Genomic DNA, 54818 nt, shown 5'->3' with positions numbered 1-54818 from the left:
TCGTGGGCCAGGAAGAGCCAGCTGCGGGCGAAGACGCGGCGCATTTCCTGGCCGTAGATGCCCTGGTCCGTGTAGATCGAGCGGTCGATCATGCCGCCGTCGGCGTCGACGAGCGTGGAGACGTCCACGTTGGCGGTCATGGCCGCGGGGCGCGGCATGCGCCCAATGGCCGGGTTGGCCTTCGACGGGCAGGAATCCGTGGTGCTCATCTGGAACATTCCTTCTGACGGGGACGATTGGCCGCGCCGCGTGGCGCCGTTTTTCGGGTGCTGTGGATCAATCACACACCCGCCGCGACCCGAAGGCCAACAAGCGTTCCGAACACTAGGACGGGGCCGTTTGTCAAGGCCCGTGCGGCCGTCGCCGTCGGCCGGTTCCGGCGCCGCCGGCGCCGGTCCGGGAGGCCGCCGCAGGCTCACCCGCAGGGGGTGATTCCCCCGGCGGCCGGCGGGCCGATGCCGGCGCGCACACCGTTCTCGCCGCACCGTGGAAGGCAACGGGGGTGTGGCCGGGGCCCCGCCAAGGGCCGCCCGCGGCGGCCGCCCACGGGACGCCCGCGTTGGCATCGCCCCTATCGGGTGATTCCACGACCGGCGGTCTTACACTGGGCGCGTGGACTACCTGGGCCCCAGCCGCTCCGACCCGCAGCAGCCGCTCCAGCCACCGGCGGTTTCCCCCAGGCCGTTGGACCCGTTGCCGCGACCGCTGCTGCTGTCCCGGCTGGAGCGCGCGCCCGGTCCGGTTCTTGTCGCCGCCCCGGCCGGCTTCGGAAAAACGACCCTTCTGCGGCAGTTCTCCGGCGGGAGCCCCGACGGATTCGTGTGGGTCCGCAAGGATCCGCAGACCCAACAAACGCTGGCGCAGGCCCTCGTCGAGGGCCTGCGCCGCTGTCCGACCATTCCCGGCGGCACGGTGGCGCGGATGTCCGCGCACCGGGACGACCCCCCGGAAGCCCTGCGGATCCTGGCCGATCGTCTGGGCGGCGCCAACGTCGGCATTCGCCTCGTTGTTGACGGCGTCGACGACTTCGCGGACGCCGAACGCGACCGGTGGCTTGCGGCGCTCATCGGCCAGGACGGGGCGCTTATCCAATTGCTCATGGCCACGCGGGACAGCTCGATCGTCGATGCCGGCCCCGCCCGGCTCGAGGGCCGCATCCTGGAGTTGCTGGCGGACGACCTCGCCTTCACCTATGACGAAACCGCGGCCCTGGCCTCCCGCGCCTCCCCGAACGTAGTCCCCCGCCATCTGCACGAGGTGCAGCGGCAGACGGGCGGCTGGCCGGCGTGCGTCGCCCTGACACTGCGTTCGCTGGACGAGTCCGGGGATGCGGATGCGGCCGCGGGAGATCCGGCCGCCAACGTCAGGGAACTTTCCGACTATCTGGTCCGGGCGGTGCTGCCCTCCCTTTCGGCGGAGGAGGCCCACGTGCTCGCCAGCACCAGCGTCTGCCGGACGGTCGTGGCGGCCCAGGCCAACGCCCTTTCCGGGCGGATGGATGCCGGTGGCATCCTGTCCGGGCTTGCCGGGGACCGCGGGCTCGTGGAGTTCGCGGGCCGGGGGCGGACCGCCTTCCGCGTCCGTCCCGTCCTTCGCGGGTATTTCCGGGCCGAGCTGGAGCGCAAGGAACCCGACGAGCTGCGCCGCCTGCACGCAGCCGCGGCCGACTGGCACGAAGCCGCCGGCCAGCCCATGCCCACGCTCCGGCACGCGATGAAAGCGGATGCGGGCCGGCGCGTGGCTTCCCTGCTGCAGCGTGACGGCGCGACCCTTCTCAGCTTGGGCGGCATCGGCGTGGTCCGCCGGGCACTCGCGGACCTGACCGACACCGCCGTGGTGTTGAACCCGAAATTGAGCTTGGTCGCCGCGCTGGCGAACGTGGAGAAACGGCAGCCGGTCACGGCGGCCCGCTATCTGGCCGCGGCCGAACGGAGCTGGCCCGTCCGCCCGGGGCGCGACCTGATGGAGCTTCGGGCGCTGGCGAGGGCCCGGCTCCTGTGGTTCACCGATGGATGGGAGGACCCGCTCCCGCTGCGGGAAATCGAGGACGCCGCCCTTCCCGCGTCGGCGCACCCGGGCGTTCGCATCGAGGCAATGATGGTCGGCGTCACGGCCGCCCTCGCCCACGGGGAATACCCGGCCGCCGAACACGAGGCCAGGACGGCGCTGGCCGAGGCGAACGAGTCCGGCAACGCGTACCTCGCGGGCAAGATCCTGCTGAAGATGGCGGGTGCTTCCTCGATGCAGGGCCGCATGCGCCGGTCCCTCCGCCTGCTCGAGCAGGCGGAGCAGCGGCTGCCCAGCCAAGCTTGGGCAACAGGGCCGGGCCGGTCGGCCGGTTCCCTGATGCGCGCCGCGGCGGCGATGCTGCGCTCCGAGCCCGCGACGGCCTTGGCCTTGGCCCGGGACGGGACGGCCGACCTCGGGCAGCTCGGATCCGCCTCCGAGGGATTGGGCGCGGCCATGCGGTCCACCGTGGAGATCGTCGAAGCGTGCGCCCGGTTTGATCTGGGCGGCGGGCAGGGCGCCCTCGACGCCATGCGGCGCGCCAGGACCCGCATGGGCGGGGACCACATGTTCGCCCTGTCGCTCTCCGCCTGGATGGCCGTCTCCGAATACACGGCCGCACTCGCCCACGGACGCACCGAACGGGCGCGCGAGGTCCTGGACTGGGCGGAGGAACGCCTTCCGGGAACGGGTGAGCTCTGCGTGCTCCGGGCCCTGGGGCCCGGCGCCGCCGGGCGCTTGGACACTGCCGCGGAGCGGCTTCGCCCGGTACACGACGGGACGGCGGTGCCCCTGCTGGCCTGGACCTGGCTGCACGTGGCCATCATCGAATGTTCCCTGGCCCTCGGCGCCGGGCGACGCTCGCTGGCGTTCCAGCGCCTGGAGTGGGCGCTCCGTCTGGCGGACCGGCTGGACGTGCTGAGGCCGCTGGCCAACGCGCCGCAGGAGGTCATCGACCTCCTGGCGCAGCGCGCGTGCGCCCACGGGCCGCGCGAGGCCCTGGCGATGCTCGTGCTGGCCCGCCATCCGGGCGCGGCGCCCGCAGAGAAGTTGACGCCCCGCCAACACGAGGTCCTGACCCTGCTTCCCTCCCACCTGTCCCTGGAGCAGATTTCCCACGAGCTGCAACTGTCGGTGAACACGGTGAAGACGCACGTCCGCATCCTCTACTCCAAGCTGGGGGCGACCTCGAGGCACGACGCCGTCGCCGCGGCCTACAAGTTCGGACACCTGCCGTAGGCGGGGCCGGGACGATCCACCGCCATTCACCCCATTGGGATGATCCGCCCGTGCGCCCGCGGTCCTAACCTGAGCAGATGAGACGACTTGCGCTTCCGGCGGTCGCATCGAGCGCCGTCATCCTGTTCGCCTTGGCGGGCTGCGCGGGCTCCCCGCCCGATTCCGGCGCCACGGCGACTGTCACCGCGACGGTTACCGCCACGCCCTCCGCCGGCGCGGACGTCCTCAGCGGTTTCCTGTGCGCGGCGGACGACGGCGGCGTGTGGCGGGGCAAGGCGCTCCTGACCAACGTCGGCGCCGCCACCAACACGTACACCGTCCGCTTCTCGGTGGTGGGCGGCCCCAATGCGGACGTCCACGGGATGAAGCAGGACACGTTCACGCTGGCCGCGGGGGATTCGGTCGACGTCGCGTTCGCCGGGATCTACACGGGCGAGCAACGCGGGCTCCGATGTGTGCCCCACGTGACCGCGCAGCCGTCGGGCTAGCGCGCGCCCATCGTGTTCGTCGGGAGGAGGACAAGTTGCTTGTCGGCCCGCCCTGGTGGACGCCCGTCGACGTCCGGCTTCCCTCATGACAGACATCGGCCTGACACTGCTGGTCCTCGTCGTCGCGATCGCGGCGTTCGTGTGGAACCGCCTGCCGGTCGAGGTCGTGGCCCTGGGCGTGGCGCTGGCGCTCTACGCGACCGGCGTCGTCGGCCTTGACGACACGTTCGCCGGTTTCGGCAGCGGAACGGTGGTTCTGATCGCCGCCCTCTTTGTGGTGGCCGAGGCGCTCGACGCCGCCGGCGTGACCACGTGGCTCGGAAGCCTGCTCATCAGGTTCGCCGGAACGAGCCGCGCGCGGCTTCTGGCGCTGATGATGGGCCTCACCGCCCTGCTGACCGCCTTCATCAGCGTGAACGGCGCCGTGGCCGCCCTGTTGCCGATGGTTGTTGTGCTCGCCGTCCGCCTGGGCCGCAAGCCGGCGCAGCTCCTCATGCCGATGGCCTTCGCCGCCCACGCCGGCTCGCTGCTTGTGCTCACGGGATCGCCCGTCAACATCCTGATCCTCAACGCCACCGTGGAATCGGCGGGGCGCGGGATCGGCTTCTTCGAGTTCGCGCTGGTCGGGCTCCCGCTGCTGGCGGGAACCATCGCCCTGACCCTGTGGCTCGGCCCCGCCCTGTTGCCGGACCGCGTCCCGCAGTCCCTCCCCCGGGACTTGGGATCGCACGGCGAGACACTCAGGCGGCACTACCTGGGGGACGACGCGCTCAGCCGGCTGCGCATCCCCGAGGGTTCGGCGCTGGTGGGCCTGCCCCTGCGCGGGCTTCGGGGGGAAGACGCGGCCGCGGGGGTGCACCTGATCAGCGTGCAGCAACCCAACGGAAAACCGTCCACCCACTCGGCGCTGGAGGCCGGGGACCACATCGTTGTGCGCGGGGACCAGCGCCAGATCGACGCCTTCGCCGCCCGGCACACACTCCAGCAGGACGCCGGGGCAACCTGCGGCCTGATCAGCGGCTCCTACGGCATCGCCGAGGTGGTCGTCGCCCCGCGCTCAAACCTCGTCGGCACCGAGGCGTACCCGGGCATGGTCACGGACAGCGGAGCCCTGGTGGTGTTGGCCCACCAGCATCCCGGCGCCGCGCACACCCCGGGGCGAACCACGATCGCGGCCGGCGACAGGCTGCTCCTGCAGGGCACGTGGTCCGCCCTGGACCGCCACACCGAGGACCACAACGTGCTGCTGGTCGACTCGCCGGACGCCATCCGGCGGCAGACCGCCCCCTTCGGGCCCGAGGCCGTGCCCGCGCTCGCGGTGCTGGCCGCCATGGTGGTCCTCCTCGCGACCAACGCGGTCCCCGCACCCGTCGCCGCGGTGCTGGCCGCGATGGCCATGGTGGTGTTCGGGGTGGTGACTCCGCGCCAGGCACACCGTTCGATGGCCTGGCAGACACTCATCCTCGTGGCCGGCATGATTCCGCTCTCCACGGCCATCACCGCAACGGGCACCGCTGACGCGCTCGCCGACGTCCTTGTCTCGGCGACCGGGGCCTCCGGACCGCTGGCGCTGCTGGCGGGAATCTTCCTTGTCACCGCGGCCCTGGGCCAGCTGATCAGCAACACCGCCACGGCGCTCATCATCATCCCCATCGCCCTGTCGGTCGCCGACGAGTCGTCCATCAACCCCTACACGGTGTTGATGTGCGTGTCCGTCGCGTCCTCCGCGGCCCTCCTCACCCCGGTTTCGACGCCCGCAAACATGATGATCATGCAACCGGCCGGCTACCTCTTCGGGGACTACTGGAAGTTCGGGTTGGCCATCATGGCGCTGTACGCCGCGGTCGCCATCCTGCTGGTGCCCGTCATTTGGCCCATGGGGGCCCCATGACCGGGACCGGAGGCGCGCGCGAGGGCGCTTGCCCACATTTTCCGCCGGATTCCACCGCCCATCCTCCGGGACCGGGCCTAGTACACCAAGGAGCCTGCAATGGCCCATGATTCCACGCCGAACACAACGACGGCGCCCGAGGTCGCGGCGTCCTGGCTGCCCCTGATCGTGGTGGTCATGACCCAGATCCAGGCGTCCTTCGCGGTGAACGCCCTGACCGTCTCGATGCAGGGCATCACCACGGATCTGGATACGCCCGCGACCTCGGTCGGCACCGCCATCACCGCCGGCACGTTTTCGATGGCCGCCTTTATCCTGCTCGGGGCGAAGGTCGGCGCGCGATTCGGAACGCGCCGCGTCTTCCAGATCGCCGTCGGCATCCATGCGGCCGCCATGGCGTGCGTGGCCCTGAGCCTGAGCCCGGCGATGCTGTTCATCGCCCAGGCCTCGTCCGGCGCGGTCATAGCCCTCATCGCGCCGGCGCTGACGGTGTTCATCGCCTCGAACTACAAGGACGAACAGCAGGCCAAGGCCATCGGGCTCCTGGCCGCCGCCATCCCGGCGGCGGGCGTCCTGGCGCTGTTGGTCGCGGGCTGGTTCGCCACCACCATCGGCTGGCGGTATTCCTTCGGACTGATGGTCCTGCTGGGCGCCGCCAACCTGCTGCTGAGCTTCAGGCTCCGGAGCGTCCCCGCCCAACCCGCCCTCGGGATCGATTGGGTCGGCGCGTTCGTCGCGGCGGCCTCCATCATCCTGCTCAGTTTCGGCTTCAGCGGCATGGCCTCCTGGGGCGTCTGGATCGCGACCGACCAGTCCCCCTTCACCATCCTAGGCCTCTCCCCCGCCCCGCTGCTGATCCTCCTCGGGGCCATCGCGGGACAGGTGTTCTTCCTCTGGGTCCGCAAGCGCCAGGAGGCCAAGCAGCCGCGCATCTTCGACCTGCGGGTCCTGGCATCCAGGTCCGAGCTCGCCGTGACCGCCTGCATGGCGACGATGTTGTTTGTGGGCACGGCCGCCAATTTCCTGATCCCCCTGTACATGCAGATGGTTCAGGGCCGGTCCAGCATCGAGACGTCGTTCTCGATCATTCCCTACACGCTTTCCATCTTCCTGGCCAGCACCTTCGTGGCGTTCCTCTACGACCGTTTCCCGCCGCGCGCCATCGCCCAGGCCGGCTTCGTTGTGGTGGCCGGGGCCCTGGCCCTGATCGCGTTCACGATCCGCAACGACTGGGGGCAGCTGTTTGTGGTCCTCGGCCTGATCCTGCTGGGGCTGGGGCAGGGCGCGATCGTGGCGCTGGTGTTCAACACGCTGCTCAGCGCGGTCCCCAAGCAGCTCGCCGGCGACGTCGGCGCCTGGAGGGGCCTGGTGCACAACCTGTCGGGAAGCGTGGGCATCGCCGTCGCGAGCGCCTTCGCCGTCGGAATGCTGTCCGCCCTCATCGCGACCGGCGCCGAGGAGCACCCGGACATTTCGCCGGAGCTCATCTACGGCGTGAACATCAACGACGCCGACTTCATGACCAACGAGCAGCTCGAGGCGGCCCTCGGGGACCTGGTGGGAAGTCCTGCCGAACTGGCCGCTGCCACCGAGGTCAACGCCGAGGCCCGGCTGCGGGCCCTCCAGATCTCCCTGCTCGGACTCTCCGGCCTGGCCCTGCTGGCCATCGTCCCGGCGGGGCGCATGCCGGGCCGGATGAAGGGCGACCTGCCCGAGCAGCTGGAGCCGGACGATCCGGACGCGCTCCCCGACGAGCCCACCACGAGCAGAGAGGCGAGACCATGAACCCCGAACCGTACAAGCTCATCCCCGACGGATTCACCCCCATCCCGAGCGTGGAGCGGCCGGAGCCCGAGTTGCAGTGGGTGGACGATTTCGGCGAACTCGACGCGCTTGGCGTCCTGGTCGCGTCGGAAGGGGACGTTCCCGCGTCCCTCGGCCTGGACCGGCCGGCGCTGGAACGCGCCGGCTTCCAGGCGGAGCCCGGCACAACCCTGCAGGTGGCCACCCCCTCCGGCGCCCTGCTGGTGGCCGTCGGCGGCGGGAGCCTGGGCTCCCTGGGCGCCGCGGAGTGGCGCAAGGCGGCGGCGGCGCTCGTGCGTGCCACGTCCCGCCACGCGCGGATCGGCTTCGAGTTGCCCGGGCTCCCCGGGGCGGACCCCCGTGCCCTTGGCCAGGCGCTGGCGGAGGGCGCGCTGTTGGCCCGCTACAGCTACGACCCGCTCAAGAGCAAGGCGGCGGGTCCCGCCCTTTCGCTCCTGCAGTTCCGCTCCCCCGGCGTCGACGGGGCCGAGGCGACCCAAGGCGCGGCGAGGGGTCGCGTGTGCGTGAGGGCCACGAACATCGCCAGGGACCTGTCCAACGCGCCCCCCAGCCACCTGACCGCCGCCGGACTTGGCGAGGTCGCGAAGGACCTTGGGCGGCGTTTCGGATTCCGCGTTGAGGAGTCCGACAAGGAGCAACTCATCGACCTGCGCTGTGGTGGCCTGCTGGGCGTGAACGCCGGGAGCGCCCAGGAGCCGCGCATGCTCAAGCTCGCGTTCGTGCCCGAAGGCACCCGCTCCGGCCACTTGGGCCTGGTGGGCAAGGGCATCATGTACGACTCCGGGGGCGTCAGCCTCAAGCCCAGCGACCCCATGCACCTGCTGATGAAGATGGACATGGGCGGGGCCGCGGCCGTCCTCGCGGTCTTCACCGCGCTGCGCGACCTCGGCTGCACCGCGGCCGTCACCGGCTTCCTGATGTGCACCGACAACATGCCCTCGGGCTCGGCCTACAAGCTGGGCGACGTGCTCACCTCACGCAGCGGCACCACGATCGAGGTCAAGAACACCGACGCCGAGGGGCGCCTGGTAATGTGCGACGCCCTGACTCTCGCCATCGAGGACGACGTCGACGCGATCGTGGACATCGCGACGCTCACGGGTGCCGCGCTGATGGCACTCGGACAGCTCACCGCGCCCGTGTTTGGGAACAACCAGGCGCTGGTCGATCAGGTGCTGGCGGCCGGCGGAGACACCGACGAGCAGGTCTGGCAACTGCCGCTCGAGCGGGCGTACCGCCAGCAACTGGACTCCGACGTGGCCGACATCTCCAACCTCGGAGGCCCCTACGCGGGCTCAACCACGGCCGCGCTGTTCCTCGCCGAATTCGTCGGCGAGACCCCGTGGGCCCATCTGGACATCGCGGGCACCATGCAGACGGAGAAGGACGACGCGTGGCGCAGCAAGGGGGCCACCGGGTTCGGTGCCCGGCTGCTCATCGACCTCGCCCTCCGCTTCGGAAGGGATTGAACGTCAGCCGACAGCAGTGGATCGAACGAAAGGCGAATCACCATGGGTATCTTCAGGACAGCGGGCCGCGCGGCGGTTGTGGGGGCGGTGGTCGGCCGCACGCACCGCAGGCAACAGCAGCGCTTTGCGGCCGAGGACGCCGCCCTCGCCGCGCGCACCGGAACGCCGCCGCCGGCCGGGGCCGCGCAGGGCGGCGTGGTCGACGACACCGACCACATGCTCACCCAGCTCAAGCAGCTGGGGGAACTACGCAGCGCCGGCGTGTTGACGGAGGAGGAATTCCAGGCCCAGAAGGCACGGATCCTTTCGCCCTAGGGCAGGGCGCCGGGATACCCGGAACACGCGACCGATCGGTGGTCGGGAGCACAACCTAGCGACCGGTCCAGGCAGGGGCGCGCTTCGCCTTGAAGGCCGCCACGCCCTCGCCGCAGTCGGCCGATTCCAGCACGCCCGGCCCCTCCGCATACGTCCGCGCCCAGCCGCCGTCCTCGTCGGGACAGTCCAGCCCGTCCCCCGACGCTTCGAAACCGCGCGCTATCCGCTTGGTCGCGGCGACGCTCAGCGGCGCGTTGGCGGCGATGCGGCCGGCGAGCTCCAGTGCGGCCTCGAGCACCCCCGCCGCGGGAACCACGCGGTTCACCAGCCCCCACCGCGCGGCCTCGTCCGCGGACAGCGCCCTTCCGGTCAGCATGGCCTCCAGGGCGATCTTGGGCGGCAGGTGCCGGTAGAGGCGGAAGGCCCCGCCACCTCCCGGATACACCCCCACCTTGACCTCGGGCAGACCGAAGACGGCGTTCTCGGCCGCGACCACCAGGTCGCAGGCCAGCAGGATCTCGGTGCCGCCGCCCAGGCACGCCCCGTTCGCCGCGAGGATGACGGGCTTGGAAATGTGGTGCCGGACGATTCCCGCGAAGCCCCACGCGTCCCCCCCGGGCGCGCTCGAGCGCAGCAGCTCCCCCGCGGCCAGCGCCTCGATGTCCGCCCCGGCGGTGAACGCCCTGGTGCCCGAACCGGTCAGGACCAGGGCGCGGACGGCGGGATCGGCGTCGGCCTCCTCGAATGCGGCGCCGAGCGCCGTGGCGACCTCGGTGTTGATGACGTTGAGCCGCTCCGGCCGGTTGATCGTCACGACCAGCGCGGCTCGGATGCGTTCAACCAGCACGACGCCGGTCGGCTCGGGTTGGGATTCCATGGGGTGCCTTTCGGTCGGCGGACGCGTCCGGACCCACGGTCGCACGCGCGCACACACCGCCGATGCCGCATGTTCCGGTGAGCGGAACGAAACCGTCGGCCACGGCGTGGCCCGCCGCGGGCAGGATACCCGTCCGTCGCCGATGGCTGTCACCGGCGGCGGAGAACGAACTTGGTGCCCACATCTTGTGCTCCGCCGGTGCTGCGGCCGGATGCACGCGACCTACACTGGCCGCGGGACCACTGAATTGTGGGCCGGATCCGGCCCATTCCCCACCGGGACAGGTATTCGCACACCGTAGTGCCCCATCATGGGGCGGGTCGAGGGCGCGGCCATGGAACACGCGAACGGATTGGGCTGGCGGGCGCCGCCGCCGCCACCGTGCGGAAGGCCTTGCATGTGCCTGGCCTCCCTGGGGCTGTTGGGCGCGTTCTGTCCGCTGGCCGCCGCGGGTGTTTCGGCCGCGGACGATCCGCCCGCCGTCGCCGTCGCGTCGCTCGACGGCGGGGGTCAGCTGACGGTCCGGTCCCGGACGGCGGCGGGCAACCACCTGTCCGTCTCGAAGAGTGGCGTGGATTTTGTGGTGAGGGACGCACGGGGTCCGGTGACCGCCGGGCACGGGTGCAGGGCGGCGCCACACTCGCGGAAGGCCGTCTGCCACGGCAGCGTCACAAAGGTCGCCGTCGTCCTCTCGCCCCGTGCGGATTGGCTCAGCGTCCACGTGCCGGTCCCCGTGCGCGCCTCGGGCGGGCGCGGGTCCGACTGGCTGAGCGCCCGCATGGGCCAGGCCGCCCCGGTCGTCTTCGACGGGGGGCCGGGAGACGACATGCTGTACGGCGGGGACTCCGGGGACGTCCTCACCGGCGGCCACGGCGACGACATCCTGGCGGGCGGTCCCGGGCGGGACACGGTCTCCTACGCAGGGCGACCGACGCCGGTGACGGTGAGTCTGGACGGCAGACGGCGGGGCCGGCGAGGAGGACAGTGTGCGCGGCGACGTGGAAAACATCGTCGGGACGGGGGCCACGGACACCCTCGTCGGAAACTTCAAGGACAACCGGATATGGGGCCACGGCGGAGACGACCTGATACGCGGTCTCGCCGGCCGCGATTCCCTGTTCGACGGGGGCGGAAACGACTTCGTCTTCGGCGGGCCCGGACCGGACGCCGCCTTCGGAGACGGGGGCGCAGACTACCTCGGCGGTCTGGACGGCGCCGCGGGGAACGACCGTATGCATGGCGGCAACCGGACGGACATCTGCACTGCCGACGAGGACGACGCGCGACGGGCCTGCGAGAGGTGGCGGTAGGGGAGGACCCTAGCGCTGCTCCCGCAGGAGGCGGCCCAGGACAAGCACCGCAACCGCGGCCATGCCGATGCCGGCGGCGACCAGCAGCGTCAGGTAGAAGATCTCCAGGGCCAAAATGCCGTTCTGTCCCGCGACCGCCACCAGGACGGGGATCATCCCCACCAGCAGACTGACGATGAACCATCCCATGATGAAGACCACGCCGATGTCGGCGATGCCGATCTTTTGGTCCCGGGCGCGCGCGCCGCCCGCCGATTCACTCTGCGGCACGCGTTCCCTCTTCGCGGCGCGGATCCGCCAGGCGATGCCCAGCGCAAAGACGATCAGAAGCAGGATCACTCCGGGGATGAACTCCATGCTGGTTCACTACCTCTCGGTTGCTGGAATGCCGTGCCGGCATCTGCACTCACCCTAAGGGCAATCGGCCGTCCCGCCACAGCTTTCCGCGCTCCCTTCGCCCCGCCACGGACCGTCGGCGCCGTCGTCGGCCTGCGTTCCGGCGCCGGGTCCGCGGAGGACGGCCAAAGTCATTTGGTTGCCTGTGTTCCCTAAACCGGCGGAATGGGAGAACATGCGAAGACCATTAACTACCGGGCTGCGGGGGCAGCGAACGCCCCGCGCCTGCCCGCGGGAAGGCAGGACAACATGAGCATCACCCATGCGCAGGAACACGCGCACGGAGAGGCGGCTCCGACTCCCGCCGACGCCATGCGCGGCACCGGAGGCCACATGACGGGCCGGGCGGTGCTCCAACCGCTGAGCATCAACGGGATCGAGGCCCGTCCGGCCGGGTCCGCGCGCTACGACGTCCGCGTGGCCGCGACGCACAGGAGTCTGGGCGGTGTCCGGGTGTGCGACGACGGCCGCTACGAGGCCGTCGACGGCGCGGGCGGCTTCGCGGGCGTGCACAAGACCCTCTCCGAGGCCCTTCAGCGGCTGGCGGACAACTGACCCCCAAAGCGCGTCCTCCCAGCCCGACGTCACGATGCCATCCACGACTCCAGCGCCTGGTTGAACCGTTCGGGCTGCGCGAACGGGGCATCGTGCCCCGCGCCGTCGATCAGCGCCAGCCTGCTGTTCGGCAGCAAGGCGGACGCTCGCTCCATACCGGCGATCAGCGTCCTCCGCTCGCGGGACCCGGCCACGAACAGTAGGGGGCGGGCCGGCCGGACAACCTCCGCAGGCATCTTGAAGGAGAAGTTGGCGTAGAGCAGGTTCTCCAGCGACGACGCCGTCATCGACCGCGAAACGGCCAGGTACTCCTCCAGCTCGTCCCCGTGGAGGGACAGCCCCCGCGCCTGCAGTCGCGCGAACCGTTCGACCCGTGCCAGCGGGGCCGCGGCCGACGAGACCCTGGCGACGAGCCGGGCGCCCCTCCACGGCGACAGCAGCGAGCTGACGACCACGGTCCGCGAGACGTGGGCCGGGTTCGCCCGCGCCAGCTCTAGGGCCACCTGCCCGCCGACCGAAAACCCGACCACCGTCACGCTCCCGCCCAGCCCCTCGAGACCTATCTCCCCGGCAATTGCCCGGGCCGCCTCCGCATGGGAACGGTACACGGTCGGGTTGCCCGGCTCGTGCCCCGGGAGGGTGGGCGTGTGAACGCCGTATCGCCCGCCGAAGTGCTCGCGCTGCCGCCGCCACATCCAGGGCCCGACCCCGCCGCCATGGACAAAGACGAGGTGATGGTCAATCGGCTCTTCGGGGCGCTTCTCCATGGCACAAATCGTCGCATGAGGGGGAGCCTCCCGACCTCCGGCCCGCACCCGGGGGTGAGCGCGCCGTCAGCGGCCGCTCAGTGCGGGTCCCGCACCGCGGCGGCGCCGGCGGGCGAGGGCGCGGGGCGCAACCGGGCGGGCTCCGCGGACAGCCCTCCCGGCGCGTTGGTGGGCGCGAAGGCCAGGACCACCAGCGCGGCGCCGATGATCGCCAGCCCGGCCCAGCCGCCCGCGGACAGGCGCTCGCCGACGACGATCACCGCCAGGACGGCGGCGACCGCCGGTTCGCTGAGCGTCAGCGTGGTGGCCGTGGTCGGCCGCACCCGGGTGAGTCCGTAGCCGAAGAGCAGGTAACCCAGGAACATCGGCACCAGCGCCATGTAGGCGGCGACGCCGAACGACTGCGCGGAGGCGAGGAGCGGCGCGCCGGTCGCCAGCAGGACCGGCACGAGGAGCACCCCGCCGCCGCCGAATACCGCCCCCATGGACGCCGCCCTCCCCACCCGGAGGGCCATAAGCCGGTGGACGACCCAGGAATAGAGCGCGTAGGTGGCGCCGGCAACCAGCCCCAGCGCGATGCTCGCGGTCAGGGGGCCGACGCTGGCCATCGTTCCGTTCATCTTGGACAGGCACAGCAGGAGGGACCCGACCGTGCCCAGCCCGGCCGCGAACATCCACCACCGGCTCAGCGGCTTCCGCTCCACCACTCGCTCGAGGAGGCCCGACGCAAGCGGGGCGGAGGCCAGCGACACCACCGTCCCGACGGCCACACCGCCCAGGTGCATCGAGCTGTAGAAGGCCAGCGGGTAGACGGCCACGGCCAGCGCGCCCGCGGCCACCAAGGGCGCGTGGCGGCGCAGCGCACTCCATGCCCTCCGCAGGGACGGGACGGCGATGGCCGCCTGGAGCAGGCCGCCGATGCCCAGCGCTGCGGCGCCCATGGCCAGCGGCCCGACGCCGGGGGCGAAGGTGGCCGCCGTGCCCGTGGTCCCCCACAGGATCGACGTCAGAAGAATCGCCAGGACTCCGCCGTTGATGGGCCCGTGCCATGGTCGGTTCACGGCGCGCCCAGCAGGTCCGCGGCGATAGCCCGTGCCCGGACCAGGCGGGTATCCCCGCCCTCGAGTCCCGCGCGGGCCACCGCACCCTCGAGCAGGAAGGACAGGTGTTCCGCCAGGCCCACCGCCCGCTCGGGGCCGGCGGCCTCGGCCAGCCGCTCCGCCAGGATGACCTCGACCTCCTCCTTGTGGCGGCGGACGGCGGCGCGGGCCGGGTCGTCGGTCCCGAGCTCGGCGGCGGCGTTGAGGAGTCCGCAGCCCCGGAACCCGTGGTCGTAGGCCGCCGCGGCATGGTCGAGGTACGCGTCGAAAACGGCGAGGACACGCTCCGCCGGGGACGACGCCGCCGCGGAGCGCGCCAGGCAGAGGCCGAGCCACTCGTCGTGGCGGGCGTCCACGTACGCCTCGACCAGGGCCGCCTTCGAGGCGAAGTTGTTGTAAAGGCTCATCTTGGCCACGCCCGCCTCCGCCGTGATCGTATCGATCCCCGTCGCGGCGATCCCGTCGGCATAAAAGCGCCTCGCCGCCGCCGCGAGAATCCGCTCCCGTGCGGACACGCGAGCCTGCCGCTCACCCAATGGAGCCTCCTGTTGTCGTCAAACATAGTTAGGTAGACCAGTCTACCTAACGGGACTCCGCCGGCCAAGGATGCCTGATGCCCGGCGTCCCGCGGGTCGCGAAAGGTCCCTGGGCGGCGCGCCTTCCCCCGGGCGTCCTGTCCACTGCGCCGGAGGCCACAAAACCCTGCGAACGTTCCACGCCTCGGCACGCACGGTAGGTGGTGGGGGTCACACCATTCAGGGTGATACCTAGACCCACTGGTCCGATCCCCACAGAACGTCCAGGAGAACCCATGTCATCGAACCTTTCCACGCCGGCGGCCGTCCCTCCGGCGAACGGCGGCCCCGCCAAGAAGGACCAGCGCCGCGCGCTGGTGTCCAGCTTCCTCGGCTCGACGGTCGAGTACTACGATTTCCTGCTTTACGCGGCCGCTGCCGGCCTGGTCTTCCCGAAGCTGTTCTTCTCAAACGAGATGGACCCGGCGCTCGGCACCATCCTTTCCTTCGTGATCCTGCTGGCCGGTTACATCTCCCGTCCGATCGGCGGCATCCTGTTCGGGCACTTCGGCGACAAGTTCGGCCGAAAGAACATGCTTTTCATCACCCTGATGATGATGGGCATCGTCTCGATCTGCATCGGCCTGATGCCGACCTACGCCGCCATCGGAGTCGCCGCACCGCTGATCCTGGTGCTGCTGCGCGTGATCCAGGGCCTGGCGGTCGGCGGCGAATGGGCGGGCGCCACGCTGATGGCCGCCGAGCACGTCACGGAGAAGAACCGCGGCTTCGCCGCATCCATTGCCGTCACCGGCGGCCCGACCGGCTCCGTCCTGGCGACGCTGGTCCTCGGCCTCTTCGCCGGCCTCCCGGAGGACGCGTTCCTCAGCTGGGGCTGGCGCGTTCCGTTCCTGATGTCCGCCGCCCTGGTGGTCATCGGCCTCTACCTCCGCTACCGGGTCACGGAGTCGCCCGACTTCGTCAAGGCCCGCGAGGCGGGCGACGTCCACACGGGCGTCCCCATCCTGCGCGTGCTCAGGAAGTACCCGCTGTCTACCCTGTACGGCATCCTGGCCGCCGCCGGCCCCCTGTTCATGCAGGCGTTGTTGGCAGTCTTTATGGTTCCCTACGTCGTCTCGACGGGCGCCGTCGACCGCCAAACCGCGCTGATGATGCTGACAGCCTCCTCGTTCGTGCACATCTTCGCCATCCCGTTCTTCGCCTGGCTCTCCGACAAGTTCGGGCGCAAGCCGGTCATGCTGGTCGGGGCCGCCGTCTCCGTGGCCCTGGTGTTCCCGATGTTCGCGATGTTCAACTCCGGAAGCTACTGGCTGATCGCCCTCGCGTTTATGGTCGGCAACCCCATCATCCAGGCCTCGATGTACGGCCCGATCGGCGCCTTCCTGGCCGAGAAGTTCGAGACCGAGGACCGCTACACGGGCGTCTCCCTGACGTTCCAGATGGGCTCCGTGCTGGGCGCGGGCACGGCGCCCCTGCTGGCCACCCTCCTGGTGGGCCTGGAGAACGGCGCCGGCACCACCAACATCGCCTGGTACTTCATCGGACTGATCGCCGTCTCCGCGCTCGCCGTCCACCTCTCCAAGGAGACCCGCGGCCGTGCGGACCGCGACCGGACGTCGCGACAGGACGCCACGGCGGACAGCGCGGTCTGACCCCCGCGCGGCCCCAACAGGCGCCCGTTCTGCCAGGCGGCACCCGTCCTCACCGGACGGGTGCCGCCGTCGTTAGGGTGAGACCAGCCGCGCCCTCCGGGGCGTCCCCCACCATCCCAGGAGCCCACCATGGCACTTCCAGCCACGCTCGAAGAGTTCACCGCCTACGTCGAGAAGTTCGCCGCCAAGCGCGGCTTCGACGACATCGCCGCCACGCTGGGGCTCCAGCCCCAGGCGGTCGACGCCGACTCCATCAGCATGAGCATGCCGCTCACGGACCCGCTGTCCCAGGCCAACGGGATGTTCTCGGCCGCGGCCCTCTTCGGCGCCGCGGACATCACCGGGACCTTCCTGGCCATGCAGGCCTACGCGGGCAGCGGGCAGTTCCCGCTGGCCGTCCAGTCCAACCTCAACTTCATGTCCAACTCCAAGGCCTCCCCCGCTGTCGCCACGGCGCGCATCCTGCGCGGGGGCGGCTCGGTGGCCGTCGCCGAGGTGGTCGTCCGCGACGCCGACGGCAAGGACCTGGTGCACTCGACGTTCACCTACGTCCTCAAGGAACGCAAGCTCGGGAAGTAGGTCGGGTCGTACCGCTGGGTGGAACGGTCGGGTGTCCACGCGCCACGGCCGGGTGTGCAATTGAAGGCAGGACGATCCTAAGGAGCTAACCCATGAAGCAGGCCCTCGTGTGCATGTCGCACAGCCCGTTGCTGGAACACACCGACCCGCCGGCCGAGGTCAAGGCGGCCGTCGAGGCGGCCTTCGACCAGGTCCGGGCATTCGCCGCCGACTTCAAGCCGGACCTGATCGTGAACTTCGGCCCGGACCACTACAACGGCTTCTTCTACGACCTGATGCCGCCGTTCTGCATCGGCTACCGGGCCCACGGCACCGGCGACTACGACTCGTGGGACGGTCCGCTGAACGTCCCGACCGACATCGCCGAGGCGCTGGCCCAGTACGTGATCGACCAGGACATCGAAACCGCGATCTCCCGCCAGATGGAGGTCGACCACGGTGCCGTCCAGCCCATGGAAATCATCTACGGCGACATCAGCGCCATCCCGGTTATCCCCGTGTTCGTCAACTCCGTCGCCCCGCCGTTCTCGAAGATGAGCCGGATCCGCGAATTCGGCACGGCGGTCGGCGAGTTCTTCAAGAACACCGACAAGAGGGTGCTGTTCATCGGTTCCGGCGGCCTGTCCCACGACCCGCCGGTTCCGCAGATCGCCACCGCGACCGAGGAACAGCGCGCGTTCCTGACGGACGGCCGCCACCCCACGCCGGAGGCGCGCGCCGCGCGGCAGCAGCGCACCATCGACACCGCCAAGGCCTTCGCCCGCGGCGAGGCGGACATCATGGACCTGAACCCCGAGTGGGACCGCGAGTTCCTGGAGGTCTGCAAGTCCGGTGACGTGGGACGGTTCGACGCCTACATCCCCGCGGAGATGGACGCCGTCGCCGGCCACTCCTCGCACGAGGTCCGCACCTGGGTCGCGGCCTACTCGGCGCTGCGCGCCTGCGGCGAGTACGAGGTCACGTACGAGTTCTACAAGCCGATCAAGGAATACATCGCCGGCTTCGGCGTCACTACCGCGGTGCTGAAGCCGTGACCGCCGCGGCAGAGAGCGGCGCGGCCGCCTGGACGTCCAACCACTCCGACGAGGCGACCCGCGACGAGCAGTTGCGCCGCCTGGCGGACCAGCTCTTCGAGGCCACCGAGACCCTGGAGCCCGTGCCGCCGCTCCGCGACCGCGTGCTGGACATGACGCTCGAGGACGCCTATGCGATCCAGACACACCAGCTGGAGCGGCACCTGGCCGGCGGGCGCGTCCTGGCCGGACGCAAGGTGGGCCTCACGTCGCCGGCCATGCAGCGGCAGCTCGGCGTCGACTCCCCCGACTTCGGCTACTTCTTCCAGGACATGGTCCACAACGAGGGCGCCAGGCTTCCCGCCGGCGCGTTCATCGCCCCCAAGGTCGAGCCCGAGTTCGGGTTTGTGCTCAGGGAACCGTTGCGGGGCCCGGGCGTCACGCTGGAACAGGCCCGTGCCGCCATCGGCGAGGTCTACGCCGCGATCGAGATCATCGATTCGCGCGTGGCCAACTGGGACATCCGGCTGGTGGACACCGTTGCTGACAACGCCTCCTGCGGCGCGATCGCCATCGGCACCACGCCGCTGGACGTTCCGGTGGAGCGGCTCGCCGCGGTCTCCTGCTCCCTCCTGATCGACGGCGAGGTCCGCGAAACCGGAACCGGCGACGCCGTGATGGGCGATCCCGTGGCGCCCCTCGCCTGGCTGGCCAACGTCCTCGGCGCACAGGGCGTTGCGCTGGAGTCAGGGCAGCTGATCCTGCCCGGCTCCTTCACGAAGGCCCTGCCCGTCGTCTCCGGCGAGTCCGCGACCGCGGACTTCGGGGATCTTGGCTCGCTGACGATCCACTTCGTCTAGCCGCCATCCCACCCGGCGCGCGCCGCCACCCGCGCGCCCCTCCCACTTCCCCACACACAAAGGATTTCCCCATGGCCAAAAAAACCGCCGCCATCGTCGGGTCCGGCAACATCGGAACCGACCTGATGTTCAAGATCATGCGCCGCTCGCGGAACGTCGAGGTGAAGTACATGATCGGCGTCGACCCCGCGTCGGACGGCCTAGCCCGCGCCGCCCGCCTCGGCCTCACCACCTCGGCCGAGGGCGTCGACTGGCTGCTGGCCCAGGACGAGCTGCCGGACTTCGTGTTCGAGTGCACCTCCGCCAAGGCGCACGAAGCCAACGCCCCCAAGTACAAGGCGGCCGGCATCCACGCGATCGACCTGACCCCGGCCGCCGTCGGACCCTACCTGGCACCGGTCGTGAACCTGGACTCGCTGACCGACGTTATGAACGTCAACATGATCACCTGCGCCGGACAGGCCACCACGCCGATCGTTGCGGCCGTCTCCTCGGTGGTCCCCGTGGACTACGCGGAGATTGTGGCCTCCATCGCCTCCAAGTCCGCCGGCCCGGGCACCCGTGCCAACGTGGACGAATTCACGGAGACGACGGCGAAGGCCCTCGAGGTCGTCGGCGGCGCCAAGCGCGGCAAGGCGATCATCATCATCAATCCGGTCGAGCCGCCCATGATGATGCGCAACACCATCTACTGCGCCATCCCCGCAGAGGCCGCCGAGCCCGGCGAGACACGGGAGAGGATCCGCGCGGCCATCGACGAGGCGGCGGCCAAGATCCGCGACTACGTCCCCGGCTACGCGCTGCGCGTCGAGCCGCAGTTCGACGCGGCGCGCGAGGACTGGGGCGGCAACGGGCGCGTCGGCATCTGGGTGCAGGTCGCCGGGGCCGCCGACTACCTTCCCGAGTACGCGGGCAACCTGGACATCATCACCGCGGCCGCCACCCGCACCGCCGATCTGCTGGCCCAGCGGATGGACGAGCATTCCGCCGAGCTGGCCCCCGCCGGCACCGAGACCAAGTAGGAACCCGCCATGACCACCACAACGGACCAGCCCGTGCCCACCATGTTCGACGTCCGCCTGACGGACACCACCCTGCGCGACGGCTCCCACGCCATGAGCCACAAATTCACCGAGCGCCACGTCCGCGACGTCGTCCGCGCCCTCGACGACTCCCGCATCGAGGTCATCGAGGTCACACACGGCGACGGCCTGGGCGGCTCCTCCTTCAACTACGGCTTTTCCCTGACGCCGGAGCTTGACCTGATCAGGGCCGCGGTCGACGAGGCCAGGCAGGCCAAGATCGCCGTCCTGATGCTGCCCGGGCTGGGCACCATCCACGACCTCAACCAGGCGCACGATGCCGGCGCCTCCGTGGCACGCATCGCGACGCACTCGACCGAGGCGGACATCTCGATCCAGCACTTCCAGCACGCCCGCAAGCTGGGCATGGAGACCGTCGGCTTCCTGATGCTCTCCCACCGCACGTCCCCGGAGAACCTCGCCAAGCAGGCCCGCATCATGGCCGACGCCGGCTGCCAATGCGTGTACGTCGTGGACTCAGCGGGGGCCCTGATCCTCGAGGACGTTTCCGACCGCGTGGAGGCCCTGGTCTCCGAGCTCGGCGACGACGCGCAGGTCGGTTTCCACGGCCACCAGAACATGAGCTTCGGCGTCGCCAACTCCGTGTACGCCGTGCGCGCCGGAGCCAAGCAGATCGACGGCACGCTGGTGGCCCTCGGCGCCGGCGCCGGCAACTCCCCCACCGAGGTGCTCGCCGCGGCGTTCGACCGCCTGGAAATCAAGACCGGCGTGGACACGCAGGGGCTGATGGCCGCGGCCGAGGACGTCGTGAAGCCGTTCATTACGCGCATGCCGGTCATGGACCGCGCGTCCATCATGCAGGGCTACGCGGGCGTGTACTCGTCCTTCCTGATCCACGCGGAGCGCGCGGCGGAGCGCTACGGCGTCCCCGCGTACAAGATCCTCGAGGAGATCGGCAAGGCGGGCTACGTCGGCGGGCAGGAGGACATGATCGTGGACGTCGCCGTGCAGCTGGCGGCCGAGGGCAAGTAGCCGGCCGCTGCGTGACAGCTTGTGGTTCCGTCGCGCTGAAGGCCGCCGTGGCAACCAACGTCCTGAACCAATCCGGGAGCGAGGACGAACCGCGTGGTCACGGCGAATGCGTATGCGAAGATCGAGCCGTGAACGTGCAGCCCACCGCCGAACCCGCCCGCCCGGCCTCCCGTACCGCCGGCTCGCAGACCCTTGCCCGCGGACTCGATGTGCTGCGGCAGGTGGCGGCGTCCCGCGACGGCCTGAGCGTCGCCGAGGTGGCCGAGCGGGCGGGAGTCCACCGCACGATCGCATACCGGATCCTCAACACCCTGGCGGACGCGCGCATGATCCACCGGGGGCCGGATGCGCGCTACCGCGGCGCCGCCGGGCTGCTCGCCCTGTCCTCCGCGGCACTCCAGTCGCTCAACGCCGCGGCGCTTCCGGTCCTGCGCGAGACGGTGGACCGGCTGGCGGCCACGGTCGCCCTGATCGTGCGCGAGGGGGACGACGCCGTGGCTCTCGCCGTCGTCGCGCCGACCGGGGGCACCTACCACGTGGCCTTTTCCGAGGGCAGCCGCCATCCGCTGGACCGCGGGGCCGCGGGCCACGCCCTGCTGGCGTCCGGCGCCCCGGAGCCGGGCGAATCCGATGCCGTCCGCGGGGTGCGGGCCGCCGGATTCGCCCGGACGTTCGCCGAGGTGGAACCCAACATGCACGGCCTCGCGGTCCCCATAGACGCCGAGGCCGCCGGGGTCCAGGCCTGCCTGAACGTCATCACGGTGCGCGAGGACGTGGCCGTCAACGCCGTGGCCCCCTTGCGCGCTGCAGCGGCGCGGATCGCGGACCGCCTTCGCGCCTAGCGTGGGCACCGACCCACCCGCTTTGCAGGCGTTCCGCACCACAGCACGCCCCCGTTGACCACGTCACTTTCCGGTGCTGTGATGGAGGCAACAGCTGCAAATAACGGCTACATGGTGCGATATATGCACCATCGAGGGATGGGACCACCGTGAACACTGAACCGCAGAGGACCGACACCCAGAGCGAGGTCCTGATTGTCGGCGCCGGCCCCGCGGGCCTGATGCTGGCCAACATCCTCGGCATGTACGGCCGCAGCGTCACGGTGCTGGAGGCCATGGACCGGCTCATCGACTACCCCCGTGGCGTGGGCCTGGACGACGAGTCTTTCCGCACCATCCAGACGGTGGGCCTCGTGGACTCGATCCGGCCGCACACCACCCCGCAACACATCATGCGGCTGGTCAATGGCGCCGGCAAGGTCATCCTGGTCAACAACCCGCAGACAAAAGAGTTCGGATGGGACCGCAAGCACGGGTTTATCCAGCCGGAGGCGGACAAGGCACTCCACGAGGGCCTGGGCCGGTTCGGGCACGTTCGCGTCCTCTTCGGGCACCGGGTCGAGGACGTCCTGGAGACCGCCGACGGGGTCACCGCGATCGCGCTCGTCGAGGGTCCGGACGGCGAATTGGAGGAGCGCCGTTTCGGAGCCCAGTACCTGGTGGGCTGCGAGGGCGGCAAGTCCCCCACCCGCAAACGCCTCGGCGTGACCTTCGAGGGCGAGTCCCCGTCCACCCGCTGGCTGGTGGTCGACGTGAACAACGATCCGCTGGGCACCCCGAACGTCTTCCTCGGCGCCGACCCCAAGCGCCCGTACGTGTCCATCGGCCTGCCGCACGCCGTCCGCCGCTGGGAGTTCATGCTGCACAACGACGAGACCGAGGAGCAGGTCACCGACCCGGCCTATGTCAACGAACTGCTCAGGGCCCACGTCCCGGACCCCTCGACGCTGCAGTTCATCCGCCGTCGTGTGTTCACGCACCACGCGCGTGTGGCGGGGAACTTCCGCAAGGGCCGCCAACTCATCGCCGGCGACGCCGCCCACCTGATGCCCGTCTGGATGGGACAGGGCTGGAACTCCGGCATGCGCGACGCCACCAATCTGGGCTGGAAGCTGGCGGCCGTGCTGTCAGGCCAGGCGGGGGACGCGCTGCTGGACACCTTCACCTCGGAGCGCAAGGAGCACGCCCAGGCGATGGTGGACCTCTCGCTGACCTTCGGCAACTTCATCAAGATCACCAATCCCGTCCTCGCCGCGGGACGCGACGCCGCGTCCTCCGTGCTCAACCTCTTCCCCTCGGTCAAGAGCTACTTCTCCGACATGAAGTTCAAGCCGATGCCGCGCTACACCCGGGGCGTCCTCGCCGATCCCAACACCCAGGCCTCCGGCAGCGCGGGGGCCAGGCTCACCAGCAGGCTGGTGCCGGTCCTGAGCGCCAACAACAAGGTCTCCCCGGTGGGCGTCCAGTTCCCGCAGCCCCGCGTGAATTCGCGGGACGGCGAGGACATGCTGCTCGACGACGCGATCGGCAACTGGTGGTCCGTCGTGGTGTGGGGCAACAGCCCCAAGGACGTGCTGCCGGCCGAGTCCCTCGACAAGCTGGCGGCCCTCGGCGCCCGGCTGGTATGTATCCTGCCCGAAACGCAGCGTGGTTGGGCCGAAGAGAACATGGGAGGGGACGTCCTGGTCCTCGGCGACCACACGGGACGGATGAAAAAGTGGTTCGACGACCGGCCGACGCCGCTGGTCTTCCTGCGGCCGGACCGCTTCGTCGCCGGCGCCTGCCTGACGCAGGATGCCCCCGCCACCCTGGACGCGATCCTCCGCTCCATGGCCTTCACCGGCCGCAGCGCGGAGCCCAGCCAAGTGGTCGTCCCCAACGACGCGCGCTCCCTGCTGGAGTAGGTGCGGCTGGAAAACCGGGCGTCGGCCGGCCGGCGGCGGGAGGGCGTTAAGGATCCATCAAGATCCGTTCCGCGCCCGGTCCCGGGGCCCGTCGCGTTGCTACTCTCGCAGTGTTCCTGTTGGTTGGGCCGGGTGGTTCAGGGAGGCTTGCGATGACGACGATGAGCAGGCCGCCGGAGGGTTTGCTGGCTCCAAAGCCTGGCCCCGCCGCGGCGTTGCGGGCCTGGCTGCTCCACGACCTCCCCAGGGCCACGGGACTCTCGCACGGCCCGCACGCCGTATCCGTCGCGGAGGGCAGCAAGCATCCGTGGTGGCAGGTGATGTGCCTGACCGGCGTGGACTACTTCTCGACGCTGGGATACCAGCCGGCGATCGCCGCGCTGGCCGCGGGCGCCCTGTCCCCGCTGGCCACCCTGGTGCTGGTCCTGGTGACCCTGCTCGGCGCCCTCCCGGTCTACCGTCGGGTCGCCGCCGAGAGCCCGCACGGGTCGGGGTCGATCGCGATGCTGGAGCGGCTGCTGCCCCGGTGGCGCGGCAAGCTCTTCGTCCTTGCCCTTCTGGGCTTCGCCGTCACCGACTTCATGATCACCATGACGCTCTCCGCCGCGGACGCCACCGCGCACCTGGTTGAGAACCCGCTGCTTCCGGATTCGTCGCGGAGCCATGCCGTGGGCATCACCCTGGTGCTCCTCGGCGCCCTGGCCGCGGTCTTCCTGCGCGGGTTCCGGGAGGCGATCGGGGTGGCGGTGGCCGTCGTGGCGCTCTACCTGGGGCTCAACGCGGTCCTCATCGCCGTGTGTCTGGTGGAGGCGCTGACCCACCCGGTCGCCGTGGCCGACTGGTGGGAGGCCCTGTCCTCCTCGCACGGCAGCCCCATGCTGGCCGTGTCCGTCGCCCTACTGGTCTTCCCGAAGCTTGCCTTGGGGCTGTCGGGATTCGAGACGGGGGTGGCTGTGATGCCCCAGATCCGGGGCGCCGACCGCGACTCCGAGGAGTATCCGGCGGGACGGATCGTTGGCGCCCGGCGCCTGCTGACCACGGCGGCGGCGACCATGAGCTGCTTCCTGCTCGCCTCCAGCTTCGTGACGGTGGTCCTGATCCCGGCGGCGGAGTTCCTGCCCGGCGGCGAGGCCAACGGACGGGCCCTGGCCTATCTGGCACACGAGAATCTCGGGACGGGCTTCGGTTCGGTGTACGACGCCAGCACCATCCTCATCCTCTGGTTCGCCGGGGCATCGGCCATGGCCGGGCTGCTGAACATCGTCCCGCGCTACCTGCCCCGCTACGGGATGGCACCGCAGTGGACGCGGGCCAAGCGGCCCCTGGTCCTGGTGTTCGCGGCCGTCGCGTTCCTCGTCACCGTGCTCTTCGAGGCCGACGTCGACGCCCAGGGCGGCGCCTACGCCACGGGCGTGCTGGTGCTGATGACGTCCGCGGCCATCGCGGTGACGCTGTCCGCCCGGCAGCGGCGGCAGCGGTGGCCGGCCCTCGGGTTCGGCGCGATCACCGTGGTCTTCCTCTACACGACGGCGGCGAACATCGTCGAACGGCCCGAGGGCATCCGGATCGCGTCCCTGTTCATCCTGGCGATCGTGGTGGTCTCGTTCCTGTCCAGGGCGCGGCGGTCCTTCGAGCTGCACTCAACCCGCACCCGCTTCGACGAGGCGGCCCTGGAGTTTCTCGTCGCCGAGGACACCGGGCCGATCCCGATCATCGCCCACGATCCCAACCACGAGGCCGCCGAGGCCTACCGCAGCAAGCTGGCGGCCGCCCGGACGGTGAACCGGCTGCCGGCGGACGTGGACGTCCTGTTCCTGGAGGTCGTCGTCGACGACTCCTCCGAATTCGAGACGGAGCTGGAGGTCCGCGGGAGGACCAGGCACGGGTACCGGATCCTCGAGGTCCACGGGCCAGGGGTACCCAACACGATCGCCTCGGTGCTGCTGCACATCCGCGACGTGACCGGACTGATGCCCCACGTCTACTTCCGGTGGACCGAGGGCAACCCCCTGGCCAATCTGGTGCGTTTCCTCGTCTTCGGCGAGGGAGAGATCGCGCCGGTCACCCGCGAGGTGCTGCGCAGGGCCGAGCCCGACGTCGCCCGGCGGCCCTGGGTCCACGTGGGCTGAGGTCGGCGGCGGGCCCGCGGACCCAAAGGACCGTGGGACGCAGGCGTCAGGCCACGGCCCGGCGGATGTTCCTCTTCTCGGTGCGCTTGTCCCACCAGCGATTGAGCACAAGGAATCCCAGGATCCACGTCCCGAGGGCGGTCACGATCCAGACCAACAGCGGCGTCAGGATCCAGGCCGTGAGACCGGAGATCGCCAGGCCGTCCGGTATGAGGGTCGCGATCCAGAGAGCCAGCAGGGTCGATACCAGGCCCACGCCGCCGAGGATGGCCGAGGCGTACTGGCGGGCCATGTTGAAGACGAAAGGGCCCAGAACTGCCTGGGCCAGGACGAAGACGACGACGGCGGTAACGAATCCCGAGGGCTGCAGCGCAACGCCGTCGATCAGCGCGCCCGCCAGCAGCAGCCCGATGGCGGCCATCACGACGTTGATGGCCGCCTGAAGCAGCATGCGGATCATGGCAATCCCTGTTCCGGGGCTCCGAGCGGCCGGTTCGGGCCGGCCGTGGCGCCCTGTGTGGGCGGCAACGAGAACCCCTCCGATGACTCCATGAGAGACCCCGCCGTTCGCCCGGTCAAGAGGTGGCGCCGCGCTTTCCCGCCCGTGGCCGCGGGCTACTTGCCGCCGACGCCGCGCGCGGAGAGGTACTGCTTGACGACCGCGTTGAACTCCTCGGCGCGCTCTACCTGGGACCAGTGGCCGCACTGGCTGAAGATGTGCGCGTCGGCGCTCGGGATCACGTTCAGCAGCTCCCAGGTGCGCGACGGCGGGATCACGACGTCCTGCATGCCGTGCACCAGAAGCACCGGAATCTCCAGCGTGGAAAGCACGTCGAAGTCCAGCGGAAGCGCGTCGCGGTCGCGGTCGCGGGCCGTGACGACCTCGACCAGGCGGTCGGAGGCGGTGTCGTTGAGGGCCGACTGGTAGCGCAGCGAGACGAGCTCGTCGGTGACCAATGACTTGTCGACAACGAACTGCTCCAGCGTGCGGCGGATGCCCGCCTCGGAGAGCTCCGGCTTCGCGTGGCCGGACAGCGCGGCGGTCTTCTTGGCGCCACCGGTGCCCATGGAGACGATGCCCAGCAGCCGCTCCGGGAAGTCGATGGCGAACTGCATGGCGACCCAGCCGCCGATCGAGTTGCCAACGATCCACGTCTTGTCGATCCCGAGGGCGTCGAGCACGCGCACGGAGTGGCGGACCCATTCCTTGATGCCGTACTCGGTGCCGGGAGCCACGATCGACTGGCCGTAGCCGATCGAGTCGATCGCGATGCAGCGGCCCAGCTCGGAGATCTCCGGCAGGTTCAGCCACCAGTTGGCCGCGGCGGTGACGCCCGTGCCCGAGCCGTGCAGGAACAGGATCGGGGTGCCCTCGCCGAGCTCGTGGTAGTGGGTGACCTCGCCGGGGGCGGTCTGAAGCCACTTGTCCTCGAGGCCGAAGAACTCGTCGGTGACATAGTCGGGTATCTGAACTGTGGTCATGGCGCACTCCTGTTGCTCGTCGTCGCGCAGAGGTCCTCGCGGACCCGTGGCATGGGTGGTTCGGCCCGCGCCGCGCGCGGGAGTCCCCTCCCGATCCAGCCTAGGCACGCGGCGGCGGCGTGCCACGGGCGTGTTCCGATGGGCGGCACGTTCCGGCGGGTTCACGAAGCGGGGCGGGCGCGCGCCGCGGGATAGCATCTGCCCATGTCCTTCCACGGGTCCGGCGCCGTTGGCGCATCCGGTCGCATCCCCTGGCCGCTGCTGGCCGCGCTCGCGCTGTTGACGATGACCGGCCCGTTGGCGACCGACCTCTACCTGCCGGCGTTTCCGCGGATCGCCGAGGACCTGGGCGTCGGCGCCTCGGCCGTCCAGCTGACGTTGACCGCGTTCCTGCTGGGCATGGGTGCCGGCCAGCTGCTGTTCGGCGCGCTGTCCGACCGCTATGGGCGGCTCCGCCCGCTGCTGTTCGGCTGCTCCGTTTTCGTCGCGGCATCGGTCGGCGTGGCCGTCTCCCCATCCGTTGAGATGCTCACGGCGTTCCGGCTCCTGCAGGGGATGGGCGGGGCCGCGGGTGTGGTGCTTGCCCGCGCGATCATTGCCGACCGGGTGTCCGGGCCGCCCGCGGCCCGGCTGTTCAGTATCCTCATGACCATCTCGGCGGTCGCGCCGGCCGTCGCGCCACTGGCCGGCAGCCTGGTGCTGTTGGCCTCGGACTGGCGCGGGGTGCTCTGGGTGTTGGCGGGGGCCGCGGCCCTGATGCTGCTGGGAACCCTGTGGCAGATCCGCGAAACGCTGCCGCCCGAGCGTCGGCGCAAGGGCTCGCTCTTCGGCGGGCTGGCGGCCGCCATCCGCCACCGCCGCTTCGTGGGCTACGTGGTCCTGTTCGCCTCGGCGTTCGGCGTGATGATGGCGTACATTTCCGGCTCGCCCTTCCTCTACCAGGAGATCATCGGCGTGACGCCGACGGTCTACGGCATCCTCTTCGGCGTCAACGCGCTGGGGCTGATGGCTTCCGGCCTTGTTGCGGCGCGGCTCGCCACGCGGGTGCGGGTCCGCAGCACGGTGACGGTGGCCGTCCTCTGGCTGCTCTTCGTCTCCGCGGTGTTCGCCGGCTGCGCGGTCTTCGGGGCCCCCGCCTGGACGCTGGCCGTGCTGGTCTTCGGCGTGACGTCCGGCGTCGGTTTTGTTATGGGAAACACCACCAGCCTGGCGCTGGCCGAGGTCCGGCACGTCTCCGGGAGCGGCTCGGCGTGGCTGGGCGGGGCCCAGTTCACCATGGGCGCCGTCGTCAGCCCTCTCAGCGGCATCGGGGGCGGCTCCAGCGCGGTCCCGCTCGGCTTCGTCCTGCTCGGCTCGGCGCTGCTGGCATGCGCCGCCCTGGCCTACACAAGCGACCGCTTCCATACGCGTCCTGGGCGGGCGGCCGCCCCGTAGGCGGGGGCGCCGTCAGGTCCCGTCAGCCGGGAGGCCCGAACGCCGCGGCGCCCGGTCCGCTGAGTTCACCCTGGCGGACGGGGCGCCCGGACAGCGCCAGAAGCAGCACGATCGCCGCGCCCCGAACTTCCGGGCCGGCGCCGACGTCGAGGCCCGCGTCGGTGGCGACCAGCCGCAGGCCCCGCGCCCTCTCCTTTCCGCCGCCCTGGCCCACCGGGGTCTTCGCCTGGAAGCGCAGGGCGGTGGCCACGTGGGCTGCGGGATAGGTTCCGCTCATTCCGAGGGGACGGCGGATGTCCTCGCCATGGACAAACGCTTCGACCAAACGCGTCGCCAGCGGAGCCGGGGCGCTGGTCGTCCGGCCGCTCGCCGCACGAAACCCAGCGAGCGTGCGGCGCGGGTCGTCCGCCCGTTCGCGCGTGACGCCGGCGGCGTTGCACCGGTCGAAGTCGAATCCCGCCGCGGCGAAGTGCCGGACGAATCCCAGCCGCGTGGTCTTGGCGTCGTCGACGAGGTGCGCCAGGACGTCGTGGACGCTCCATCCGGGGCACAGCGACGGCGTCTCCCACAGTCCCGGCGGCAAGGCTTCGAGGTCCCGCGCCAGCGCCTCGCGCTCGGCGTGAACCACCGTCCAAATCCCGCTCATCAGACCCCCTAGTCGCCGCCCCGACCAGCGTCGCGGGCGCGCCCCTGCCTGTCAAGGAAACCGGCCGCGCGCCCCGACCATCGCTACCGGGCGTTGTCGCCCGACTGACGGTGGCGGGCGGGCCGGGACCCGCCGTTGGCCGCCGACCGCGCGCCGGCGGAGTCGGTGGCCGTGTCGGTGGCGGCAGACGCGCCGGCCATGGGGGCCAGCTGCCCCTCGGCGAGCGATTCGGCGGGGATGTCACGCTCGATCTTCGTGGCGAGCGGCTTCTCGATCACAAAAAGCAGCACAACGGTGGCGACGAGCGTCAGCGGAACCATCCAGAGGAACAGCGGGACAAGCGCCTCGTTGTAGGACTCGACGATCAGCGTGCGGAGCGGCGCCGGCAGGCCGGACACCATCTGTGGGGTGAGCGGGTTGGTGCCCACGTCCGATCCGGCGCCGGCGGGCATGCGCTCGACGATGAGGTCCTTGAGCCGCGTGGCAAACAGCGAGCCGACGACGGCGGAGCCGAGTGTCGCGCCGACCTGGCGGAAGTAGTTCTGGCCGGCGGTGGCCGTCCCGACGAACCGAAGGGGGAAGGAGTTCTGCGCCACGAGCGTGAGCATCTGCATGGAGGCGCCCAAGCCAACGCCCATCACGGCGAGGTAGACGCAGATCAGGTAGACGGGCGCGTCCGCGTGGATGGTGGAGAGCAGGAAGAGGCCGAGCGCGACCACCACGGTGCCCGCGATCATCACCTTCTTGTACCTGCCCGTCTTCGAGACCTGGCGTCCGATGAGGACTGAGGTCACCAGCAGGCCGCCCATCATCGGGATCATGAGGAGGCCCGCCTCCGTGGCGCCGTACCCCGTAACCATCTGCAGGTACGTGGGCATGTAGCCGATCGCGCCGAACATGGCGACGCCGGTCACCAGTGCCGCGACGGTGGTGAGGTTGAAGTTCCGGTCCCTGAAGAGCATCAGCGGCATCACGGGTTCCGAGACCTTGGACTCGACCACCACAAAGACGACGGCGGCGACGATCGCCACTACCAGCAGGCCGAGGATTTCCGGGGAGTTCCAGGCGTAGGTCGCCCCTCCCCAGGTCCCGACGAGGACGATCGCCGTGGTGGCGACGGCCATCAACATCATGCCGGCGTAGTCGATCTTGGGACGGACGGCGGCGCGCTTCCTGGGGACCCGCAGTAGGAAGATCGTGGCCAGGACGGCGACGATGGCCAGGGGGACGTTGAGCCAGAAGGTCCAGCGCCAGCCGGGGCCCTCGGTGAGGCCGCCGCCGATGAGCGGCCCGGCGACCGACGAGAACGCGAAGACGCCACCCATGATGCCCATGTACTTCCCGCGGTCGCGGGCCGGGACGACGTCGGCGATGGTCGCCTGGGAGAGGATCATCAGCCCGCCGCCGCCGAGGCCCTGGATGACCCGCGCGACGATGAGGGTGTTCATCGCGTCGGCCAGTGCGCCGATGACGGAACCGACCATGAACACAACGATGGCGAAGACCAGCAGCGGCTTGCGCCCGAAGAGGTCGCCCAGCTTGCCGTACACCGGCATCATAACGGTGGACGCGAGGATAAAGGCGGTGATGACCCAAGCCATGTGCTCGACGCCATTGAGCTCGCCGACGATGGTCGGCAGGGCCGCGGAAAGCATGGTCTGGTTCAGCGAGGCGAGCAGCATGGTGACCATCAGTGCCCCGAAGAGCAGCACCAGGCCGTTCTTCTCCTGCTGCCCGGCGACCTCGCGGGTTTCGATCTCTGTGGTTTTCATAGGGTGGTTTTGACGACCTCTCGGAAAGTCTGGATGGCCGATTCGATGTTGTCGCCGAGCTCGTCGACGGTCGAACCGGGATTCTGCGAAAAAGCGAAACGGGTGATGGTGCCGGCCAACATCAGCAGTGCCCGCGGTGAGCCGTCGCGGTCCGGCAGCTGCGCGATGGGCGCGACGGAGTCGGCGTCGCCCAGCCGTTCGCTCAGGACCGTGTCAACGAGCTGCTCGACCGCCGTGATGTGCTGCAGGATGCGCGAGCGGAGTTCGGGGTGTGCGCGGATCAGCTGTCGGCGCCGCTCGATCGAGACGTCCGCAACCGCGGAGACGCGCAGGGTCTCGGCGAGCAGGCGCACGGTGCGGGTCAGGAGATCGTCGCCGCTCTCGCGGAACGCGCGCAGCAGGTCCTCGGGGATCGTGGGTGCGCGAACTCCGATGATCGCGTCCTCCTTCGACGGGAAGTAGTTGAAGAAGGTCCGCTTGGACACCCCCGCCCGGGCCGAAATGGCGTCGACGGTCACCGCGGCCAGCCCGGCTTCCAACGTCAGGCCGGCCGCGGCCTCGTGCACCGCGCTCCAGGTTTCCATGCGGTTTCGCTCGCGCAGGCTCAAGGAAATTTCTTGCATGAGTACATTTTATGCACTAGCGCAATAATTGCACAAGTGCAGACTTTGAAGCCCGTCCGGGTCGGGCCCGACCCCCTAGCCCGCGTTTCCGGCGATGTTGACCATCCAGCCGATCCCGAACTTGTCCGTGCACATGCCGAAGCTGTCTCCCCACGGCGCCGCCTCCAGCGGCTGGAGGACGGCGCCGCCCGCGGCCAGCTTGTCCCAATATCCCCGCAACTCCGCCTCGTCGCTGCCGCTGAGCGACACCGAGAAGCCCTGCGGCTCCGAGTACTCCATGGAGTTGGGCGTGTCGGAACCCATCAGGGTCAGTCCGTTGGCGCCGGCGACCTGGCCGTGCATGATCTTGTCCTTCTCCGCCGGGTCTTCGCTGGCCTGGAAGTCCCCAAAGGTGTTCAGGGTCAGTTCGCCGCCAAAGACGTCGTGGTAGAACTCGAGCGCCTGCCGCGCGTTGTCCTTGAAGCCGAGGTAGGGGTTGAGTTGGGTCGCCATGGTTGCCGTGCTCCTTGGTGCTCGCTGGTCCGGACTCCGGGCCTCCGCGTGCCCCCTCCGGCTGACGGATCCCATTCTGCTCCCGAAGACCCGCTGAGGCGAGGGCGGGCGCCGTCGTGCCGAAAGCGGCAGTGTTGCGTCACGTGAAGCGGACCCTTGAGCGAACCCGGCCACGCAGGGAAGACTCGCCGAAGAATCAAGAGTTCCAACCCAAGGCCCTGGCCGGTTGGACGGCAACCCTCCTGCTGTAGCGGGGTGCCCCAGGTGAGGATTCGACGCCGGCCCGCCCGGGCGGCGTAAGTATGGCGACGTGCTTGGCATGCGCCACCACACGAAGGAACGACCATGACCAACACACCCGTGCAGGAACTCTCCACCGTCCGGGCCGCCCGCCTCGACGACGCCGGCGCCTTCTGATCCGGCAAGATCGCCGAGGGGGCGGAAAACGCCCGCCTGACGTACACGGCGCAGGGGTCGGGGGAGGGCGCGGTTGCCACGCGCGTCAGCACCGGCGGCCACGAATTCGTCGTCGACGAGCCGGCCGGCCTCGCCGGAGACAACGCTGCCGCCAGCCCGGTCGAGTATGCGCTGGGCGCCCTGGCCTCCTGCCAGGTGGTCGTGTACCGCCTGTACGCCCACCAGCTGGGCATCAGGGTCGACGACATCACGATCTACGCGGCGGGCGACCTCGACGTCCAGGGGCTCTTCGGCGCCGATTCTTCCGTGAGGCCGGGCTTCGCGGCCGTCCGCCTGCACGTCCGGATCACCGGCCCGGAGACGCAGGAGCGCTACGAGGAGCTTCGCCGGACGGTCGACGAGCGCTGCCCCGTCCTGGACCTCTTCGCCAATGCCACCCCGGTGGACATCGAGGTCACCGCCAACTAGCCCCGCCACGGGCCAGGGGTCGCGCGCCCGACGACCGGCGCGTGACCCCTATCACTGTTGCGGCATTTTAACTAGTGTTGGACCACGGCCACGGCCGGGGTAGTCGGCACACCGCCGGTCCTCGGTCACGAAGGCGGCCGCCGACCTCGGCCGCCACCGTGCGGCCCCTGAACAGGAGATCACCGTGAGCCAAGAAGCGACCCCCACACACACCACGGACACCCCCCAAATCAGCGACTGGTCCGATCTCGGCCAGCAACTCTGGTCCTACCTGACCGGGCGCGGCGCGGCGGTCAACTACACGCTCGTCGACATGACGGTCGAGGTCCCCCGGGACATCGGACCGGACGCCCCGCGGGCCACGTGGAAGTTCGACGGCACCCTGCGCGTCACCACCAGCGACAACGAGGCCTCGGGTTCCGATCCCCTGCGCGGACAGCGATGACGCCGTGCGCCTGGACATAGACATCGCGTTCTCGGTCAGCGACCCCGGCGGTTCGGACGGCGCGGAGAGCACGATCAACGGAACCATCACGGCGGCGGGCACGGAGGTCGTCGTCAGGGCAGACAACGCCGACCTCTTCCGCGTCGGGCCCCGCGCGGGCATGGATGCGATCCGGGAATTCGCCAAGTCCCTCAACGAGCACGGCGTCAGCGTGTCGCTGGCATCCCCCGAGGGCACCATCGTGAGCTTTGGCGCGGTCAAGGCCTCGGCGGCGCAGCGCCTGGTGACCCGTTCCGCCCACATCAAGCCTGGCCAGGTCAGCGCGTGGGCATCATTGTTGCGGGGCGGGAAAGGAAATGCCGCGCCCAGCCTGGTGCCTCCCGGTACACCGTTTCCGCTCTCCCCGACGTTCCAGCGCCGCTACCGCATGCGCCCGACCACAACGCACTACACACGCGGTGGCGGGAGGCCCCGCCTGCTGTTCGTGCGGGACAGCGAGACGTGGGACGGCCGACCCGCGGCCGTCTTCGACCTCACGGGAGAAACCACCGTCATCGGGGCCGGGCCGGAGGCGGACCTCGCGCTCCCCGGCCTGCTGCCCGCCCACGCGACCGTTACGCACACCGACGACGACGAGTACGTTCTCACCGCCCAGGGCCCGGTCGGCGGCAGCGCCAACCTGAGCGCCGAGGCCTCCTACACGCTCCGGACGGGCGCGCGGATGTCCATCGGGGACTGGCGTCTGGTCTACGTGCGCGAGGAATACGCGGACCATGGCCGACCCTACGGCGGGCGCCAGGGCGGCGAGCTGGCCTACCAGCGACCGCAATTCGATTCTCGGAAGGGAGCCATCGAGCGCGACGCGACGTACGGCCTGGGAGACCCGAGGAAGCACTAACCGCGGCCGCGGGCGGCCCCTGTCGAGTCCATCAGGGCAGGGGCCGCCCGCGCGCCGCGACCCACAACGAATACCATTCGTCGCCCGTCATCGTCTGCGCCACGCGCTCGGCCCCGGCGCAGGCCGCGATGCGCTCGGGGTTGGACGTGCCGACGACGGGGCGGATTCCCGCGGGGTGGCGCATCAGCCAGCCGAGGACCACCGACTCCCGCGAGACGCCCAACCGCACCGCAGTCTCCGCCACCAGCCGGGCGGCCGCGGCGTCGGCGGGCATTTCGTCGGCGTCGCCCGCCGGGCGGCCGGTATAGCGTCCCCGCGCCAACGAGCCCCACGCCTGGAGCTCCACCCCGTTCGCCGCGCAGTACTCCAGCGCGCCCCGCGGGAAGGAGACGTCCGCCCCCTCGGGATGGTTCACCAGAATCCCGGCCTCCAGCCAGCCACGACGATGCAGGCTCATCTCCAGCTGGTTCACGGCCAGCGGCTCGTCGAGCGCGGCCTGCAGGGCGCCCATCTGCTCCGCCGACATGTTGGAGACGCCGAGTCGGAGCACCTTGCCGGCCGCCTTGAGGCCCGCGTAGGCGCCCGCGATTTCCTCGGGCGTCGCCAACGGATCCGGCCTGTGGATCAGCAGCGTCTCGACATGGTCCGTCCCCAGCCGCCGCAGGCTGTCCTCCACGCGGGCCACTATGGTCGCCGCCGAGGAGTCGTAGCGCCCGGGGCGCTCGCCCGCCGGCAGGACGATTCCGCACTTCGTCTGGAGCCGCAACCGGTCCCGAAGCCCGGACCGGGCCGCGAGCACGCGGCCGAACACCTCCTCGGACTTGCCGTTGCGGTAGATGTCCGCGTGGTCGAACACCACGATTCCGGCTTCCAGCGCCGCGTCGACGGCGCGGTGCGCCTCCGCCACATCCGTGGCCTCGAGCGGGCCGGCGCCCCACGCGCCGCCAAGTCCCATGCATCCAAAGATCAGGCGGGATCCGGCGTTGGTCATGCGGGTGCTCCTTCGGCTAGGCGGACTCACAGCGTACGACGCCGGGGCGGTCCGCGCGCAGGAGGATCCCGTCGCCGCCCGCGAACCCGACCGAGTGGAAACACGGCGCGCGCGCCACCTCGCGGAAGCTCCAGCGCGCGTGCATCCGGAGGGACGCAGTGTTCGAGGCGTTCACGACGTACCAGGCGCGGGGCGAACGGAGCCAGATCCACTCCAGCCGGGCGTCGGTCAACGCCGAACCGACGCCCATGCGCCGCCGTTCCGGCAGCACCCCCACGCCACCCAGGTAGTGTCCGGCTGGGGCGGTGCCGGAGGCGTGGCCCCACAGGTGGGTCTTGCGCCAGCCGACGACGTTGCCGCCGACCTCCGCCACAACGACGCACACGTCGGCGCTACCGATCGCCCGCAGCGGCCATTCGCCGTCGGAAGCCCCGGACCGGCCGCAGGCTTCCTGGATCTTCCGAATGGCCGGCGCATCGTCGAGGCGCGCGGCACGCAAAGCAACCCGATCGCTCATGGCGCCAGCGTAGCCGCCTCGGACTGGGACTCGTCCGAAGTGGTCCTGCTGCTAGCCGAACCCATCGGCCACGGCGCGTGTCGCGGGACGGCTCCACCGCATGGGACCGACCGACCAACGGCTCGCCGGCTCGCCGGCTCGCCAGCTCGCAAGCATCGATAGGTCGGTAGCGCGGAAATTGGACCCGCCGAATTCGTCGCCGAAACTCCCCGCCCCGAAGGACCGCGGACCTCTTGGGCCTCACACAGTGCGGCGAGTCGATAGCGGCACGCAAGAGTCGCTCCAGGTTCAGTACTCCCTCTCCCCCGGCCCGGAAGCGGGTTAACCGTTTAGCGAGCGGACCGGTTTGGAGCTGCGCAGCAGACTCGCCCCGATCGGCGGGCATTGGATGTGGTCGCAGCCCGTCCCGCAGGGAAGATTTGTGGACGTGGTCGTGTCGGCGAGACGGTCCCGGCACCCATTGCCGGCTTGGGGTGCCGGGTCCACAGTGTAGGGACAAGCGAGTAGACCGGCGCCGATCGGTGGCGCGCGGGCCATGTGAATCGAGGGCGTTCGTGGACAAGACCAGTTCTACCTCCCCCGACCGACGCGCGGTGCTGAAGGCGGCCGGCATCGGGGCCGCCGGTGTTGTCGGCGTGCCCCTCCTGTCCGCCTGCACCGGCGACTCCGCACAGCCCGCATCATCGGCGCCGGCATCCCTGCTCCCGGCCCCGCCGGGACAGGTCGAACCGCTGCTGGACCGGCCGAGGATCGACAATGCCCTTGGCAAGCTCGACGGACTGATCCGGGACGCCATGGAAGATACCGGGCTTCCCGGCATGGCTGTGGCCGTGGTGTATCGGGACGAGGTGGTGTATTCCAAGGGATTCGGAGTGCGGGAGGTCGGAAAGCCCGAAACGATCGGTCCCGACACGGTGTTCCAGGTGGCTTCCGTCTCCAAGCCTCTGGCGTCCACCGTGGTGGCCGGAGTGGTGGGACGGCAGGTCATCCAATGGACCGGCCGCGTGCTGGAACACAACAGGGGCTTCGCGCTCAAGGACGACTACGTCACGCGGAACGCGAGCATTGCCGATCTGATGTCACACGTCGGCGGTCTGAAAACAGGCTCGGGTGATCTGCTGGAGGACCTCGGATTCGATCGCGCCTACATCCTCGGGCACCTCCGCCAGGAACCCCTCGACACGTTCCGGGCCAGCTACAACTACAGCAATTTCGCCTTCACGGAAAGCGCCCAGGCAGCGGCCGACGCCATGGAGGTGTCTTGGGACGATTTGGCCGACGAGATCCTTTTCCGTCCGCTGGGCATGTCGGCCAGTAGTTACCGCCACTCGGACCTTGAGCAGGCAGCGGACCGGGCAGTCCTTCACGTGCCGATCGGGAACAAGCAATGGGAAGCAAGATTCCAGCGCGACGCCGATTCCGAGGCGCCGGCCGGGGGCGCGAGCTCGTCGGTGCGGGACTTGGCCCAATGGCTCCGGCTGCAGCTCGGCAACGGCACCTACCAGGGCCGGCCGGTCATAGATTCGGCGGCCCTCCAAACAACCCACGTCCCCCACGCCGTCTCCGGGCCCGCGGCTGCCCCAGCCGCCCGCACCCGGTTCTACGGGCTCGGCTGGAACGTCTCCTACGACGATCAGGGCCGTCTTGAACTGGGACACTCCGGAGCCTTCAATCTCGGCGCCGCCACCGCGGTGTCCATGCTCCCGGGAGAACAGTTGGCCATCGTGGCGCTGACCAACGGGCGCCCCCAGGGCATTCCCGAGGCAATCAACGCCGCCTTCCTGGACACGGCCCAGCACGGATCGCCCACCGTGGACTGGCTGGCATTCACCGCAGCCATCTTCAAGCAAATCGATGAGGCCGACAAACCTCACGTCGACTACACCCGGATGCCGCCCGACCCCGCTCCCGCCAACACAAACAGCGCCTACACGGGAACCTACGACAACCCCTACTACGGGCCGCTGACGGTCCTCGCGAAGGGTGGGAGTCTTGCCATGCGCATGGGACCGAGGAACAGTCCCACGACCTTCCAGCTCACCCACTTCGACGGCGACACGTTTACCTTCGAATCCATCGGCGAGAACGCCAACGGCCTCGCCGGCGCCCTGTTTGCGGGAGCACGCGGCGGCACCTCGCCGAGCGTCACCCTGGACTTCTACGACCGCACGGGACTGGGGACATTCACGCGAGCCCTGTAAGAGGGGGTCCATTCGCAGCCCGTTCAACCGCCGGCCCGCACCACACGTCCGTACCCGTTCCGCCATCACCCGTCCTGCGATGACCGCCGCTAGATTGCGGTCGCCTGCGCGCGGTCTTGGGTGCGCACGCAAGGGTCGCGAAAACTATGGACGCGTATCTGCTGGAGACCGCCGGTGTGGGCCTGTCCCAGTTTCAGGCGCTCGCCGCTGTGGACCACCGGGGCGGCGCGGCCAGAGTGCAGGACATCTCCGCGCAAATGGCGATCGCCGTGGGAGCCACCAGCAAGCTGGTCGACCGGCAGGAGCGCGACGGCTTGGCGATCCGCTCCGCCCGACCGCACCCGGCGCCTTCACCATGAACTGGCCTCGCTTCGCCGGCATGCGCGCGCCGACGCGCCAGCGTGACGCGGGCCGTGCGGGCGGGCGGGGTCGATCGGCCCGAAGGCCCGGAAGTCCTCCAGGTCAGGGACGTGCCGGTCCCCCGCCCGGCCCCGGGGCAGCGGCGGGCTCGCTCCGGGTCGGGCTGGAGGCCGTTGACGGCCAAAGCCTACTGATCCGCGGAGGGACGTCGTCGGTGGGGCTGGCACTGGCCACCCGCGGCTCGCTGCAAGGAATGAGCGTCCTGGCCACAACCCGCGACCCGAACAGGCGCGCGCTGCTGGAGGGCGCCGGCGTCGACCACGTCCTTTTTGACGACGGAGAAGTCGCCGACAAGGTGCGCGCCATCGTCCCCGGCGGCGTCGACGGTGCGGTCGAGCTCGTGGGGGTCAACGTCAGGCGCGACACCCTGCGCTCCGCGTGCCGCGGCGGCACGGCCTGCTTCACCGGGATTCTGTCCGACCAGTGGACGATCCCCGAGTTCTGCCCCCATGGACTGGTTGCCCAACGGCGTCCGCCTCAGCGCCTATTCCGGCGGTGGGCAAGCCCGTCGTCGTCCCCGATAGCACCGCCCGCCGGTTCGCCGTCCACGACCGTCGACGGATTGTTGGAATGGTCCTCGTGCGGGCCACCGCCGGAACCGGCCCTCGGCAGGCGTCGGAGCATTGGTGGCCAAACGGCGGTCCCTGCTATTTCCGTGAATCGGGGTGCGCGTCCCCGATGTGTCCCGGACCCGCGGCGTAGAGGACGCGCTGGACGAAGGCGCAATACTCTTCCATGTAGTGCCGCAGGAAGGACGCCTTCGACTCGTCCTTGACCTCGCCCTCCTCGCCGAAAACTTCCGGCTTGAACGTGATGTATGCCTCCGGCGCGTTGAGCTGCGGGGCGTCGAGGAAGCTGAGGACGCCGCGCATGGAGGACTGCATCACCGCCGTGCCGATGCCGCCCGGGGAGGCGCCGATAATACCCGTGGGCTTCCGGGCGAACGAGTTGGTCCCCCAGGGCCTGGAGCCCCAATCGATGGCGTTCTTCAGCGCCCCGGGGATGGAGCGGTTGTACTCGGGCGACACGAAGAGGATGCCGTCCGAGGACTCGATGGAGGACTTCAGGGCGGATCCCGCGGCCGGGAAGTCCTCGTCGTAGTCCTGGCTGTAGAGCGGGAGGTCCCGGATGGGGATCTCCGTGAACTCCAGATCCTCCGGGGCCAACCGGATCAGGGCCTTGGAAAGTGTGCGGTTGATGGAGTTGCTGGACAGGCTGCCGACGAAGTAGCCGATCTTGTACGTGGGCATCGCTTCAATCCTTCCCGGGGCCGCGCGGGTGGGCCGGCGGGAATCCGGGCCTGCGCGTGCGTTCATGGTGGGTCACACGTGCACCGGTCTAGCACAGCGTGCGCCGCCCGGCCAGACCCCCACGGCCACACCACGCGGAAGGGGCCTCCACCCGCCGGCACCTTGGTCCGGTGGATGGAGGCCCCTTGCGGGATCAGCGGGCGGTTGCCTCCGCCAGAACGCCGTCGCGGCTTCGCGGCCCGCGCCCGCCGTCGTCGTCCGCCTCCGTCCCGCCGGTCCTCGACGCGGACACGGCCGTGTCGCTGGCGGCGTCCAGCGGGCCCACGTCATCCCCGTTGAAGACCCGTCGGACCCGGTCGATGTCCAGGGACTTGTCCCACCACGCGATGAACAGGGTGGCGACGGCGTTGCCGCAGAAGTTCACCAGGGCCCGGCACTCGGACATGAACTTGTCGATGCCGAAGATCAGCATGATGCCCGCCGCGGGGATGGTCCCCAGCGTGCTCAGCGTGGCGGTGAGCGCGATGAACCCGCCGCCGGCGACGCCCGCGGCGCCCTTGGAGGTGAGCAGCATGACCGCGAGCATTCCCAGTTGTTGGCCGATCGTGAGCTCCGTGTTGGTGGCCTGGGCGATGTAGACAGCCGCGAGAGAAAGGTAGATCGCGGCGCCGTCGAGGTTGAAGCTGTAGCCGGTGGGCACCACCAGGCCCACGGTCTCCTTTTTCACGCCGGCGTGCTCCAGCTTGCGCATCAGTCCCGGGAGCGCGGGTTCGGCGGTCGACGTCCCCAGGATCAGCAGGAGCTCCTCCTTGAAGTGCTTGAGCATCTTGAAGATGTTCAGCTTGAGGAAGGCCATGACCCCGCCGAGGACAACGACGACGAAGATGATGGACGTCCCGTAGAAGAGCAGGATCAGCCACCCGAGGCTGGAGAGCGTTTCGACGCCGTACTTTCCGACGGCGAACGCCATCGCGCCGAAGGCGCCCAGCGGGGCGGCCTTCATAATGAAGTTCAGGACCTTGAACACGATCGCCGTCAGCCGCTGGACGACGTCGAGCACGGGCTCGCCGATCTTGCCGACCGCGTTCAGGGCGATGCCGAAGATGACCGCCATAAAGATGATCTGCAGGATGTCGCCCTCGACGAAGGGCTCGGCCACGCTGCCGGGGATGATGTGGGTGAGGAACTCCCACCATTGCTGGTTCTCTCCTTTTTCGATCAGCTCCGCCGCCGTGCCGGTGGTCTCGATCTTGCTCGCATCGGCGTTGACGCCGTCGCCGAGCCGGAAGATGTTGATGGCGACCAGGCCCATGAGCATGGCCACGATGGTGCCGATCTGGAAGTAGCCGAGCGCCTTCAGCCCGGTCATCCCGACCCGCTTGAGGTCCGCGACGCTGGCGATGCCGCCGACGATGGTCAGGAAGACGATCGGCCCGATCAGCATCTTCATGGCCTCGACGAACGTGGTGCCGATCGGCTGCATCGCCTCGCCCGTCGCCGGCGCCAGCCAGCCTACTAGGATGCCGACGACGATTGCGATCAGGACCCAGAAGTACAACTGCCTATACCAGCGCTTTCGCGCGGCGGGCCGGAGGGTGTCGCTGTCCATGGTGTGGTCCATGATTCCTACCTCATTGTTGGAATAAGTCGCACTCCGGGTGTCTCATCCGGTCGGAGTCGGGACTGGGAAAGTGGGTGTCCGGGAGGCGCGTGGGCCCGGCCGGGGGTTCCGGTCCGGGCGGCGGAGGCCGCCCGGACCGGCGGTGCGTCGGGGAACGCCGAGTGCCGCGGGAAGCCTAGACCGCTGCGAGGCTGTGGCTCAGGGCGGCGACGATCGAGTCGGTGACCTCGTCCGTGCCGGCCCGGCCCCCGATGTCGCGCGTGAGGTTCCCGGAGGCCGTGGCGGCCTCGATGGCGGCCTCGACCTTCCGCGCCTCCTCGTGGAGGCCGAAGTGGTCGAGCATCAGCGCGGCGCTGGCGATCGCGCCGATCGGGTTGCTGATCCCCTGGCCCGCGATGTCGGGCGCGGTGCCGTGGACCGGCTCGAACATGCTGGGGAACCTGCGTTCGGGGTTCAGGTTGGCGCTGGCCGCCAGGCCCAGGCTGCCGGCGAGCGCGGAGCCGAGGTCGGAGAGGATGTCCGCGTTGAGGTTGGAGGCGACGACGACGGAGAGGTCCTCCGGGCGCAGGATGAACTTCGCGCTCATCGCGTCGACCAGCACGCTCTCGGTGCGCACGTCCGGGTAGTCCAGGGCGACCCGGTCGAAGACCTCGTCCCACAGGACCATGCCGTACTGCTGGGCGTTGGACTTCGTGACGGAGGAAACCTTCTTCACGGTGCGCGTGCGGGCCAGGTCGAACGCGAAACGGATGATGCGCTCGCAGCCCTTCTCCGTGAAGAGCGCGGTCTGGAGGGCGACTTCGTTGCCCGGGCCGCGGCCGCTGAGGTTGCGGCCGCCGATGCCGGCGTACTCCCCTTCGCTGTTCTCGCGGACGACGATCCAGTCCAGCTCGGTGTCGTCGGCCTTGCGCAGCGGGGACTGGACGCCGGGGAGGAACCGCACGGGGCGGACGTTGGCCCACTGGTCGAAGTTCTGGGTGATGTTCAGGCGCAGGCCCCAGAGGCTGACGTGGTCAGGGACGTTCTCCCAGCCGACCGCGCCGAAGTAGATGGAGTCGAACTCCTTCAGTGTCTCGAGGCCCTCGGGGTCCATCATGACGCCGTGTTTGGCGTAGTACTCGCAGCCCCACGGGAACTCGGTCCAGTCGAAGGCGAACTTGCCGCCGGAGTGTTCGGCGACGGTGTCCAGGACGCGGCGTCCTGCGGCGACGACCTCCTTGCCCACGCCGTCCGCCGGGATTGAAGCGATCCTGAAAACCTGGGTCTCACTCATGTCGTGCTCTCCTAGTTGAACGTGTCCCGCATCACATGTGCGGCGTTAGGTTCAATTAGAACGAGCGGTTTTCGATGCGTCCAAGACCGGTTTGGCATACGCCGCATAGGCTTTGCCTATACGACGACGTCGGCCTGCCGGGCCGCGTACTCTTCCGCAACGCCGAGGAAAGCCTTCGCCGCCGGCGTGAGGTCGCTGGCGCGGCTGATGACCGCGACGTGCAGGACGGAGACGGGCTCGATGCGCATCACCCGGAGCCCGGACTGGCGTGCCAGCGGCGCCCAGGACGACGGCATCACCGCGTGGCCGACTCCGGCCAGCACCAACGGCAACACCGACGTCCGGTGTGCCACCTCCACGGCGATCTCCACATTGACGCCGCTGGCGAGGATGTCGTCGACCAGCCATCGCATCAGGGACCCCCGCTGCGACGCGATCACCCGCTGGCCGGCCAGGTCCTTCCGGTCGATGGCCTCCCGCTCGCCGAACGGATCCGAATCGGGGTTGACGATGAGGACGAGGGGCTGCCGCTCGAGCTGCATCACCTCCACGTTGGGGACCCGGATGGGCCGGTCCGAGCCGAGGAGGCCAACCTCGGTACTGCCGCTGCGAACGGAGGCCACCACCTCCTCGGGCGTGAACGCGGCGTCCACGGAGACCGTGACCGAGGGATGCAGGCGGGAGTACGCCGCAATCATGGACGTCAGCGGCTCGATGCCGGGCGAGGGCATGGCCGTGAGCTCGAGCCTGCCGCTCCGCACGCCCTTCAGCGCGTCGAGGGCCGACCGCGCCGCGTCCAGGTCGCGGACAACGAGCCGCGCCGGCCCCACGAGCTCCTTGCCGGCGTCGCTGAGCACAACGCGCCGCCCCACCCGGTGGAACAGCGGGACGCCGACCTCCCGCTCCAGGGTCTTGATGGTCTGCGACAGGGACGGCTGCGCGATAAGCAGGTGCTCGGCCGCCCGGCTGAACCCCTGATGGTCGACCACCGCCAGGAAGTACCTCAGCTGTCTGACATCCATGCGAACTCCCGCGCTGTCGACGAACCGCCGGTCTACGGTCCGGCCCGCACCCATTATGGTCCCCGACCGGAATGGGGGGACCGTATTCCCACCGAGCCGGAAGATCACCGTGCCAACGAACCGCAGCGCCGTCGTGAACTACCACTATGGGGGCCGGACCTGGAGGCCTGGCCGCGGCCCACGCGGCTCCTCGCCTAGCCGCCGGACGCGTCCGTCTCAGCGCGCAGGACGTCGACGCCGAGGGCCCTGATCCGCTCGACGTCGCCGTCGTCCAGTCCGGTGTCGGTGATGATCGTGTCCAGTTCGTTCAGCGCGAGCACGCGGTACTTGGCGTACCGGCCGTACTTGCCGCTGTCGGACAGGAGAACGGTGGTCGTGGCCGCATCCATGGCCGCGCGCTTTGGGTCCACCTTCGCCTCGACGGGCGTGGTCACGCCGTGCCTGGCGTCCCACGAGCTCGTGGACAGAAAGGCGACGTCGAGAGACAGCTGGGACAGGGTGAGCGCCGCCAGCCGGCCGATCATCGACTGGTTGTCCCGGTCGATGCGTCCCCCAACGCAGATCAGATCGACGCTCGGGTGGTCGAGGAAGGCGGTGGCGGTCCCGAGGTCGTTGGACACCACCGTCAGCCCCTGCCGGTCCCGCTCCTTCGTGTGTGGACGGGGCGCGTTCCCCCTGCCGGCGCGCGCGCGCCGGAGACCTCAGGGCGCGGCGTCCGGATCAATGCTGCGCGTCTCCGCCCGGCGTCCGCGCTGGCGGGAGAAGTCCGAGAGGTAGAGCTTGGGCAGGATCTGGGAGACCGCCAGGGCGCCGTACATCAGGGTGTTGATGGCCACGAATGTCGCGAGCACCGCGTACCAGGGGGAAACGAGCACCGTCTCGGGGAGCAGCAGTCCGGAGGGGACGACAAGTGTCCGCACGGGGTCAGACCGCCTTCTCGAAGTCGCTTGCGGGGATCGTGTGGGCCACGTGCCTCCAGGCCGCGGAGCGCCCGAGCGCGCTGTCCATCACGCCGCGGAGGTACGCCAGGTTCAGGAACATGTCGAACGCGAGCTCGGGGAAGACCAGCGCCGCGGTGAGCCGGGCCCGCCAGCCGCCGTGCCAGACGGTCCAGACCCGCTCCGCCATGAACACCAGTCCGATGCCGAGCCAGAACGGGAACCACACCCAGTGGTCAAGCGCGACAAGCATGACCAACAGCGCCGCGAAGTAGGACCCCAGGGCGATGACCCCGTAGCCGATCCCGATCTGCTGCGCCCAGTACCGGAGGGTGGGCGGCGTGATGCCGTAGGCGCCGATGTTCTCGAGGGCGCCGCGCTGCCACCGCAGCCGCTGGTGCCACAGGGTCCGCCAGCCCGGCATCAGTTCGGTGACCACCGTGCATTCGGGCGGCGAGACCATCAGCCCGCCGAGGGACTTCAGGGCGATCGTCAGCTCGTTGTCCTCGGTCAGGGCCATCGTGTCGTAGACGTTGCCCGCTTCGCCCGGCAGGATCGTGCCGCGGGTGGAGGCGACGGCGCGCAGCGCCCGAGGGCGGAATACGGTCGCGGTGCCGGTCAGGATGAAGACCCTGCCCCGGCGCCGTCCGAGCGTGCGGCAGTAGCGGAGGTATTCGTTGCGCTGGAACTGGCCGATCAGCCCGTGACCTTCCTCCCCGAGGAACAGCCCGCCCACGGCCATCAGAGCCCGATCGTCGCTCATCCTGCGGAGGGCCACCTGCAGGAAGCGGGGGTCGAGGCGCGTATCGGCGTCCATCACCAGGATGGCGTCGTTGTCGCCGTGTCCGGGAAGGATTTCACGCAACGCCTGGTTGAGGGCACCGGCCTTCTTCGCCGTGTTGCCGCGTGTTTCGATGACCTCGGCCCCGTGCAGGCGCGCCAGTTCCGCCGTGCGGTCCGTGCAGTTGTCTGCCACAACGACAACGCGGTGAGGCGCGTGGGTCTGCCAGCGCAACGACTCCAGTGTGGCCGGCAGGGACGCCTCCTCGTTGTGCGCAGGGACCAAGACCGTGACGGTCATCTGGCCGGCGTGGATTCCTCGCGTGCGCTCCATGACGACCCGTGGTGCCAGCGGGGTCGAGCCCGCGTCCCCCGACCGCCGGTAGCGGTTGGCGGCGCGGCGGTCCAGCAGGGCGATCCCTCCGGCCATGGCCAGGGCGATGAGGGCCGCGGCTGCCATCACCGTCACCGCCGGTGCCTGCAGGCTGTACAGCACATCGCCGGTGTTCCACGACGCGGACCTGACCCGGCCCTCAAGGTGCGGCGTGTGGCGCGCGATCAGGGCACACAGGAAAACCGCCGCCCCAATGGTGATCGACATGATAAGCAGTCCGGCTCCGCGGCTTAGGCTCAATGACTTCATGCCCCGAGGCTATGAACGCCTCCTCTAGACCCGCTACTGGTTCCAGTCAAGACTTGTTCAAGATTCGCTCAAGAAAGTGTCAAGTTCAACGATCCACCGCAGCCGAGGCCAACGAGGCTAGCGGGCGGGTCCCCGGCGCTGGCGCAGGGCGGTGTGCGGCTCGAGGGCGTGGTACGTCCGCCGGTGGTAGAGCAGCGGAACGGCGGGAGAGCCGCCGTCGAGCACCTGCAGGACCTCGGCCGCGACGATCGTTCCCGAGCCGACGGGTGTCCGGTTGAGGATCCTGCAGCGGAGGACCGTGCCGACCCCGCGGATGACGGGCTCGCCCGTGGGGGCGTTGTACCAGGCCATGTCCGTGCCGAAGCGGCGCGAACCCGATGCGGCGAACAGTTCGGCCAGGCCGCGGTTGGCGACGGTGAGCAGGTGGACCGCGATGTGCTCGCCCGCCAGGACGGCCGCGCCGGACGCCGTTCCGGGGGCCACCGAGAAGGCGAGCGCCGCGGGGTCGGCGGACACGGAGATGACGGACGACGCGGTGATTCCGGCCGGGCCGTCGGGCCCCGCGGCGGTGACGATCGCCACGGCGGCGGGGTGGCCCGCGAACGCGTCCCGGAAGTCGTCCCCCAGTCCCGGGTGCCGCGATGGGTGAGTCGCCGTCATTTTGGGCTCCTTCCAGCGACCGGCGGGCGTATTCGGCCCAACCCTCAATCCACCCTAGAACCGGATCCGTCCGCCGCGCTAGGGGCGCGCCCAGACGTCGAAGGCCCGCCGCGGCGTGCCCCGGCTGGGGCACCCGCGGCGGGCTGGTCCCCTGCCGCGCGCGCGTGCGCGGCAGGGGACTAATCGGCGCCGGTCAGGCCTTGACTGCGAGCACGGGCGCCTCGGCCTGAAGCAGGATCCGCTGGGCTGTGCTCCCAAGGATCAGCTTCCCCACCGGCGTGCGGCGGCGGAGGCCGATGACAACCAGGTCGGCCTGGTGCTCCCGGGCGGCCTCGAGGACCTCCTCGGCCGCGTCGTGCCCGCGGAGCGGCTGAAGCAGGAGATGCTCTATCCCCTCCGACTTGAGGCGCTGGACCAGGCCGTCGGCGTCGTCGTGCTGGACGAACCTCTGGTCCACCAGCGCGTCCCCGCGGGAGGAGTTGACGACGACCAGCAGCGTCCCGCCTTTCCGGGCCTCCTCGATGGCCCGTTCGAAGGCCGCCTCGCCCTCGGGCGTGGGAATGTAGCCGACGACGATGCTCATGCCTTCTCCTTCGTTTCGTTGGCGTTGGTGGTGCTGGACGGAACGCGGAGGCGCTCCGGGTCCGCCGCGGCGGAGCCGCCCGGCCCCTGCGTATCCTCCGGCGCCGCCGGCACCGCGGCGCGCGGGCGGAACCTGCGAACCAGCGCGGCGACGAGGGGGAAGAGAAGCACCAGGACCACGATTGCGTAAATGACGACGGCCAGCTGTTCGTTCCAGAGCCCGGAGATCTCGCCTCCGCTCAGCTGCATGGCCTGGCGCAGCTGCTCCTCGGCGCGCGGGCCGAGGATCAGCCCGATCACCAGCGGCAGGACGGGCAGGCCATACCGGCGCATCGCGAACCCGAGCAGCCCCAGCACCAGCAGGATGACCAGGTCGAACGCCTGCAGGTTCACCGCGTAGGCGCCCAACGTGGCGAAGAACAGAATCCCGGCATACAGGTAAGGTCGCGGCAGCTGCAGCAGCTTCGCCCACATCGGGGCCAGCGGCAGGTTCACCAGCAGCAACAGGGCGTTGCCGATGAAGAGGCTGGCGATGAGCGCCCAGACCAGGTCCGGCTCCCGCTCGAACAGCAGTGGGCCGGGCTGGATGCCGAACTGGATGAACGCGGCCAGCATCACCGCGGCCGTGGCGTTGGTGGGCAGGCCCAGGGCCAGCATCGGCGTCAGCGTGCCGGCGGCCGAGGCGTTGTTCGCGGCCTCGGGGCCGGCGACGCCTTCGATCGCACCGTGGCCGAACTCCTCCGGATGCTTCGAGAGCTTCTTCTCCGTGATGTAGGACAGGAGCGTGGGAATCTCCGCGCCGCCCGCGGGCAGCGCGCCGAATGGAAAGCCGTAGGCGGTGCCGCGCAGCCAGGGCTTCCAGGAGCGCTTCCAGTCCTCCTTGCCCATCCACGGGCGTCCGACGGGGATGGTGCTGAGCGGGTTGCGGCGCAGGTGCGCGGCGATCCAGAGCGCTTCGCCGACCGCGAAGATCGCCACCGCGACCACCACGATGTCCAGCCCGTCGGCCAGCAGGGGCTGCCCGAAGATGAGCCGCTGCTGCCCGGACACGGGATCCGTGCCGACCAGTCCGATGGCCAGGCCGAGCCCGAGGGACGCGAAGCCGCGGATCTTCGACGAGCCGAGGACCGCCGTGACGGCGACGAGGGCCAGCACCATGATGGCGAGGTACGTCGGCGCCCCGAGGCTGACCGCGAACTTCACGACCACCGGAGCCAGGACCACGAGGAGCGCGGTGCCGATCGTTCCGGCAATGAACGAGCCGATCGCGGCGGTGGCCAGTGCCTGGGCCGCGCGGCCGGCCTTGGCCATCTTGTGGCCCTCGATGGCGGTGACAACCGTGGCCGATTCGCCGGGGGTGTTCAGCAGGATCGACGTGGTGGACCCGCCGTACATCCCGCCGTAGTAGATGCCTGCGAACATAATGAACGCGCTGGTCGGCTCGAGGCTGTAGGTCACGGGCAGGAGCAGGGCGACGGCCATGGCCGGGCCGATGCCGGGGAGGACGCCGACGGCGGTTCCCAGCAGCACGCCAGCCAGGGCGAAGAGCAGGTTCATCGGGGTCGCCGCGGCGGCGAAGCCCTGCATCAGGAGGTCGAACGTTTCCATCAGAGCACTCCTTCCAGGAGGCCGGCCGGCAGTTTGATGCCGAGTCCGAGGTAGAAGCCGTAGAACGTGGACAGGGAGAGTGCCACAGAGATCAGTGCGTCGCGGATGTACCTGCGGCTCCCCAAGGCCCACACGCTCGCGAAGAACATGATGGCCCCGGAGACGACCCAGCCGGCGGCGTCGATCAGCACGATGTTCAGGGCGAACGCCCCCACCAGGGGGAGCACCGTTCGCCAGTCGCTGGGGTGCGTGAGGTCGACGTCCTCGCCCTCCTCCGCCTCGCCGCGGCCGCCCCGGAGGACGTCGACGGCCAGCAGGACCGCGCAGACGAGCAGCAGGGAGGCCGCGATGTACGGCATGGTCTTGGGCCCGACGGCGTCCGCCTGCGAGTAGGTCACGTGGAGCCGGGACGCGTCCCAGAGGACCACCGCCCCGACCGCCGCCAGCAGGGCGGCGATCGCGAGCTCCGAGCGGCCCTTGAGCCGGGTGGTCAGCGAGGTCATCCCAGTCCCAGTTCGCTCAGCACGTCGGCCACGCGCTTGTCCTGCTCCGCCAGGAACGTCTCGAACTCCTCGCCGGTGGCGAAGGCGTCGGTCCAGCCGTTCTTCTTCAGCTCCTGCTTCCAGGCGTCCGTGCCGTGCATTTCCTCAAGCAGCGCGGTCCACTGGGCGCGGTCCTCGTCGGAGATCTCCGGCGGCGCGACGATGCCGCGCCAGTTTGTGAAGACCAGGTCGATGTTGGATTCGGTCAGCGTGGGGGCCTCGACGCCCTCGAGGCGTTCCTCGCCGCTCGTGGCGAGAACCCGGATGGCTCCGGACTCGATCTGGTCCAGGTACTCGCCGGCGCCGGAGGCGGCGAAGCCCAGCTTGTTGCCCAGGATCGCCGGCAGAAGGTCGCCGCCGCCGTCGTAGGAGACGAAGTTGACGTCCTTCGGGTCCAGGCCAACCGCCTGGGCCAGCTGCATCGGCAACAGGTGGTCCGGCCCGCCCGGCGAGGATCCGCCGCCCACGGCGACCTTGGACGGGTCCGCCTTCCACGCCTGCACCAGGTCGTCGATGGTCTGATACGGCGAGTCCTTGGAGACCATGATGGCGCCGGGCTCCTCGATCAGCTTGGCCAGGGGCGTGGTGTCCGTGAGCTTGGACGGCGACTCGTTCGTGTAGCTGGCGCCGACGACGCCGAGCCCCATGAGCATCGCGAGTTCGCCGTTGCCCTTCTCGTTGACCGCGCGCGCGAGGCCCACGGTGCCGCCGGCTCCCGCGAGGTTGAACACCTCCATGTTGGAGGTGATGTCGCCTTCCTCCATCACCTTCGCGGCAACGCGGGCCGTCGTGTCGTAGCCGCCGCCGGCCGTGTTGGGGACCATGATGCGGAGCCCGTCGACCGGACCGTCCGCGCTGGCACTGGAGGCCTCGTTGGCGGATCCGGTGACGCCGCAACCCGTTGCGGTCAGCAGGAGCGTCGTTGCGACTGCGGCCAGGCGCAAGGTGTTCATTGCACGCATGAATGTACTTCCTTCGGGATAATGGCTGAGTGTCCCCCAACCTTAGGATCGGGTGTGACGCACGCCACTCTTGCGTTCTCAAAGAAACTTGTGTTCATTGTGTTCACTCCTCCGAGCCGCAATCGGCAGGCTGCGCCTATATTGCACCAAGAGCCAAGCCCGCCCCGCGGGATTCCATCCGGGAGGACGCCGCATGCCGCATGAGAGGTCGTTCGGCCGGCGCGCGCCCTCGCGGGACGGCCGAAGCACCACCCTCGCAGGACAGTACCTCGTCCTGCAGTTGGCGATTGTCGTCGCCGTACTGATCGGCGTCGTCGCGCTGTCCCTCGCCCAATCCGCGCAGTCGTTCGAACGCGTGGAGGGGCGGCGGGCGCTCTCCGCCGCTGAGTCGCTGGCCGCTAACCCCGCCGTCAGGTCCCTGATCCCGGCCGCCGAGCCGCGCCTCGGCGCCGCCCTTCCGGCCCTCGCCGAGTCCGTGCGGAGCGTCTCGGGATTCAGCTACGTGGCCCTGGCCAAGCGGGACGGGACCATCCTCACGTCCCCGGACCCGTCGCAGATCGGCGAAGCGCTGCCGCTGGGCGAGAGCGAGGTCCAGTCGGGCCGAGCGTGGACCGGCCCCTTGGACATGGGCGGCCACACGTACCTCGCCGCGCACGTCCCGGTGTTCGACGACGGCGGCACCATGGTCGGCATCGCCGCCGCGGCCCGCGCCTACCCGTCCGTCCCGGAACGCCTCGGCGAGGCGGCGCCGAACCTCTTGACCTACCTTGGCATCTCCCTGGCACTGGGAACGGCCGGGTCCCTGCTGCTAGCCCGGCGCGTGAAGCGCCAGACCCTGGGCATGGAACCGGACGAGATCGCGGGGCTGGTCAAGCACCGGGAGGCCATCGTGCAGGGCGTCAAGGAGGGTGTCCTCTCCCTCGACCGCGGCCAGCGCGTCACGCTCGCGAACGAGACCGCGCGCCGCTTGCTCTCGCTGCCGCCGGACTGCGTGGGCCGGCAGCTCAAGGACATCCCCCTGACGGAGGAATTGCGGCAGGTGCTCACGTCCGAACAGGAGCAGCCGGACCGCTTGGTCCTTGTCGCCGAGCGGGTCGTGGCGCTGAACCGGATGCCGTTGCGCTCGCACGGCCGGCTGATCGGTTCGGTGACCACGCTGCGGGACCGGACCGAGCTCTCGACGCTCGAGCGGGAGCTGGGCATGACCCGCGCGACCACGGACATGCTCCGCGCGCAGACTCACGAGTTCGCCAACCAGCTCCACACGATCTCCGGCCTGATCCAGATCGGCGAGCACGACGAGGTGGTGAAGTTCGTCAACGGCGTCCACCTGAGCCGCACGCGACTGCACGACGAAGTCACGTCCCACGTCGAGGACCCGGCGGTCGCGGCCCTGCTCATCGCGAAGGCCAGCATCGCGGCCGAACGCGGGCTGCGGCTCCACCTCGACGGCGCGTCCCGGCTCGGCCGGCTGCCGGAGGACCTTTCCCGAGACCTGACCACCGTCGTCGGAAACCTGGTGGACAATGCCATGGACGCTGTGCTCGGCGCCTCCTCCCCCACCGTCGACGTCGCGATCAACGACTCCCAGGGGGCCATCCACGTCCGGGTGAGGGACAACGGGCCCGGCGTCGCGCCCGCGGACGTCGGCGACATCTTCCGCCAGGGCTACACCACCAAGCTGCCAGGGGTGGACGGAGGCAGGGGATTCGGGCTCGCGCTCACGCGCCTGGTCTGCCTGCGCCGCGGCGGGGACATCACCATCAGGAACGACGGCGGCGCGGTCTTCGAGGCCCGGCTCGCCAAGGACGGGGCGGACACGTGATCAAGGCACTGGTCATCGACGACGACTTTATGGTCGCGAAGGTGCACGCCGGATTTGTGCGGCAGGTGCCCGGCTTCAGCGTGGTCGGCGCCGCGCACACGGGCGCCAGCGCGCTGGAGGCGGTGAGAACGCACCGACCCAACCTGGCCCTGCTTGACATCCATCTCCCGGACATCAACGGGCTGGACCTCCTCCACCTGCTGCGCGAGGTCGACCCCGAGCTGGACATCCTGGTCATCAGCGCGGCCCGCGAGGTGGACACGGTCCGGAGGGCGCTGCGCGGGGGCATCGTGCACTACCTGATGAAGCCGTTCTCGGCCGCCGACCTGCGGGATCGGCTGGAGCACTACCAGCAGGCGTACCAGCCGCTGATCGGCTCGAGCGCCCCCGCGGAACAGTCCGACATCGACCGCATCTTCGGTATCGCCAGCAGTCAGCAGCCCTTGCCGAAGGGCTGCAGCATGGAGACCCTGCAGCGCGTCGTGGAACTCCTGCGCGCGAGCCCCGGCGACCTCTCGGCCACGGAGGCGGCCGGAGAGCTGGGGACGTCGCGCGTGAGCGCCAGAAGATACCTCGAGTACCTGAACGAGGTCGGCCGGGTGGAGATCAAGCTGCGCTACGGGGCCGGACGCCCCGAACGCGGCTATGCCTGGCGTCCGCTCTAGGCCGACCGCGCGGAGATCGTCCGAACCGGGGAGTCACCGGCCCTTGAGGGCCAGCGACGCGCCGAAGCCCACCAGTGCGACGCCGGTGAAGCGGTCCGTGGCGCGGACGAAGCGCGGCGTCTGGAGCTTGCCCCGGACCAGGTGGGTTCCGTTGATGATCAGCGAAAACCACGCCAGTCCCAGCAGGTTATGGACGCCGGCGAGCGCGACGCCCATGGCCAGGGGGGAGGCGCCCTCGGGGATGAACTGCGGGATCATGGCGATGTAGAAGACGCCGACCTTGGGATTGAGCAGGTTCGTACCGGCTCCCTTGGCCCACGAAACGGCCAACCCTCCGCGCTGGGCGCCCGGCGTGCCGACGCTCATCGCGGCCGGCGCGGCGCGGCGGAACGAACGCCACAGCATGGTCGCTCCCAGCCAGACCATGTAGGCGGCACCGGCGAGTTTGAGCGCGGTGAAAGCGGTCTCGGAGGCGGCAAGCAGCGCCGACGCTCCGACGGCCGCCGCGATGCCCCACGCCATGGCACCGGCGTTGATGCCCAGCGCCGTCGCGTAGCCGTGCAGGCGTCCCTGGCTGATGGCGGAGCGCAGCACCATCACCGTGTCCAGGCCCGGGATGATGGTCAGCAGGGCGGCGACGACGCCGAAGGACAACAGGGCCTGTTCGATACTCACGCGCCTAATGCTAGGTCCGTCGAACGACCGGCAACAGGCATGGGACGCCCCGCCAATGCCGAATCCGCCGCGATACAACGGCAATTTGATAACGAAAAATGTTTCGTCGGAAAATCGATTCGCCGCAGCGCATATGATGCCTTCATCACACGCATCGGCGCCGCAGCGCCGCATGACATTCGGGGGAATCTCTTGGCCACATCATTGGGTCGCGCCATCGCGACCATCGCAGCAGCATCATCGCTTGTTCTCGGCTCCGCGGTCGGGGCCTCTGCCGCCCCGTCGCAGGCGATCGCATCCAGCGCCACGTTCGGCACCACCGCCCACGTGGCGGCGTCCACCACCGCTCCACGCGTCACCATCCAGACCATCGCTAGCCCGATCGCGAAGATCGGCGGCAGCGCGACCGTTCGCCCCTCGATCGCCGTGGTCGGCGCGGCCAACGTGACGACGCAGACCCTGACCGTCAAGCAGGGAACCAAAACGCTCGTCTTCGGGAAGGCCAGCGCCGAACTCAAGGCCGGCACCTACTCGGTCACCACCCGGATCGCCTATCGGGCCGGTTCCGTCTCGAAGACGGCCAGCAAGACCCAAACACTCGTCGTCCGCGACGCCGTCGCCGTCAAGACGATTCCGGGCGCGACCGCTCCCCGCGGCGGAACGGTTGTGGTTGCCCCCAACGTGGCCGCCGCGTCCGGCGCCAAGCTGGTATCCAAGGCGCTGACAGTCAAGCAGGGAACCAAGACTCTCGTCTCCGGGAAGCCCACCGCACGCCTGAAGGCCGGGAAGTACAGCGCCACCACAACGGTTAAGTACCAGTTCCCCATCACCACAACGTCCACGGTAAAGACCACCACCAAGAAGCTGGTGTCCAACGGCGCTACCGCCGTCGCCATGACGTGCAAGGTGGTGGAGGTCTGGCCCGTGTACTCCGACGTCGACCCGATGGGGAATCCCGTGGACATTGAGGAGATCGACCTGAAATGCACCGGGGATTTCGACGGATCCTACGCGGGCCTCGCGGGCCGTTTCCCCGACACCGCATCGAATCGGGCCAGCGGTATGGCGAACCAGGTTCTTTGGTTTGAGGACACCGTCTCCGGATCGGCGGTGAAGCCGGTCCTGGGCTCGACCGCCA

54 protein-coding genes, 2 pseudogenes and 1 riboswitch (2 of these 57 only partly in view) are annotated in these 54818 nt (G+C 69.9%); of the genes and pseudogenes, 28 read left to right on the top strand and 28 right to left on the bottom strand.

Translation table 11 applies throughout. The features are described from left to right. Positions 1 to 209, bottom strand: partial view of an aromatic ring-hydroxylating oxygenase subunit alpha gene (locus AC3ZJJ_RS17515; RefSeq protein WP_489893100.1) — the beginning only. Its footprint begins 1141 nt before the window's first position; only the first 209 of its 1350 coding nucleotides appear in the window; its start codon is at positions 207 to 209; the stop codon falls past the left edge of the window. Positions 210 to 612: 403 nt separating this feature from the next. Between AC3ZJJ_RS17515 and AC3ZJJ_RS17510 the strand changes: the two genes are divergently transcribed. From AC3ZJJ_RS17510 to AC3ZJJ_RS17485, 6 genes are all read left to right on the top strand, one after another. Continuing rightward, the gene (locus AC3ZJJ_RS17510) at positions 613 to 3246 is read left to right on the top strand and encodes a winged helix-turn-helix domain-containing protein (protein ID WP_489893099.1); all 2634 of its coding nucleotides are present in this window, start codon (positions 613 to 615) and stop codon (positions 3244 to 3246) included. A 77-nt stretch (positions 3247 to 3323) separates the two neighbouring features. Beyond that, on the top strand, positions 3324 to 3734 hold the full coding sequence (locus AC3ZJJ_RS17505; protein WP_489893098.1) for a hypothetical protein: 411 nt from the start codon (positions 3324 to 3326) through the stop codon (positions 3732 to 3734). A gap of 85 nt (positions 3735 to 3819) precedes the next feature. After that, on the top strand, positions 3820 to 5625 hold the full coding sequence (locus AC3ZJJ_RS17500) for an SLC13 family permease (RefSeq protein ID WP_489893097.1): 1806 nt from the start codon (positions 3820 to 3822) through the stop codon (positions 5623 to 5625). A gap of 99 nt (positions 5626 to 5724) precedes the next feature. Next, complete coding sequence (locus AC3ZJJ_RS17495) at positions 5725 to 7410, top strand: MFS transporter (RefSeq protein WP_489893096.1); 1686 nt, start codon at positions 5725 to 5727, stop codon at positions 7408 to 7410. After that, entirely contained in the window at positions 7407 to 8918 is a 1512-nt protein-coding gene (locus AC3ZJJ_RS17490; RefSeq protein ID WP_489893095.1) for a leucyl aminopeptidase family protein, read from the top strand. The genes AC3ZJJ_RS17495 and AC3ZJJ_RS17490 overlap by 4 nt, the downstream gene beginning before the upstream one ends. A gap of 42 nt (positions 8919 to 8960) precedes the next feature. Next, the gene (locus AC3ZJJ_RS17485; protein ID WP_489893094.1) at positions 8961 to 9233 is read left to right on the top strand and encodes an SHOCT domain-containing protein; all 273 of its coding nucleotides are present in this window, start codon (positions 8961 to 8963) and stop codon (positions 9231 to 9233) included. 55 nt (positions 9234 to 9288) lie between these two features. On the opposite strand, the gene AC3ZJJ_RS17480 is transcribed toward AC3ZJJ_RS17485, so the two are convergent. After that, on the bottom strand, positions 9289 to 10110 hold the full coding sequence (locus AC3ZJJ_RS17480) for an enoyl-CoA hydratase-related protein (RefSeq protein WP_489893093.1): 822 nt from the start codon (positions 10108 to 10110) through the stop codon (positions 9289 to 9291). Positions 10111 to 10620: 510 nt separating this feature from the next. Beyond that, entirely contained in the window at positions 10621 to 10890 is a 270-nt protein-coding gene (locus AC3ZJJ_RS17475) for a hypothetical protein (RefSeq protein WP_489893092.1), read from the bottom strand. Here AC3ZJJ_RS17475 and AC3ZJJ_RS17470 point away from each other — a divergent pair. Next, positions 10889 to 10972, top strand: a pseudogene (locus AC3ZJJ_RS17470) (hypothetical protein); the annotation flags it as partial. The gene AC3ZJJ_RS17475 and the pseudogene AC3ZJJ_RS17470 overlap by 2 nt on opposite strands. A 124-nt stretch (positions 10973 to 11096) precedes the next feature. Continuing rightward, entirely contained in the window at positions 11097 to 11420 is a 324-nt protein-coding gene (locus AC3ZJJ_RS17465) for a calcium-binding protein (protein WP_489893091.1), read from the top strand. A 9-nt stretch (positions 11421 to 11429) separates the two neighbouring features. On the opposite strand, the gene AC3ZJJ_RS17460 is transcribed toward AC3ZJJ_RS17465, so the two are convergent. After that, the gene (locus AC3ZJJ_RS17460; RefSeq protein WP_489893090.1) at positions 11430 to 11777 is read right to left on the bottom strand and encodes a hypothetical protein; all 348 of its coding nucleotides are present in this window, start codon (positions 11775 to 11777) and stop codon (positions 11430 to 11432) included. Between the two features lie 288 nt (positions 11778 to 12065). Between AC3ZJJ_RS17460 and AC3ZJJ_RS17455 the strand changes: the two genes are divergently transcribed. Further along, positions 12066 to 12371 carry a hypothetical protein gene (locus tag AC3ZJJ_RS17455; RefSeq protein WP_489893089.1) on the top strand — a complete coding sequence of 102 codons (306 nt, stop codon included), beginning with the start codon at positions 12066 to 12068 and terminating at the stop codon, positions 12369 to 12371. Between the two features lie 29 nt (positions 12372 to 12400). On the opposite strand, the gene AC3ZJJ_RS17450 is transcribed toward AC3ZJJ_RS17455, so the two are convergent. From AC3ZJJ_RS17450 to AC3ZJJ_RS17440, 3 genes are all read right to left on the bottom strand, one after another. Then, the gene (locus AC3ZJJ_RS17450; RefSeq protein ID WP_489893088.1) at positions 12401 to 13138 is read right to left on the bottom strand and encodes an alpha/beta fold hydrolase; all 738 of its coding nucleotides are present in this window, start codon (positions 13136 to 13138) and stop codon (positions 12401 to 12403) included. A gap of 77 nt (positions 13139 to 13215) precedes the next feature. Next, positions 13216 to 14199, bottom strand: coding sequence for a DMT family transporter (locus AC3ZJJ_RS17445; RefSeq protein WP_489893087.1), 984 nt, complete (start codon positions 14197 to 14199; stop codon positions 13216 to 13218). Next, the gene (locus AC3ZJJ_RS17440) at positions 14196 to 14774 is read right to left on the bottom strand and encodes a TetR/AcrR family transcriptional regulator (RefSeq protein WP_489893086.1); all 579 of its coding nucleotides are present in this window, start codon (positions 14772 to 14774) and stop codon (positions 14196 to 14198) included. Before AC3ZJJ_RS17440 ends, AC3ZJJ_RS17445 begins: the two co-directional genes overlap by 4 nt. A gap of 275 nt (positions 14775 to 15049) precedes the next feature. On the opposite strand from AC3ZJJ_RS17440, the gene AC3ZJJ_RS17435 reads away from it, so the two are divergent. From AC3ZJJ_RS17435 to AC3ZJJ_RS17395, 9 genes are all read left to right on the top strand, one after another. After that, entirely contained in the window at positions 15050 to 16426 is a 1377-nt protein-coding gene (locus AC3ZJJ_RS17435) for an MFS transporter (protein ID WP_489893085.1), read from the top strand. A gap of 129 nt (positions 16427 to 16555) precedes the next feature. Further along, entirely contained in the window at positions 16556 to 17005 is a 450-nt protein-coding gene (locus AC3ZJJ_RS17430; protein WP_489893084.1) for a PaaI family thioesterase, read from the top strand. A 92-nt stretch (positions 17006 to 17097) separates the two neighbouring features. After that, entirely contained in the window at positions 17098 to 18039 is a 942-nt protein-coding gene (locus tag AC3ZJJ_RS17425; RefSeq protein ID WP_489893083.1) for a 3-carboxyethylcatechol 2,3-dioxygenase, read from the top strand. After that, complete coding sequence (locus tag AC3ZJJ_RS17420) at positions 18036 to 18878, top strand: 2-keto-4-pentenoate hydratase (protein WP_489893082.1); 843 nt, start codon at positions 18036 to 18038, stop codon at positions 18876 to 18878. Before AC3ZJJ_RS17425 ends, AC3ZJJ_RS17420 begins: the two co-directional genes overlap by 4 nt. Positions 18879 to 18949: 71 nt before the next feature. Further along, complete coding sequence (locus tag AC3ZJJ_RS17415) at positions 18950 to 19900, top strand: acetaldehyde dehydrogenase (acetylating) (protein WP_489893081.1); 951 nt, start codon at positions 18950 to 18952, stop codon at positions 19898 to 19900. Between the two features lie 9 nt (positions 19901 to 19909). Continuing rightward, positions 19910 to 20953 (top strand): 4-hydroxy-2-oxovalerate aldolase, encoded by a 1044-nt coding sequence (gene dmpG, locus AC3ZJJ_RS17410; RefSeq protein WP_489893080.1) that lies wholly within the window; start codon positions 19910 to 19912, stop codon positions 20951 to 20953. 128 nt (positions 20954 to 21081) lie between these two features. Beyond that, on the top strand, positions 21082 to 21795 hold the full coding sequence (locus AC3ZJJ_RS17405) for an IclR family transcriptional regulator (RefSeq protein WP_489893079.1): 714 nt from the start codon (positions 21082 to 21084) through the stop codon (positions 21793 to 21795). Positions 21796 to 21944: 149 nt separating this feature from the next. After that, positions 21945 to 23699: a bifunctional 3-(3-hydroxy-phenyl)propionate/3-hydroxycinnamic acid hydroxylase MhpA gene (mhpA, locus tag AC3ZJJ_RS17400; RefSeq protein ID WP_489893078.1), complete on the top strand. Its 1755-nt coding sequence runs from the start codon at positions 21945 to 21947 to the stop codon at positions 23697 to 23699. 152 nt (positions 23700 to 23851) lie between these two features. Continuing rightward, complete coding sequence (locus tag AC3ZJJ_RS17395) at positions 23852 to 25828, top strand: amino acid permease (RefSeq protein ID WP_489893077.1); 1977 nt, start codon at positions 23852 to 23854, stop codon at positions 25826 to 25828. A gap of 46 nt (positions 25829 to 25874) precedes the next feature. Here the strand turns inward: AC3ZJJ_RS17395 and AC3ZJJ_RS17390 are convergent, their stop codons facing one another. Further along, a complete protein-coding gene (locus AC3ZJJ_RS17390; protein ID WP_489893076.1) occupies positions 25875 to 26288 on the bottom strand; it encodes a phage holin family protein in 414 nt (137 codons plus the stop codon). Positions 26289 to 26443: 155 nt separating this feature from the next. Next, positions 26444 to 27310, bottom strand: a complete 867-nt coding sequence (locus tag AC3ZJJ_RS17385) for an alpha/beta fold hydrolase (protein ID WP_489893075.1) — start codon at positions 27308 to 27310, stop codon at positions 26444 to 26446. A gap of 204 nt (positions 27311 to 27514) precedes the next feature. On the opposite strand from AC3ZJJ_RS17385, the gene AC3ZJJ_RS17380 reads away from it, so the two are divergent. Further along, positions 27515 to 28744 carry a multidrug effflux MFS transporter gene (locus AC3ZJJ_RS17380; RefSeq protein ID WP_489893074.1) on the top strand — a complete coding sequence of 410 codons (1230 nt, stop codon included), beginning with the start codon at positions 27515 to 27517 and terminating at the stop codon, positions 28742 to 28744. Positions 28745 to 28766: 22 nt separating this feature from the next. Here the strand turns inward: AC3ZJJ_RS17380 and AC3ZJJ_RS17375 are convergent, their stop codons facing one another. From AC3ZJJ_RS17375 to AC3ZJJ_RS17360, 4 genes are all read right to left on the bottom strand, one after another. Next, complete coding sequence (locus AC3ZJJ_RS17375) at positions 28767 to 29390, bottom strand: maleylpyruvate isomerase family mycothiol-dependent enzyme (protein WP_489893073.1); 624 nt, start codon at positions 29388 to 29390, stop codon at positions 28767 to 28769. 83 nt (positions 29391 to 29473) lie between these two features. Then, on the bottom strand, positions 29474 to 31162 hold the full coding sequence (locus AC3ZJJ_RS17370; protein WP_489893072.1) for an MDR family MFS transporter: 1689 nt from the start codon (positions 31160 to 31162) through the stop codon (positions 29474 to 29476). Then, complete coding sequence (locus AC3ZJJ_RS17365) at positions 31159 to 31785, bottom strand: TetR/AcrR family transcriptional regulator (protein WP_489893071.1); 627 nt, start codon at positions 31783 to 31785, stop codon at positions 31159 to 31161. Before AC3ZJJ_RS17365 ends, AC3ZJJ_RS17370 begins: the two co-directional genes overlap by 4 nt. Before the next feature lie 75 nt (positions 31786 to 31860). Beyond that, complete coding sequence (locus AC3ZJJ_RS17360) at positions 31861 to 32277, bottom strand: VOC family protein (RefSeq protein WP_489893070.1); 417 nt, start codon at positions 32275 to 32277, stop codon at positions 31861 to 31863. A gap of 194 nt (positions 32278 to 32471) precedes the next feature. Further along, positions 32472 to 32586: riboswitch (SAM riboswitch) on the top strand. A gap of 303 nt (positions 32587 to 32889) precedes the next feature. Between AC3ZJJ_RS17360 and AC3ZJJ_RS17355 the strand changes: the two genes are divergently transcribed. The 3 genes from AC3ZJJ_RS17355 (at position 32890) to AC3ZJJ_RS17345 (ending at position 34505) form a co-directional block, all read left to right on the top strand. Further along, positions 32890 to 33162, top strand: coding sequence for an OsmC family protein (locus AC3ZJJ_RS17355; protein WP_489893069.1), 273 nt, complete (start codon positions 32890 to 32892; stop codon positions 33160 to 33162). Positions 33163 to 33340: 178 nt separating this feature from the next. Further along, positions 33341 to 33607 carry a hypothetical protein gene (locus AC3ZJJ_RS17350; protein WP_489895891.1) on the top strand — a complete coding sequence of 89 codons (267 nt, stop codon included), beginning with the start codon at positions 33341 to 33343 and terminating at the stop codon, positions 33605 to 33607. A gap of 4 nt (positions 33608 to 33611) precedes the next feature. Beyond that, positions 33612 to 34505, top strand: coding sequence for an FHA domain-containing protein (locus AC3ZJJ_RS17345; RefSeq protein WP_489893067.1), 894 nt, complete (start codon positions 33612 to 33614; stop codon positions 34503 to 34505). 31 nt (positions 34506 to 34536) lie between these two features. Here AC3ZJJ_RS17345 and AC3ZJJ_RS17340 read toward each other — a convergent pair whose 3' ends face one another. Together AC3ZJJ_RS17340 and AC3ZJJ_RS17335 are read right to left on the bottom strand one after the other, a co-directional pair. Further along, on the bottom strand, positions 34537 to 35496 hold the full coding sequence (locus tag AC3ZJJ_RS17340; protein ID WP_489893066.1) for an aldo/keto reductase: 960 nt from the start codon (positions 35494 to 35496) through the stop codon (positions 34537 to 34539). A 16-nt stretch (positions 35497 to 35512) separates the two neighbouring features. Beyond that, positions 35513 to 36013: a GNAT family N-acetyltransferase gene (locus AC3ZJJ_RS17335; RefSeq protein ID WP_489893065.1), complete on the bottom strand. Its 501-nt coding sequence runs from the start codon at positions 36011 to 36013 to the stop codon at positions 35513 to 35515. Between the two features lie 554 nt (positions 36014 to 36567). On the opposite strand from AC3ZJJ_RS17335, the gene AC3ZJJ_RS17330 reads away from it, so the two are divergent. From AC3ZJJ_RS17330 to AC3ZJJ_RS17320, 3 genes and pseudogenes are all read left to right on the top strand, one after another. Continuing rightward, positions 36568 to 38214, top strand: coding sequence for a serine hydrolase (locus AC3ZJJ_RS17330; RefSeq protein ID WP_489893064.1), 1647 nt, complete (start codon positions 36568 to 36570; stop codon positions 38212 to 38214). Between the two features lie 146 nt (positions 38215 to 38360). Then, on the top strand, positions 38361 to 38573 hold the full coding sequence (locus tag AC3ZJJ_RS17325; RefSeq protein WP_489893063.1) for a MarR family transcriptional regulator: 213 nt from the start codon (positions 38361 to 38363) through the stop codon (positions 38571 to 38573). Then, positions 38570 to 38998: pseudogene (locus tag AC3ZJJ_RS17320) on the top strand (hypothetical protein); the annotation flags it as partial. The gene AC3ZJJ_RS17325 and the pseudogene AC3ZJJ_RS17320, both read left to right, overlap by 4 nt. 283 nt (positions 38999 to 39281) lie before the next feature. Here AC3ZJJ_RS17320 and AC3ZJJ_RS17315 read toward each other — a convergent pair. The 12 genes from AC3ZJJ_RS17315 to AC3ZJJ_RS17260 form a co-directional block, all read right to left on the bottom strand. After that, the gene (locus AC3ZJJ_RS17315; protein WP_489893062.1) at positions 39282 to 39884 is read right to left on the bottom strand and encodes an NADPH-dependent FMN reductase; all 603 of its coding nucleotides are present in this window, start codon (positions 39882 to 39884) and stop codon (positions 39282 to 39284) included. A 193-nt stretch (positions 39885 to 40077) separates the two neighbouring features. Further along, positions 40078 to 41505: a C4-dicarboxylate transporter DctA gene (gene dctA / locus AC3ZJJ_RS17310; protein WP_489893061.1), complete on the bottom strand. Its 1428-nt coding sequence runs from the start codon at positions 41503 to 41505 to the stop codon at positions 40078 to 40080. A 175-nt stretch (positions 41506 to 41680) separates the two neighbouring features. Further along, positions 41681 to 42778 (bottom strand): tartrate dehydrogenase, encoded by a 1098-nt coding sequence (locus AC3ZJJ_RS17305; RefSeq protein ID WP_489893060.1) that lies wholly within the window; start codon positions 42776 to 42778, stop codon positions 41681 to 41683. Positions 42779 to 42894: 116 nt separating this feature from the next. Then, positions 42895 to 43800: a LysR family transcriptional regulator gene (locus tag AC3ZJJ_RS17300; RefSeq protein ID WP_489893059.1), complete on the bottom strand. Its 906-nt coding sequence runs from the start codon at positions 43798 to 43800 to the stop codon at positions 42895 to 42897. A 194-nt stretch (positions 43801 to 43994) separates the two neighbouring features. Next, positions 43995 to 44423, bottom strand: a complete 429-nt coding sequence (locus AC3ZJJ_RS17295) for a DeoR/GlpR family DNA-binding transcription regulator (protein ID WP_489893058.1) — start codon at positions 44421 to 44423, stop codon at positions 43995 to 43997. A gap of 78 nt (positions 44424 to 44501) precedes the next feature. Continuing rightward, the gene (locus tag AC3ZJJ_RS17290; protein WP_489893057.1) at positions 44502 to 44720 is read right to left on the bottom strand and encodes a hypothetical protein; all 219 of its coding nucleotides are present in this window, start codon (positions 44718 to 44720) and stop codon (positions 44502 to 44504) included. A 4-nt stretch (positions 44721 to 44724) separates the two neighbouring features. Then, positions 44725 to 46161 (bottom strand): glycosyltransferase family 2 protein, encoded by a 1437-nt coding sequence (locus AC3ZJJ_RS17285; RefSeq protein WP_489893056.1) that lies wholly within the window; start codon positions 46159 to 46161, stop codon positions 44725 to 44727. Between the two features lie 117 nt (positions 46162 to 46278). Further along, positions 46279 to 46821 (bottom strand): flavin reductase family protein, encoded by a 543-nt coding sequence (locus AC3ZJJ_RS17280; protein ID WP_489893055.1) that lies wholly within the window; start codon positions 46819 to 46821, stop codon positions 46279 to 46281. Between the two features lie 193 nt (positions 46822 to 47014). After that, a complete protein-coding gene (locus tag AC3ZJJ_RS17275; RefSeq protein WP_489893054.1) occupies positions 47015 to 47404 on the bottom strand; it encodes a universal stress protein in 390 nt (129 codons plus the stop codon). Further along, positions 47401 to 49011 carry a tripartite tricarboxylate transporter permease gene (locus AC3ZJJ_RS17270; RefSeq protein WP_489893053.1) on the bottom strand — a complete coding sequence of 537 codons (1611 nt, stop codon included), beginning with the start codon at positions 49009 to 49011 and terminating at the stop codon, positions 47401 to 47403. The genes AC3ZJJ_RS17275 and AC3ZJJ_RS17270 overlap by 4 nt, the downstream gene beginning before the upstream one ends. Next, positions 49011 to 49514, bottom strand: a complete 504-nt coding sequence (locus AC3ZJJ_RS17265) for a tripartite tricarboxylate transporter TctB family protein (RefSeq protein ID WP_489893052.1) — start codon at positions 49512 to 49514, stop codon at positions 49011 to 49013. Before AC3ZJJ_RS17265 ends, AC3ZJJ_RS17270 begins: the two co-directional genes overlap by 1 nt. Next, a complete protein-coding gene (locus tag AC3ZJJ_RS17260; RefSeq protein WP_489893051.1) occupies positions 49511 to 50515 on the bottom strand; it encodes a Bug family tripartite tricarboxylate transporter substrate binding protein in 1005 nt (334 codons plus the stop codon). Before AC3ZJJ_RS17260 ends, AC3ZJJ_RS17265 begins: the two co-directional genes overlap by 4 nt. 193 nt (positions 50516 to 50708) lie before the next feature. Between AC3ZJJ_RS17260 and AC3ZJJ_RS17255 the strand changes: the two genes are divergently transcribed. Next, on the top strand, positions 50709 to 52340 hold the full coding sequence (locus AC3ZJJ_RS17255; protein ID WP_489893050.1) for a sensor histidine kinase: 1632 nt from the start codon (positions 50709 to 50711) through the stop codon (positions 52338 to 52340). Next, the gene (locus tag AC3ZJJ_RS17250; RefSeq protein WP_489893049.1) at positions 52337 to 53005 is read left to right on the top strand and encodes a response regulator; all 669 of its coding nucleotides are present in this window, start codon (positions 52337 to 52339) and stop codon (positions 53003 to 53005) included. Before AC3ZJJ_RS17255 ends, AC3ZJJ_RS17250 begins: the two co-directional genes overlap by 4 nt. A gap of 33 nt (positions 53006 to 53038) precedes the next feature. Here the strand turns inward: AC3ZJJ_RS17250 and AC3ZJJ_RS17245 are convergent, their stop codons facing one another. Beyond that, on the bottom strand, positions 53039 to 53680 hold the full coding sequence (locus AC3ZJJ_RS17245; RefSeq protein WP_489893048.1) for a LysE family translocator: 642 nt from the start codon (positions 53678 to 53680) through the stop codon (positions 53039 to 53041). Positions 53681 to 53872: 192 nt separating this feature from the next. Between AC3ZJJ_RS17245 and AC3ZJJ_RS17240 the strand changes: the two genes are divergently transcribed. After that, positions 53873 to 54818: the 5' portion of a hypothetical protein gene (locus AC3ZJJ_RS17240; RefSeq protein ID WP_489893047.1), read on the top strand. 146 nt of this gene lie beyond the right edge of the window; only the first 946 of its 1092 coding nucleotides appear in the window; its start codon is at positions 53873 to 53875; its stop codon lies off the right edge, out of view.

The sequence above is a fragment of the Arthrobacter sp. AOP29-A2-19 genome, assembly GCF_058138025.1.
This window is presented reverse-complemented; position numbering and strand designations above follow the sequence as displayed.

What these genes read in the sequence shown, in the direction of transcription:
- AC3ZJJ_RS17505 (WP_489893098.1), top strand. Translation starts at nt 3,324, where the DNA reads ATGAGACGACTTGCGCTTCCGGCGGTCGCATCGAGCGCCGTCATCCTG.
- AC3ZJJ_RS17500 (WP_489893097.1), top strand. Translation starts at nt 3,820, where the DNA reads ATGACAGACATCGGCCTGACACTGCTGGTCCTCGTCGTCGCGATCGCG.
- AC3ZJJ_RS17495 (WP_489893096.1), top strand. Translation starts at nt 5,725, where the DNA reads ATGGCCCATGATTCCACGCCGAACACAACGACGGCGCCCGAGGTCGCG.
- AC3ZJJ_RS17490 (WP_489893095.1), top strand. Translation starts at nt 7,407, where the DNA reads ATGAACCCCGAACCGTACAAGCTCATCCCCGACGGATTCACCCCCATC.
- AC3ZJJ_RS17485 (WP_489893094.1), top strand. Translation starts at nt 8,961, where the DNA reads ATGGGTATCTTCAGGACAGCGGGCCGCGCGGCGGTTGTGGGGGCGGTG.
- AC3ZJJ_RS17480 (WP_489893093.1), bottom strand. Translation starts at nt 10,110, where the DNA reads ATGGAATCCCAACCCGAGCCGACCGGCGTCGTGCTGGTTGAACGCATC.
- AC3ZJJ_RS17475 (WP_489893092.1), bottom strand. Translation starts at nt 10,890, where the DNA reads ATGCGGGCGCTCAGCCAGTCGGACCCGCGCCCGCCCGAGGCGCGCACG.
- AC3ZJJ_RS17460 (WP_489893090.1), bottom strand. Translation starts at nt 11,777, where the DNA reads ATGGAGTTCATCCCCGGAGTGATCCTGCTTCTGATCGTCTTTGCGCTG.
- AC3ZJJ_RS17455 (WP_489893089.1), top strand. Translation starts at nt 12,066, where the DNA reads ATGAGCATCACCCATGCGCAGGAACACGCGCACGGAGAGGCGGCTCCG.
- AC3ZJJ_RS17450 (WP_489893088.1), bottom strand. Translation starts at nt 13,138, where the DNA reads ATGGAGAAGCGCCCCGAAGAGCCGATTGACCATCACCTCGTCTTTGTC.
- AC3ZJJ_RS17435 (WP_489893085.1), top strand. Translation starts at nt 15,050, where the DNA reads ATGTCATCGAACCTTTCCACGCCGGCGGCCGTCCCTCCGGCGAACGGC.
- AC3ZJJ_RS17430 (WP_489893084.1), top strand. Translation starts at nt 16,556, where the DNA reads ATGGCACTTCCAGCCACGCTCGAAGAGTTCACCGCCTACGTCGAGAAG.
- AC3ZJJ_RS17425 (WP_489893083.1), top strand. Translation starts at nt 17,098, where the DNA reads ATGAAGCAGGCCCTCGTGTGCATGTCGCACAGCCCGTTGCTGGAACAC.
- AC3ZJJ_RS17415 (WP_489893081.1), top strand. Translation starts at nt 18,950, where the DNA reads ATGGCCAAAAAAACCGCCGCCATCGTCGGGTCCGGCAACATCGGAACC.
- dmpG (WP_489893080.1), top strand. Translation starts at nt 19,910, where the DNA reads ATGACCACCACAACGGACCAGCCCGTGCCCACCATGTTCGACGTCCGC.
- AC3ZJJ_RS17395 (WP_489893077.1), top strand. Translation starts at nt 23,852, where the DNA reads ATGACGACGATGAGCAGGCCGCCGGAGGGTTTGCTGGCTCCAAAGCCT.
- AC3ZJJ_RS17390 (WP_489893076.1), bottom strand. Translation starts at nt 26,288, where the DNA reads ATGATCCGCATGCTGCTTCAGGCGGCCATCAACGTCGTGATGGCCGCC.
- AC3ZJJ_RS17385 (WP_489893075.1), bottom strand. Translation starts at nt 27,310, where the DNA reads ATGACCACAGTTCAGATACCCGACTATGTCACCGACGAGTTCTTCGGC.
- AC3ZJJ_RS17380 (WP_489893074.1), top strand. Translation starts at nt 27,515, where the DNA reads ATGTCCTTCCACGGGTCCGGCGCCGTTGGCGCATCCGGTCGCATCCCC.
- AC3ZJJ_RS17375 (WP_489893073.1), bottom strand. Translation starts at nt 29,390, where the DNA reads ATGAGCGGGATTTGGACGGTGGTTCACGCCGAGCGCGAGGCGCTGGCG.
- AC3ZJJ_RS17370 (WP_489893072.1), bottom strand. Translation starts at nt 31,162, where the DNA reads ATGAAAACCACAGAGATCGAAACCCGCGAGGTCGCCGGGCAGCAGGAG.
- AC3ZJJ_RS17365 (WP_489893071.1), bottom strand. Translation starts at nt 31,785, where the DNA reads ATGCAAGAAATTTCCTTGAGCCTGCGCGAGCGAAACCGCATGGAAACC.
- AC3ZJJ_RS17360 (WP_489893070.1), bottom strand. Translation starts at nt 32,277, where the DNA reads ATGGCGACCCAACTCAACCCCTACCTCGGCTTCAAGGACAACGCGCGG.
- AC3ZJJ_RS17340 (WP_489893066.1), bottom strand. Translation starts at nt 35,496, where the DNA reads ATGACCAACGCCGGATCCCGCCTGATCTTTGGATGCATGGGACTTGGC.
- AC3ZJJ_RS17335 (WP_489893065.1), bottom strand. Translation starts at nt 36,013, where the DNA reads ATGAGCGATCGGGTTGCTTTGCGTGCCGCGCGCCTCGACGATGCGCCG.
- AC3ZJJ_RS17325 (WP_489893063.1), top strand. Translation starts at nt 38,361, where the DNA reads ATGGACGCGTATCTGCTGGAGACCGCCGGTGTGGGCCTGTCCCAGTTT.
- AC3ZJJ_RS17315 (WP_489893062.1), bottom strand. Translation starts at nt 39,884, where the DNA reads ATGCCCACGTACAAGATCGGCTACTTCGTCGGCAGCCTGTCCAGCAAC.
- dctA (WP_489893061.1), bottom strand. Translation starts at nt 41,505, where the DNA reads ATGGACCACACCATGGACAGCGACACCCTCCGGCCCGCCGCGCGAAAG.
- AC3ZJJ_RS17305 (WP_489893060.1), bottom strand. Translation starts at nt 42,778, where the DNA reads ATGAGTGAGACCCAGGTTTTCAGGATCGCTTCAATCCCGGCGGACGGC.
- AC3ZJJ_RS17300 (WP_489893059.1), bottom strand. Translation starts at nt 43,800, where the DNA reads ATGGATGTCAGACAGCTGAGGTACTTCCTGGCGGTGGTCGACCATCAG.
- AC3ZJJ_RS17285 (WP_489893056.1), bottom strand. Translation starts at nt 46,161, where the DNA reads ATGAAGTCATTGAGCCTAAGCCGCGGAGCCGGACTGCTTATCATGTCG.
- AC3ZJJ_RS17280 (WP_489893055.1), bottom strand. Translation starts at nt 46,821, where the DNA reads ATGACGGCGACTCACCCATCGCGGCACCCGGGACTGGGGGACGACTTC.
- AC3ZJJ_RS17275 (WP_489893054.1), bottom strand. Translation starts at nt 47,404, where the DNA reads ATGAGCATCGTCGTCGGCTACATTCCCACGCCCGAGGGCGAGGCGGCC.
- AC3ZJJ_RS17270 (WP_489893053.1), bottom strand. Translation starts at nt 49,011, where the DNA reads ATGGAAACGTTCGACCTCCTGATGCAGGGCTTCGCCGCCGCGGCGACC.
- AC3ZJJ_RS17265 (WP_489893052.1), bottom strand. Translation starts at nt 49,514, where the DNA reads ATGACCTCGCTGACCACCCGGCTCAAGGGCCGCTCGGAGCTCGCGATC.
- AC3ZJJ_RS17260 (WP_489893051.1), bottom strand. Translation starts at nt 50,515, where the DNA reads ATGCGTGCAATGAACACCTTGCGCCTGGCCGCAGTCGCAACGACGCTC.
- AC3ZJJ_RS17255 (WP_489893050.1), top strand. Translation starts at nt 50,709, where the DNA reads ATGCCGCATGAGAGGTCGTTCGGCCGGCGCGCGCCCTCGCGGGACGGC.